The sequence below is a fragment of the Moorena sp. SIO4A5 genome, from assembly GCF_010672005.1.
Classification (GTDB): domain Bacteria; phylum Cyanobacteriota; class Cyanobacteriia; order Cyanobacteriales; family Coleofasciculaceae; genus Moorena.
This window is the reverse complement of the sequence record NZ_JAAHHZ010000056.1, coordinates 1-44,286: the sequence shown is the minus strand read 5'-3', so window position 1 is coordinate 44,286 and position 44,286 is coordinate 1. Positions and strand designations below refer to the sequence as shown.

39 protein-coding genes and 1 pseudogene are annotated in these 44,286 nt (G+C 43.0%); 22 read left to right on the top strand and 18 right to left on the bottom strand.

Features of this window, described 5'->3' with window-relative positions:
* Nucleotides 1-115: 115 nt before the first annotated feature.
* The 4 genes from F6K57_RS18405 to F6K57_RS42065 form a co-directional block, all read right to left on the bottom strand.
* Nucleotides 116-1,525: a zinc ribbon domain-containing protein gene (locus F6K57_RS18405; RefSeq protein WP_293069782.1), complete on the bottom strand. Its 1,410-nt coding sequence runs from the start codon at nt 1,523-1,525 to the stop codon at nt 116-118.
* Between the two features lie 196 nt (nt 1,526-1,721).
* Entirely contained in the window at nt 1,722-2,693 is a 972-nt protein-coding gene (chlG, locus tag F6K57_RS18400) for a chlorophyll synthase ChlG (protein ID WP_293069780.1), read from the bottom strand.
* A gap of 9 nt (nt 2,694-2,702) precedes the next feature.
* Nucleotides 2,703-3,803 (bottom strand): ArsA family ATPase, encoded by a 1,101-nt coding sequence (locus tag F6K57_RS18395; RefSeq protein WP_293069778.1) that lies wholly within the window; start codon nt 3,801-3,803, stop codon nt 2,703-2,705.
* A gap of 42 nt (nt 3,804-3,845) precedes the next feature.
* The gene (locus F6K57_RS42065) at nt 3,846-4,166 is read right to left on the bottom strand and encodes a DUF2862 domain-containing protein (RefSeq protein ID WP_364303448.1); all 321 of its coding nucleotides are present in this window, start codon (nt 4,164-4,166) and stop codon (nt 3,846-3,848) included.
* A gap of 20 nt (nt 4,167-4,186) precedes the next feature.
* Between F6K57_RS42065 and F6K57_RS18385 the strand changes: the two genes are divergently transcribed.
* From F6K57_RS18385 to F6K57_RS18355, 7 genes are all read left to right on the top strand, one after another.
* Entirely contained in the window at nt 4,187-4,321 is a 135-nt protein-coding gene (locus F6K57_RS18385) for a hypothetical protein (protein ID WP_293069776.1), read from the top strand.
* Nucleotides 4,322-4,340: 19 nt separating this feature from the next.
* The gene (locus F6K57_RS18380; protein WP_293069774.1) at nt 4,341-5,036 is read left to right on the top strand and encodes a class I SAM-dependent methyltransferase; all 696 of its coding nucleotides are present in this window, start codon (nt 4,341-4,343) and stop codon (nt 5,034-5,036) included.
* 20 nt (nt 5,037-5,056) lie between these two features.
* The gene (locus F6K57_RS18375; RefSeq protein ID WP_293069772.1) at nt 5,057-6,124 is read left to right on the top strand and encodes an FkbM family methyltransferase; all 1,068 of its coding nucleotides are present in this window, start codon (nt 5,057-5,059) and stop codon (nt 6,122-6,124) included.
* A 3-nt stretch (nt 6,125-6,127) separates the two neighbouring features.
* Nucleotides 6,128-7,249, top strand: a complete 1,122-nt coding sequence (locus F6K57_RS18370) for a glycosyltransferase family 1 protein (protein WP_293069770.1) — start codon at nt 6,128-6,130, stop codon at nt 7,247-7,249.
* Nucleotides 7,250-7,341: 92 nt separating this feature from the next.
* Complete coding sequence (locus tag F6K57_RS18365; RefSeq protein WP_293069768.1) at nt 7,342-8,241, top strand: hypothetical protein; 900 nt, start codon at nt 7,342-7,344, stop codon at nt 8,239-8,241.
* A 49-nt stretch (nt 8,242-8,290) separates the two neighbouring features.
* Nucleotides 8,291-8,545 (top strand): glycosyltransferase, encoded by a 255-nt coding sequence (locus tag F6K57_RS18360; RefSeq protein WP_364303451.1) that lies wholly within the window; start codon nt 8,291-8,293, stop codon nt 8,543-8,545.
* A gap of 241 nt (nt 8,546-8,786) precedes the next feature.
* Nucleotides 8,787-9,554, top strand: coding sequence for a hypothetical protein (locus F6K57_RS18355; protein WP_293069766.1), 768 nt, complete (start codon nt 8,787-8,789; stop codon nt 9,552-9,554).
* Between the two features lie 278 nt (nt 9,555-9,832).
* Here the strand turns inward: F6K57_RS18355 and F6K57_RS18350 are convergent, their stop codons facing one another.
* The 6 genes from F6K57_RS18350 to F6K57_RS18325 all read right to left on the bottom strand — a co-directional run bounded on the left by F6K57_RS18350 (nt 9,833) and on the right by F6K57_RS18325 (nt 18,641).
* On the bottom strand, nt 9,833-10,894 hold the full coding sequence (locus F6K57_RS18350; protein WP_293069764.1) for a class I SAM-dependent methyltransferase: 1,062 nt from the start codon (nt 10,892-10,894) through the stop codon (nt 9,833-9,835).
* Nucleotides 10,895-10,935: 41 nt separating this feature from the next.
* Nucleotides 10,936-12,348, bottom strand: a complete 1,413-nt coding sequence (locus F6K57_RS18345) for a methyltransferase domain-containing protein (RefSeq protein WP_293069762.1) — start codon at nt 12,346-12,348, stop codon at nt 10,936-10,938.
* 150 nt (nt 12,349-12,498) lie between these two features.
* The gene (locus F6K57_RS18340; protein WP_293069760.1) at nt 12,499-15,837 is read right to left on the bottom strand and encodes a glycosyltransferase; all 3,339 of its coding nucleotides are present in this window, start codon (nt 15,835-15,837) and stop codon (nt 12,499-12,501) included.
* A 123-nt stretch (nt 15,838-15,960) separates the two neighbouring features.
* A complete protein-coding gene (locus F6K57_RS18335) occupies nt 15,961-16,932 on the bottom strand; it encodes a glycosyltransferase (RefSeq protein WP_293020440.1) in 972 nt (323 codons plus the stop codon).
* 152 nt (nt 16,933-17,084) lie between these two features.
* On the bottom strand, nt 17,085-17,834 hold the full coding sequence (locus tag F6K57_RS18330; RefSeq protein WP_293069758.1) for an ABC transporter ATP-binding protein: 750 nt from the start codon (nt 17,832-17,834) through the stop codon (nt 17,085-17,087).
* Nucleotides 17,835-18,641 (bottom strand): ABC transporter permease, encoded by an 807-nt coding sequence (locus F6K57_RS18325; RefSeq protein WP_293020438.1) that lies wholly within the window; start codon nt 18,639-18,641, stop codon nt 17,835-17,837. It lies immediately after the preceding gene.
* A gap of 288 nt (nt 18,642-18,929) precedes the next feature.
* On the opposite strand from F6K57_RS18325, the gene F6K57_RS18320 reads away from it, so the two are divergent.
* The 7 genes from F6K57_RS18320 to F6K57_RS18290 all read left to right on the top strand — a co-directional run bounded on the left by F6K57_RS18320 (nt 18,930) and on the right by F6K57_RS18290 (nt 27,645).
* Nucleotides 18,930-20,618 carry a capsule biosynthesis protein gene (locus tag F6K57_RS18320; protein WP_293069756.1) on the top strand — a complete coding sequence of 563 codons (1,689 nt, stop codon included), beginning with the start codon at nt 18,930-18,932 and terminating at the stop codon, nt 20,616-20,618.
* Nucleotides 20,619-21,031: 413 nt separating this feature from the next.
* Nucleotides 21,032-22,003, top strand: a complete 972-nt coding sequence (locus tag F6K57_RS18315; protein WP_293069754.1) for a glycosyltransferase — start codon at nt 21,032-21,034, stop codon at nt 22,001-22,003.
* A gap of 27 nt (nt 22,004-22,030) precedes the next feature.
* Nucleotides 22,031-22,795: an FkbM family methyltransferase gene (locus F6K57_RS18310; RefSeq protein ID WP_293069752.1), complete on the top strand. Its 765-nt coding sequence runs from the start codon at nt 22,031-22,033 to the stop codon at nt 22,793-22,795.
* Nucleotides 22,796-23,020: 225 nt separating this feature from the next.
* Nucleotides 23,021-23,959 (top strand): glycosyltransferase, encoded by a 939-nt coding sequence (locus F6K57_RS18305; RefSeq protein WP_293043955.1) that lies wholly within the window; start codon nt 23,021-23,023, stop codon nt 23,957-23,959.
* Nucleotides 23,960-24,230: 271 nt separating this feature from the next.
* Nucleotides 24,231-25,304 carry an N-acetylneuraminate synthase family protein gene (locus F6K57_RS18300; RefSeq protein ID WP_293043957.1) on the top strand — a complete coding sequence of 358 codons (1,074 nt, stop codon included), beginning with the start codon at nt 24,231-24,233 and terminating at the stop codon, nt 25,302-25,304.
* A gap of 15 nt (nt 25,305-25,319) precedes the next feature.
* Nucleotides 25,320-26,126, top strand: a complete 807-nt coding sequence (locus tag F6K57_RS18295; RefSeq protein ID WP_293028617.1) for an SDR family oxidoreductase — start codon at nt 25,320-25,322, stop codon at nt 26,124-26,126.
* Between the two features lie 46 nt (nt 26,127-26,172).
* Nucleotides 26,173-27,645, top strand: coding sequence for an aldehyde dehydrogenase family protein (locus tag F6K57_RS18290; protein ID WP_293069750.1), 1,473 nt, complete (start codon nt 26,173-26,175; stop codon nt 27,643-27,645).
* On the opposite strand, the gene F6K57_RS18285 is transcribed toward F6K57_RS18290, so the two are convergent.
* The 4 genes from F6K57_RS18285 to F6K57_RS18270 form a co-directional block, all read right to left on the bottom strand.
* On the bottom strand, nt 27,620-27,742 hold the full coding sequence (locus tag F6K57_RS18285) for a hypothetical protein (protein WP_293043963.1): 123 nt from the start codon (nt 27,740-27,742) through the stop codon (nt 27,620-27,622). The genes F6K57_RS18290 and F6K57_RS18285 overlap by 26 nt on opposite strands.
* Before the next feature lie 113 nt (nt 27,743-27,855).
* On the bottom strand, nt 27,856-28,479 hold the full coding sequence (locus F6K57_RS18280) for a DUF938 domain-containing protein (RefSeq protein WP_293069748.1): 624 nt from the start codon (nt 28,477-28,479) through the stop codon (nt 27,856-27,858).
* Between the two features lie 212 nt (nt 28,480-28,691).
* The gene (locus F6K57_RS18275) at nt 28,692-28,961 is read right to left on the bottom strand and encodes a type II toxin-antitoxin system RelE/ParE family toxin (protein ID WP_293069746.1); all 270 of its coding nucleotides are present in this window, start codon (nt 28,959-28,961) and stop codon (nt 28,692-28,694) included.
* The gene (locus tag F6K57_RS18270; RefSeq protein WP_293069744.1) at nt 28,958-29,530 is read right to left on the bottom strand and encodes a hypothetical protein; all 573 of its coding nucleotides are present in this window, start codon (nt 29,528-29,530) and stop codon (nt 28,958-28,960) included. The genes F6K57_RS18275 and F6K57_RS18270 overlap by 4 nt, the downstream gene beginning before the upstream one ends.
* A gap of 321 nt (nt 29,531-29,851) precedes the next feature.
* On the opposite strand from F6K57_RS18270, the gene F6K57_RS18265 reads away from it, so the two are divergent.
* From F6K57_RS18265 to F6K57_RS18250, 4 genes are all read left to right on the top strand, one after another.
* Nucleotides 29,852-30,085, top strand: a complete 234-nt coding sequence (locus F6K57_RS18265) for a hypothetical protein (RefSeq protein WP_293028600.1) — start codon at nt 29,852-29,854, stop codon at nt 30,083-30,085.
* 549 nt (nt 30,086-30,634) lie between these two features.
* Complete coding sequence (locus F6K57_RS18260; RefSeq protein WP_293069742.1) at nt 30,635-31,819, top strand: hypothetical protein; 1,185 nt, start codon at nt 30,635-30,637, stop codon at nt 31,817-31,819.
* The gene (locus F6K57_RS18255) at nt 31,816-33,246 is read left to right on the top strand and encodes a caspase family protein (RefSeq protein ID WP_293069740.1); all 1,431 of its coding nucleotides are present in this window, start codon (nt 31,816-31,818) and stop codon (nt 33,244-33,246) included. Before F6K57_RS18260 ends, F6K57_RS18255 begins: the two co-directional genes overlap by 4 nt.
* Nucleotides 33,243-35,459: a tetratricopeptide repeat protein gene (locus F6K57_RS18250; RefSeq protein ID WP_293069738.1), complete on the top strand. Its 2,217-nt coding sequence runs from the start codon at nt 33,243-33,245 to the stop codon at nt 35,457-35,459. Before F6K57_RS18255 ends, F6K57_RS18250 begins: the two co-directional genes overlap by 4 nt.
* A 38-nt stretch (nt 35,460-35,497) precedes the next feature.
* On the opposite strand, the gene F6K57_RS18245 is transcribed toward F6K57_RS18250, so the two are convergent.
* Nucleotides 35,498-36,043 carry an N-acetyltransferase gene (locus F6K57_RS18245; protein WP_293069736.1) on the bottom strand — a complete coding sequence of 182 codons (546 nt, stop codon included), beginning with the start codon at nt 36,041-36,043 and terminating at the stop codon, nt 35,498-35,500.
* Between the two features lie 462 nt (nt 36,044-36,505).
* Here F6K57_RS18245 and F6K57_RS18240 point away from each other — a divergent pair, with 462 nt between their 5' ends.
* Both F6K57_RS18240 and F6K57_RS18235 read left to right on the top strand, forming a co-directional pair.
* The gene (locus F6K57_RS18240) at nt 36,506-37,099 is read left to right on the top strand and encodes a PEP-CTERM sorting domain-containing protein (RefSeq protein ID WP_293069734.1); all 594 of its coding nucleotides are present in this window, start codon (nt 36,506-36,508) and stop codon (nt 37,097-37,099) included.
* Nucleotides 37,100-37,608: 509 nt separating this feature from the next.
* Nucleotides 37,609-37,854 carry a hypothetical protein gene (locus F6K57_RS18235; RefSeq protein ID WP_293069732.1) on the top strand — a complete coding sequence of 82 codons (246 nt, stop codon included), beginning with the start codon at nt 37,609-37,611 and terminating at the stop codon, nt 37,852-37,854.
* 385 nt (nt 37,855-38,239) lie between these two features.
* On the opposite strand, the gene F6K57_RS18230 is transcribed toward F6K57_RS18235, so the two are convergent.
* Nucleotides 38,240-38,638 (bottom strand): hypothetical protein, encoded by a 399-nt coding sequence (locus F6K57_RS18230; RefSeq protein ID WP_293069730.1) that lies wholly within the window; start codon nt 38,636-38,638, stop codon nt 38,240-38,242.
* 420 nt (nt 38,639-39,058) lie between these two features.
* Here F6K57_RS18230 and msrA point away from each other — a divergent pair, with 420 nt between their 5' ends.
* Nucleotides 39,059-39,523, top strand: a complete 465-nt coding sequence (msrA, locus tag F6K57_RS18225) for a peptide-methionine (S)-S-oxide reductase MsrA (protein ID WP_287267638.1) — start codon at nt 39,059-39,061, stop codon at nt 39,521-39,523.
* 183 nt (nt 39,524-39,706) lie between these two features.
* Here the strand turns inward: msrA and F6K57_RS18220 are convergent, their stop codons facing one another.
* Nucleotides 39,707-40,918, bottom strand: a complete 1,212-nt coding sequence (locus tag F6K57_RS18220) for a transposase (RefSeq protein WP_293069784.1) — start codon at nt 40,916-40,918, stop codon at nt 39,707-39,709.
* Between the two features lie 115 nt (nt 40,919-41,033).
* Nucleotides 41,034-41,489 (bottom strand): annotated as a pseudogene (locus tag F6K57_RS18215) (VOC family protein).
* 252 nt (nt 41,490-41,741) lie between these two features.
* On the opposite strand from F6K57_RS18215, the gene F6K57_RS18210 reads away from it, so the two are divergent.
* Nucleotides 41,742-43,904, top strand: a complete 2,163-nt coding sequence (locus F6K57_RS18210) for a Tex family protein (RefSeq protein WP_293069726.1) — start codon at nt 41,742-41,744, stop codon at nt 43,902-43,904.
* Nucleotides 43,905-44,286 lie beyond the last annotated feature (382 nt).

The window sequence follows — 44,286 nt, the reverse complement described above, 5'->3', positions numbered from 1 at the left end:
ATCGAAGAAAAGCAAGTCGCAAAAATAACGTGTTCAAAAGGAATTAGGTGCGCCGTGTACTTGGAGACTTGTTCGCACGGTGCTTAGGGGGCGAAGCGGGGGCAACCCCGCCGACCTACCCAATCCAGCCAAGCTCAACTGCATCAAGCAAACTAAGTCCCATCCCTTTCAAGTAACGCGCGGTACGACGCAACAATACTGCCTGAACCTCGGTCTTGTTCATATACCGAGTAATTTCGAAGTCCGTACCCCGAGCAAGGATGTTCAATGCAGCATTGTGGTCAGCCTGCAACACGACCCCATTGAATCTGGTAAAACTGTCTCCGCTCCGCACCCCCAACAGGGTTCCGGTCACGGAGTCAATTTGCGACGTGTAACTAGGCTGGACTTCTGTGACAACTGACCCAGTCCAATTAGCCCACTTCTGTAAGGAGTCCCGCATTTCCCCCTTCATCCAACTATTCAGTTTGCGGGACATGGTTTTGGACTGGCGTTTATTTTTTATTGGTTGTGTTAAATCTTCCGCAAAAACTTTCAACGATTCACCATTGAAAAGAGACTTAGAAGCGGCTCCTATAATGGCTTTAAGTTCCGATTGGTCTTGCCTATATCGCTTATTTTCCGCCTTTCTACCAAGATTATTCTTCAGTATTCGAGCAGATCTAGATGGATTGAGTTCCTCTAGCTTTCTATGAAGTGCCCATAGTTTCCCTCTCTTGCGATTCTTGGCACATATTCGTTTCTGTTTCTTGGTAGTTTCTTTCCCCAGTCCCTTCCCATGTGCGTGACCATCCGAATCATAGAAAGCTTCGGTGTATCCCTTGTCTACTCCTACACTCTTGAGTTCCGATGGTATTTCTACGGTTCCATGGTCTACTAGAAAATGAATCTCAAATCTTTGCAAAACGTGATTATGTATCAACCGAATCTGTCCTTTCAGTTTTCGGTTAGATCTAACGATTACCTTGTTCCTTTTTCCTCTTCTCAACCCAGCTAACTCTAACTGATAAGTGTTGCGAGAAAGTTGCTTACAGGTATAACCTCCCTGTTGATAGACTATTTGGTTCTTAACCCAAGAATGCCCACGTTGGTATTCCTTCCTGACGAACCTGTGTAGTAGAGGATTTTCTAGGAAAGCTAAAGTTTTGAGCTGTCTACAAAGCTCTTTTCTTCTCTTTTGGTTGTATGTACCAGAGAACCTTTTGTAAATCCTTTTGACAACTGCCTCAGTGCAAGCTGCTTGTTGGGCTGTGATTGCTTTCGCTACATCACTGACCGTCCATTCCATTAGTTTTGAAGGTAGTCCCAGGGATTCGGGAGTCCTAAAACTCCTTACTTCTGGGTACGCCTTTTTCCAATCTAGTCCCCAATGGTTAATACTTCCCAGCTTGTTGTAGGACTCAGCCCTGACGATACCCAGCTTTTTCATTACCTGCAGCAATTCAAGTTCAACCGACTTTGTCATCCCTGCCACAGGGACGACTTGAGTCGATATCCTTTTTGTTACTCCTTCTTTTCTTGGCATCGTTAGAGCTGGGTTCTACACTTCTATTATACTCTAGCGCTAAGGAAATGTCAATATCCATTTTGTGGTATTAAATACCGATTTATCCCTATTTTTAAGGGTTTAATTGCGAGGCGAATTAAATTCGCCACGGGTCGCACCTGAGGTACACAGGATTTTTTCCCTATTCCCTATTCTCTATTCCCTGTTCCCTATTTTAAATGGCTCCATGACCCAAAGCCAAACCAGCAACCAGCATCCCTAGTACCAAAAACGGTTGCGCACTAGCCTGGTATTTGACATCATTTTTCAGGGGGTCACGAAGAAAGTACATATCTTGGAAGGTGATTTGGGGGATGATTAATAGGATGAGAATAGCAGCGTAGAGCTTCTGATCAATGCTGATTAAATAACCAGCAATCCCTGCTTGAAATACATCAATCATCACCACACAAATCCAAGCTGCTGTGGTAACACCAAACATGACCGGTAGGGATTTTAAGCCCAATTCGCGATCGCCTTCCACACTCTTGAAATCATTAACTACTGCAATACCTAACCCTGCCAGGGAGTAGAACAGGGTCAGAATCATAATAGTCAGGTTAAGATGACCAAATAAGCCATGACCTGCCCACCAAGGAAGGGCGATATAGCTGGCACCGAGAGCATAGTTTCCCAGCCAACCATTTTTTTTCAGTTTCAGGGGTGGGGCAGAATAGATATAGGCTAGAAAGGCACCGCCTAGGGTAAGACAGGTGAGTGTGGGAAATTCATGACCAGCCCAAACATCGAGTCCGTAGCTAAGAGCGATACCTGCTAGGAGTAGCACCACAATCTGGGTGATCACCTGGGGGATAGAGATGGCTCCTGATGGGATAGGACGGTAAGGTTCATTAATGGCGTCGATTTCGCGGTCATAGAAATCATTCAGGGTTTGGGTATACCCTGCCATCAACGGACCAGAAAGCAACATACAGGCGGCGGCCATCAGAAGGTCTTCGAGTGTCCAAGTGTAGCCACCGGAGGAAGCAGCACCACACACTACCCCCCAGATCAGGGGTATCCAGGTAATTGGCTTCATCAACTGCAGGCGAATCTTCCATAGGTTGCTTTCACCAGGAGCTGCGCCTTTCATACCCAGTAGCTGACGGGTTTTGGCACTTTGTTCAGTTAGATTTTCTTCAGCCATAGCAACTACCTAGAATGAAATTATCAAATAGCCATCTTGAAACTTAGCCCCTTTCACGGATTGACCACTAAGTTGTGGAGGCAGCAGGATATTATGCCGTTGATCCCCCGCTTCAACGGTGACTTCTGGACCGTATTGGGTGAGTTTCACCTGCTTTTTGTTAAAACCTGGTAAGAATAAACGAACGTTGCGACCAGGAATGTCGATAGTCATAGGTCTGGGTGCCTGGGATGCCTGTTTAAAATCTGGCAGGGCATCGATCAGGGATTGCCAATCTTCCCCTGGTGGGGAAGTGGGAAGAGTATTAACGACTAGAGGGGCAAATTCCGATTCTATTGCTGGGGTTACCGGGGTTTGGTTTACCAGCACACCACCGACAGTAACACCCACTTGTTGGGCACTACCCCACAGATACTTGGCTGTGGCAATGGCTAGGGGGTTATCGGTAGTGACCAGATAGGATGCGACCCGATTGGGATCTGCGATCGCATTTTTTCCCTCCTCCAACATATTGTTGGCCTGATTCGTTGATTCACCAGCAAAGTCCTCACTCGTCCATGACACATTTAGAATGGCGCTAGTGACTGGTTGGATAAAGGGGGAAATGGCTTTGCCCAGGTCAGAATCTGCCATGACTTGGCGAAATCTACGACTATACCAACTGATAATTTCTGGCATTCCCAACATTCTCAGGGTAGCTTGAGAGCCGGTGCCATCGTAGATGATCGCGTCATACTGACCGCTTTGGTAGTACTCCCGAAGGGCGTTGAGGGCTAAAGCATGATCCATCCCCGGTAAAATGCCCAGTTCTTGACCATAGACATTTTTTAGGGTAGGCGATCGCAAATATTGCTCCTCTAGCTTTTTGACATCTTCCCAGCTGCGTTCCAGTAGTACTGTAGTCATTAGCTGTACTACCCGGAGGTTAGGACTTATTTCCACCGGGTCAGACGTTGGGGATAGCCCCAGCAGCAGTCCAAAGCTAGGACTTGGGTCTTGTCCTACCAGTAGCACTCGTTGACCGAGGCTCGACAGCTGCTTAGCGGCAGCAATTGCCACAGTAGTGCGACCTGTGCCGCCTTTACCCAGAAATGTTAGAATCCGTGCCATAGTGCAAGTCTCGTGCCTCGGTGCGATCGCGTTTATTAAAATCTAGTCTACGATTTTCAATTCATCCTCAAAGAACCAGGTAGAGCTGTTGTCCTCAAATTTCACCGTTACGCCCACTCCACTGCCATCGGTCATTTTATAATCTGTGATCGTGCCTATTTGTCCCAGTTTATTTGCGATGTTGTTGCCTACCCGGTCTCTTAGACGAAACACTTTTACTTTTTGCCCAATTTTCATTGCTACTAGATCATACGATAAACCACCCCTCAGTTTACCGGAATCTGTCGCGATCGCATCAGGGAAAACTGTCATAAGTTCCACTGTTGCCCCTGGGACTGATATCAAGTCCGGTTGAATACCCATAATCTAAGGAAGTGTCGGAAGTGTCGGAAGTGTCGGAAGTCTGCGCGGGTAGTCTGAGGGGGGTAGAGGTAGCTGCCTCTTGCCTCTGTTCACTACTCCCTACTCCCTACTCCCTACTCCCTACTCCCTTTGCTATACAAGTTTGTTATCAATAATTTTATCGAAATTATAACCATGTTATTTGATGAACCTTACTATATTGCGATTAATCAAGCCCGCTGGGCTGTAGCGGAAAACATTCTCAATCAGCTTAGACTCAATCAGGGATTAAGTTTCACCACTTGCATTGACGTCGGATGTGGTCCTGGTTGGTTTTCTAAAAAGCTAGTGAATTGGGGAGTAAATGTAATTGGTTTAGAGGGGAGACAAGAACTTGTTGAAGAAGCGAGTAAACGGGTAACTGAAGCTAATTTTTATCAGGTTGATGTTGAATCTACCCCACAGATGTCTCAATTTGCTGGAGCAGACTTAGTGTTTTGCTTCGGCTTGCTCTATCATACAGAAAATCCATTCAAAGTCATTCGTAATTTGCAGTTATTAACCAAAAAAGTGTTATTTATTGAAAGTATGAATGTCCCCTTAAATGAACCAGTTACCTATCTAGTTGAAGAAGGCAAAAATGAAACCCAGGGGTTAACCTACCATGCCATGATTCCTAGCCGAAGCTGCTTGCTGAAAATGCTCCAAGTTTCAGGATTTCCTTATCTATACGACTATCAGGGTTATGTAGACCATGAAGATTTCTGGGAAACGGAGACCAAGCACCAAAGACGCCGAATATTTTTAGCATCTACAGTAGACTTACAAGTCAGTGATTTAGTTCCCTCACCCGAGATTGTCACACCAAAGTATAATTTTGCTAAACAATAACTAGACGAGTTTACGAATTAATGGATAGTCAGGAAGAGCATTTACCTAGCCATGAGTCCATAAATGAGTTGGATAAGATGGAGATTTATCTTCAGGTATTCCACCATTTTCTGCCTCAGGCGATGGATTTTCCCAACTTGGCGGTACCCTACACCTTGTTTTTGCGATCGCTTCGAGAAAAACTCCATCCAGCAGGGGTCCGGGATATCCAAGCAGTGAATTTGCCATCAGGCTTGACATTCCACGTTGATGTCGGGGATCGACTGGGGTGTGACTTTTACTATGGCCATTACCAAGAATACTTTGATGCCCAACTCTTTTTAGGTCTGCTGGATGCCAATTCCATTGTGCTAGATGTAGGAGCAAACTTTGGTTACTACGCCGTATCATCAGCTACAAAATTAACTCCCAGCGGTTGTGTTCATGCCTTTGAACCTAACCCAGATGCCTACCAGCTTTTACAACAGAATGTAGAAGTTAACCACTTACAACAGTTAGTTTCTTGCCATGACCTATGCATCGGTGCTGAAGATGGAGAAACAGACTTTTATATTACCCAGGAATCCGCATTTAGTGGTATGGATGATACTAAGCGGTCTGTCTTGCGTGAAAAGCTCAGAATTCCAGTGCGTAGTCTAGACTCCATACTTCCAGAGTTGGGATTATCCCAAATAGATGCTATCAAGATTGATGTAGAAGGATACGAATTTGCGGTATTAAATGGTGCTATGGAAACCATTCAGCGCTCACCAAATCTAGTGATCATGATGGAAGTGAGTGCCAAGAATCTAAATGAGCAGCGACGGGAAGCATTGATGTCCTCGCTGGTGAATCTTTACAATCAAAACCTCCGGGGCTGGATCGTGGATTCTAACCCAAGAGTACTAAAATCTATACCAACTCCAGAAGCAGCACTAACATTAGGGAGTGCAACAAGCGCTAATTTATTCCTAATGGTTTCTGGCTCAGAGCGTGAACATCAATTGAATAAAGTCTATCATAATTTACAGACACAGGAAGATAGTAATCAACTAAAAGAACCTGATATTTTTTCTATAAAAAGCCTGTCACATCGGGGGCTTGGGTAATCGGTGGATATTCTCTACGACCATCAAATGTTTGCCATCCAGAAATTTGGTGGTATATCCCGAATTTTTATTGAGTTAATGCGAGAGTTATCGCCCAACTCTGAGTGCTCAATTCATTGGCATCGTGGCATCAAGAGCGATGGGTATGATATTTCAGAGTATCGCGATCAACTCACCGGATATGGGGTGATACCAAAATTTACCTTTCCAACAGGTAAGGCTATTAATGAGACTATCAATAAACTCTCCTTTCAATGGTTTGTCCGTAGATTCGGTAGACAGTATGATATCTATCATCCTACCTACTATGATGCTGACTTAGTGGAGATTGTTAACCCTAAGAAACTTGTGATAACGATCCATGATATGATTCCCGAAAAATTTTTATCAGGACAAGCTAAGTTTCAGCCATTAATTAAAAATAAGCACCAGCTAGTTGAACAAGCCGATTTAATTTTTGTAGCTTCCGAAAATACCCGCAATGATCTAGTAGAATTATTGGGAGTTAATCCGGAAAAAACTAAAGTAACCTATTGGGCAAGTCGAATTCAAGACGCTAACGAATCTGAGTTACCAAAGAATTGCCTTAGTCAGCCTTACTTCCTTTATGTGGGAACTCGTTCAAAATATAAAAATTTTGAAATAGTCCTCAAAGCATTTGCTGCTAGTCCTAAATTACGGAATAATTTCAAATTAGTGTGTTTTGGGGGTTCCTGTGATTTTTTGGAATCCGAATTAAGGGTTATGGAAGACCATCATATCAGGCAAAATTTCATCTATCTTAGGGGTGATGATGCCCTACTAAAAACCCTATATTGTAATGCCCAAGCCCTAATTTATACCAGCCGCTATGAAGGATTTGGTTTACCGCCCCTAGAGGCAATGGAATGCCAATGTCCAGTTATCTGCTGCTTAACCTCTTCCTTGCCTGAGGTCGTAGGAGATGCAGCTAGTTTATTTGAGCCAGATTCTGTGGATGGACTAGTTAACGCTATGGAGATAGTTGTAGAAGACTCAGAACACCGAGCATCTATGATTGAAAAAGGGCGGCAACGTGCTAAGCTTTTTACGTGGCAAAAGACTGCTCAACGGACTTTGGATGGTTATCGTTCAATTAGCTCATGAATCCTGGACACCGCTATCAGTTTGTCAGCAATATTAGTTGCTAATCAAACCCCGAAGACGGTAATATTTGGATCGGTGTGAGGTAATCAGTCATGAATAAACAGGATTCAGTTATAGAACAAATTAAACAAGACCGAAAGATTCGAGCAGGAGATGATCCACGAAGGTTAGAGCATTTTGGGTTTAAGGTACACTCTCAATCGGATGAAGACGGCATTATAGAAGAAATCTTTAATAGAATTGGGATAAAATCAAAGGTTTTTGTGGAGTTTGGAGCAGAAACAGGACGAGAAAACAATAGTCATTATCTTTTAGAAAAGGGATGGACAGGATTGTGGATAGAATCCTTGCCAGACTATGCAAAAACTATTAGAGAAAATTATCAAGATGCCATCGGGGAAGGTCGCTTAAAATTTATCGAAGCGGTAGTTAACGCCGAAAATATTAATAATTTAATTGAAAGGGGTGGTATTACTGGAGAAATTGATTTTCTGTCAGTGGATATTGATAGTAATGACTATTACGTTTATGAGGCTATTTCGGTTATACAACCTAGAGTTGTTTGTTTAGAGCATAATCATTCCTATCCACCACCTCAAGAATGGATCATGCCCTATGACCCTAATTATCGCTGGGATTATAATTCTACGGCTTATGGAGCTTCTCTTGTATCTTTAGAGAAGCTAGCTCGCCGTAAGGGGATGGTGTTAGTAGGTTGTGGATTATATTCTGCCAATGGATTTTATGTGCGTGAAGATTTAGTCAATGATGCCTTTTCTCCTCCCTTTACTCCTGAGCGCTTTTTTAATCCTTTAGACTATCAAAAAATTGTTAGTTTTCCTCGTAGATATGCGGGGGCGATAAGTTTCCTAGAAAGTCTACTGGATAAGGGAAGCAACTCTCATCCCTTTAAGATAATCCGGAGACTCGGGGGGGGTGTAAGGATAAAAATAAAGCAATTCTTAAAGCAAATACTGGAAAAAGATAATTGAATCCAAGCACTTTTGAGCATGTAATTCCATAGAAAAACTAAAACTCTGACTGCTCAATTCATTACTCAAAACCCTATATCGTAACGCCCAAGCCCTAATTTATACCAGCCGCTATGAGGGATTTGGTTTGCCCACCCTAGAGCCAATGGAATGCCAATGTCCAGTTATCTTCCGCTTAACCTCTTCCTTGTCTGAATTGGTAGGAGATGCAGCTAGTTTATTTGAGCCAGATTCTGTGGATGGACTAGTTAACACTATGGAAATAGTTGTAGAAGACTCAGAACACCGGGCATCTATAGATTGAGAAAGGACGGCAACGTGCTAAGCTTTTAACATGGCAAAAGACTGCTCAACTGACTTTGGATGGTTATCGCTCAATTAGGTCATGAATCCTGGACACCGCTATAAGTTTCTCAGCAGTATCAGTTGCTAATCAAACCCCGAACACGGTAGTATTTAGATTGATGTGAGGTACATTTAATGTATAATACAACCAATGATAACTAGTGACCAAAAATTTGGTTGGGTTTTAAGGTAATACAGTCATGAATAAACAGGATTCAGTTATAGAACAAATTCAACAAGACCGCAAGATTCAAGCAGGGGATGATCCACGAAGGTTAGAGCATTTTGGATTTAAGATATATTCTCAATCGGATGAAGACGGCATTATAGAGGAAATTTTTAATAGAATTGGTGTAAAATCCCAGGTTTTTGTGGAGTTTGGAGCAGAAACAGGAGAAGAAAACAATAGTCGTTATCTTTTAGAAAAGGGATGGACAGGATTGTGGCTAGAATCCTATCCAGACTATGCACAAGCTATTCCAGCCAATCAGAAAGATGCCATCGGGGAAGGTCGCTTAAAATTTATCGAAGCGGTAGTTAACGCCGAAAATATTAATGATTTAATTGAAAGGGGTGGTATTACTGGAGAAATTGATTTTCTGTCAGTGGATATTGATAGTAATGACTATTACGTTTATGAGGCTATTTCGGTTATACAACCTAGAGTTGTTTGTTTAGAGCATAATCCTGCCTATCCACCACCTCAAGAATGGATCATGCCCTATGACCCTAATTATCGCTGGGATGGTAATGCTACGGCTTATGGAGCTTCTCTTGTAGCTTTAGATAACCTAGCTCGCAGTAAGGGGATGGTGTTAGTAGGTTGCGGATTATATTCTGCCAATGGATTTTATGTGCGTGAAGATTTAGTCAATGATGCCTTTTCTCCTCCCTTTACTCCTGAGCGGTTTTTTAACCCTTTAGACTATCAAAAAATTGTTAGTTTTCCTCGTAAACAGATTCAGTAGAGCAAAAACTTGACCCTGGTCTGTTAGCAGGATTTTAGAAGCTTATTACTTTGGCAGTTTTGACAGTTCATTGGCTTATAACCTTTGCACTGTCAATAGTTTCACCAGGTTCCGTTTTTTCCTAAGGTTGATCCTTGAAAATTTGGCGTTGCTGAACTCAAGGATGAGTTATTGAAAGCATTAGTCTCTTGCTGCTTAAATCCCCCTGCTCCCGTGACCAACAAGATTGGGGGTCACAGAGATTAAAATTATACCATCATTAAGCAACGCCGAAAATTTTATTCGTTATCTGTAGGGATACCAACAAACCTTTTGAATTTGAACCACAGCGTTCGCAATTTCCAAAACTTACTTGTCTTCATGGCCGCAACTTCTAGTTTGGTGTGGTGTAATTCGTCTTGAATTTGTTGCAGTTCTATAATTTTACTCTCTTGAAGCTGTTGTGATTGAACTAGCTGTACTTTGGCATTTTGTAATTGCTCTTGAGTTTGTTGAAGTTTAGTTTGACCTAGCTTTACTTTGGCGTTGGCGTGTTGTAATTGCTCTTGAGTTTGTTGCAATTGCTTTTGAGTTTGTTGTAATTGCTCTTGAGTTTGTTGAAGTTTAGTTTGAGTTTCTTGCAATTCTAGGATTCCGCTATCTTGAAGCTGTTGTGATTGAACTAGCAATGTCCGCAACTCATGAAGTTCTTGTAACTCCTTGGAGAGTTCTTGAGTCGTTTTAACTCGACCACAGGCAAGGGTCGTTGAGTACTCGTGGTCTGTAAGACGAAATTTGACAATATCATGCCATAGATAGTTGGATCCAGGCCAAGTTTCAACAACATCATGAAAAGCCATCCATCCTCCAACTTTCATCAGGGGTAATAATAACCCAAAATCCGTCAGCACATCTAAGTATTCATGAGAACCATCAATAAAAACAAAGTCAATCGTCTTTTCTCCAGTTAATTCACCCCAACGCTTCAGAATTTCTAAAGAATATCCCTGAAAAGATTTGATATAAGGAGTCAGTTGGTATTTATCAAGGTTTTCTTTCCAGACCTCAAAGACACTCTTTTCTGGTATGTCGTGACATTGCCCTATCCATGGATCAATACAGTAGATCTTGCGATTAGTCCCTACACAGGCAAACGCCATAGCTGCCGTAGACCTTCCTTTATAAGAGCCAACTTCAACAATAAGAGCATCCTCAGGGAGGGACTTCACTTTATTGAATAAGAACTCTTCTTGGCCAGGAACTAGGAAACCATCAATGGTTTCAACAGCTTCTTTTACCGTCTCATAACTGTTGAATGATTCCTTAGCACTGACAACTTGCTCAAGCAGCTGATCAACCATGATTAAACTCCTATTTTAGCTGACGTTAATTATTGAAAATTTTATTCGTTATCTGTAGGTAAACCGACAAACCCTTTAAATTTGAACCAGAGCGATCGCAATTTCCAAAACTTACTGGTCTTCATGGCCGCAATTTCTACATTAATTACCTTCAACTTAGCCTTAGCTTCGTTCAGTTGGTTCTGAATCTGCTGTAATTGATTTTGCTGAAAATGCTGAATTTTTTCCTGTGACTGTGCCAATTGTGATTGAGTATGCTGAAGTTCTGAGTGTATTTGGGTTAATTGTGATTGAGTTTGTTCATTTTCTGAGTTTGATTGATTTAATTGTGACTGAGTATCTTGAAGGTCTAAGTTTGATTGATTTAATTGTGACTGAGTATGTTGAAGGTCTGAGTGGGCTTGGATTAATTGTGATTTAGTCTGCTGGAGGTCTGTGACAGTTGCACTGACCTGAGAGCGCAAGGAAGCTATCTCTTGACCCTGTTGCTCAATAATCTTCAGAAGTTCAGCACGCCTAGTCTCGATAGTTTGATACTGAACTTGGATGTTTTGATACTGAAATTTGAGTTTATTAAAGTCAGAGGATTTGTCCAGTAATGCCTGAACCATTCGCCCAGATTGACTCTTGAGCAGATAGTAACTAATTTGCTCATCAGTATAGGGAACAAAAGGCTGCCGACTAGCTACGAAAAACATATCATAGTCGAACAACTGTTGTTCAAATTGCAGAAACTCAAAACCGAGGTTCTTAAAGAATTGCGACACCCCTCGCCGACTCAAAAGATGGATATGCTCAATAGGTTGCATTAGCTTTAAAAAATGATCCTTTTGAGCAACCATCTCTGAATAGGTTTTACCCTCTTCATAATTTGGCATCTGGACAATGAAAATACCATCTTCCTTGAGAAGAGATGCCCCATGGCTGATGGTAGCCACTGGATCAGGTAGATGCTCCATGACATCGTAGAGTACGATAGCATCAAAAGATTCTGGTTCTAGCTGCTGATCCTCGAGCGGTCCTGACAAAATGGGCATATTGAATGTCTGTTGGGCAAATTCCACAACCCAAGGGCTAAGCTCCAGACCCATAGCCTCAAAACCTGCCCAGCCCATCATTGCCACAAAGCCACCATGAGCACAACCTAACTCAAGCACTTTGGCTGGCGGTAGTTTATAAGCCATCAGAGTACGCAGCCAGTAGAGGCATCGCTCTGGTAAGTCTTGACGGGCTCGTTGACGAATATCAGGAAAACCATAATGCTCGGTCTGATAAGACAACCAGTACTCTTTACCGTAGAAGTCATGGTTATCATCCTTTATACGGAGCTGCTCAGCCCTCAAACCAGTTTTTGACACTAGAGTGCCACATTGAGAGCACGCCAAGTAGTCGGGGGAAAATTCAGTTAGCTCAGTATTTCCACACCAACAGATATGTCTTAACGTTTGTGTCATCTTGTTGTTGTAGGGAGGTGTTGATAAATTAGCTCGAACTTACGTCTGATCACAAGTCCGGATTGAAAAGCCTTTTTTTAATTAAGTCCCCAGAGAGGGAATAAAAATAAAGGGTCTTAAGAATTAAGACTTGGAAAACTAGGCAGTTATCTACAACAGGTTAATATTCTGTAGTACCGTCAAACCTATCAACGCTAATCCCCCACTACCCATGACAATTCTGACCCTGCGGAGAACCTGAGGCTTCATATAGCCAAGATAGCCCACCATACCTAACATTAGTGCAATGGACAACAAACTACCGCCAAGAGAAAAGAATAGATTTCCTTGGACAGGAGAAACGAATGAGGTTAGTTTTACTAGAGTCCTATCAGCATACATAGCGGTAGATAGCAGTAGTAAGTTGATCCCTAAAATTAGACTAACTACTGGAACTAACAGAGGTTTTAGTCGAAACCAGCCTACCCGCAGTTTCCAGAATTTACTGGACTCCATTGCCGCTAGAGTTGACCCCGCTTCTTGAAGTGCCCGCTGTTTTTGTTGAAGTTGAGCCTCTGCGTACATCAATTGCTGTTCGAGATCTCCTGACGGAAGCTGAGTTGGCTGAACTTGAATTGGGGACGGACTTGGGGGTAGCTGTTCTTGGATTTGAGCCTGTAACTTCCTGAATTCTCCCCAAAGGGGGGAACCTAGACCAGTACCATCATTTTTGATGGTCTTGGCAGTTTCGACCAGAACCTCTACCACGGTATCGGCCATCTTTGACCAGGAAAATTTCTTCGCGTGTTCAAACCCATCAGCAATCAACGGGTTACGAACCTCTGGGTTTTGAACTTTGTAGAGCGCATCAATCAGCTCGTAAACATTAGATTGATCCACATACAATGCTGCTTCCCCAGCTGCTTCAGGAAGAGAGGAGTGACGACAGGTAATTACAGGGCAACCACAAACCATTGCTTCGGTAACTGGTAATCCGAACCCTTCGTACAGAGAGGGGACAACCAGAGCGATCGCACCAGAATACGCTACTTTTAATTCTTCATCACTCAGGGGCAGAACCATCGTTGTTATCCCTTCTGCCAGGGCAGCTAGCTCAGGTTCTAACTCAGGTCTACCACCGACACAAATTACCCCAAACTCTTCCTTATCCACCAGCTTAGATAATGCTCTGAACAGAAAGATAGCGTTTTTATAGCCATTAACACCAGTTCTTTCTCCTACTAAGAGTAAGTAAGGTTTGGTCACCTTGAATTTAGTCTTAAACTCATTGATATCATCATCGCTTGCCGGGGAAAAAACCTTTTTGACCCCACAGTGAGCTACCGTTACCTTGGACGGGGAAATATGGGGGAAAAACTTAATCAGATCTCGAGCCGTATTTTCAGAGATCGTAATATAACGTGAAGCGTGTAAGATACCGTAATGCTTTTCTTTCCAACCTGCTTCGTTAAGATTGGCACCAATCACCTCTGGAATCATGTCATAAGCCATAAATACAGAAGGAGTAGATAGGGGTGCGGTATAGTAGCTGGAAATGAATAGATCAGCCCCCTTTTCATCACAGATTTCCTGCAACAAGTCAGCATCTGCTCCCGTTTTGTTGTAATCGTAAGCTCGAATAGGGCGATAGCGAATTCCAGGAATCCTCGGAGCCGTTCCAGCCCGGTCTAAAACAATCACATGGTCAGCAAAGCCATTAGTTGCCCATTCCTCTAGCAAAGACTTCCAGACTTGGGAAATCCCAGAGTTAGGAAAAAATTGGAAAAATACCCCATCAACCACAATTTGGGGGAATGGTATTTCAATCTTCATAGTTTGTTGCTGAAATTCTTCCAGTTGCAAAAACTGCCATTTTTCGCCGTCAGGCTCCTTCTGAGCAATCGGCACTATACCACAGATATCCGCCGGTTCAACCAGGGTTTCATCCTTAACCCAAGATAAATGTTGACGCAGAAAAACCGGAAATTCAGACTGCTGCTGTAGTCCCTGCCACTCGGCCAGAGCATTCTGGTAGCCGTAGTAGCTCTCCTTAAACTGCAATTGTTCCGGTGTTACATAAGCAAAATGTTGAAAGACCAGTCCCTGTGCTTCGGTTTCTCGATGTAGGAATGGATTGATGCTTGCTACATCTTGCCCATGATTAGCTGACTGATTTGACTGATTAGTTGACGACGGTTGGACTAGCCTTGGGGGTTCGTGGGTTGCCCAGACAGCTCCCGGTTGAAACCTCCACACACGCAACCATTCCTGTTTGGGGTTTTGTGTATAGCAATTGCGACTGCTAACAATTAAATTTTTTCCAACGAAATACCAACACCAGAAGAAAGCAGCCGTCTTGTCAGGTTGGTCGATGAACATCTGTCGGGCTTTACAGATTTGCTCAGTTGTCCACAACTCATCCACATCTACCTGCCACAACAGACACTCTTGTTGGATATTCTCAAGGGGAGCATTCACCATTTCTCGCTTGCCCTCCCAGAAAACCCCATCAGGTTTGCGATAGACGGTGATCTGGTCAGGGTAGCGTTCCATCAGTTGGTCGAGATACTCTGTGGTGCCATCAATACTACGACCATTATGGTGAATTTCATCACTGACATACCCACCCGTAGCTAAACTCCAGGCAGTATCATGCTTCAATTTCGCTACACCTTCAATAATGTGCCAATGCCATCGGAATGGCAGTTTACTAAAGACGTCAATATGATAGCGAATGAAGGGTTCACCATTGATAACAATCGTAAAAAAATTGATTGGAAGAGGGGTTGAGGCTTCACCTGACTTTTCAGCTGAATGAGGGCTATCCGCTTTAGCAAAAATGGAGTAACCATTGCGCACAGAAGCATTTTGCTCAATCAGTTTATAGTTTTTATCTCTTAATAACCGATGGTGATTACTATAATTTTTGTAGGTACAAATATTATCAAGTAGGATAAATTTTGATCCGTAAACCTGATCCAATTCAACCTGAGCCGTGAACTTGGAGCCGTCGATTAAGACTAGATCAAAATCCTCGATCTGGTTTTCTTGCTTAATCGTTTCAATCCCATCTCCAGAGGTTCCCATTTCCCTAACATAATCGATATCTTGACGAAGCAAACCTAAGACTTGTTCAAGAGGGTAATTATTTAGAGGGCTACGATGGGAATGATAAAATTTCCTAACCTCATATTCCCTAGGAAACTGCTCTAGGGAAATTGATGAAATATTGTAGCACTTGACAAAAGAGTCCTGCCGATAGCGTTCCTTTAACTCAGCAAAACGAGGTTGTGAAACCTCCATACAGAATAACACTGGATTAGACGGGTTTTCCCGGAGTCCCTTCACAAACGCTTCGGTGCTTCCCGCACCGGATGAAGACCTGATTTCTAGAACCGTCTTGATATCTTCTTCCCGAGCTATCCTCTGAATCGCTTTATAAAAATCATCGTCTTTAATCTCAGGAGCAATCACATAATCTAGTTCTGATTTTGACCTATTACTTGGCATATGACACAGCTCCTCACACAAACCTGAAAAAAACTTGGCAATAACTTTGGCAAGAGATAACCTCTAACCTGTTAGTCTTTCTAACCTGTTAGTCTAATCTGTTAGTCTAAGGTACTATCCTAATCAGACTTGTTCCAAATTTTTCAAGTTGAGTTTGATATTACCACTTTTTCCATTCTGATTTATTCCGCTTTCCATCTCAGCAATTTTGGCAATCTGAGCAATTTTCGCCCGGGCTTGCTCTAATTCAAGCTTCAGGGCATGGTATTCCGTTTCAATGGCTTGATATTTGTTTTCAAGGGCTTTATAGTTGAAATTTAGTGTATTTCTACCGTTTTCGGCGTTTTGAAGCCATTCTCTGAGGTTAATGATGAATTCCTGATATTTTAGGATTCTTCTGTTCAACCAGTAGGAATCTTTATACATTGGGCATTGGTTCTGAATACTATGGGCTTCAGGTAGAGATTTTCTTAACTGACTAGAAAGTCCCCCTGCATAATAGGATGCGATTGTCCGAGGATAGTAACACAATTTCACAGTCTCATTCTGGATTAGCCTCAGAAACCATTCATAATCCGATGATATTTTGTAGCGTTCATTGAAAAGCCCTATTTTAGAGAAAAACAAGTTAGCTCTGGAGAAGCTGGCTTGGTGAGGCAAACATCCACAGATCAGTTCATCAGCTACGTCTTCAGGCAAGGGAGGTTTCACTAAAATGGTAGACCCAGATTGCTCTCTAACCTCTAGGTCTCCATACAAAAAATCACAGGAGGGATTTGCCAACAGGAAGTTAACGGTATCTTGGATGACCTTTTTATCAAGATAATAGTCATCTGAATTAATAAAAGCAATAAACTCACCAGACGAGTACCTAACTCCCTTATTCATTGCTTCATAGATACCGCCATCAGGTTCGCTAATAAATCGGCTAATCTGATCACTATATTTATGAGCAATCTCCTTAGTTTTGTCTTGGGAGTTGCCATCAATAATAATGTACTCTATATCCTCATAGGTCTGAGAGACGACACTCTTGATCGCTCGCTCTATAAATCGCTCAGCATTTTTACATACAGTTATAATTGAAATCCTCACACGTCCTCCTCGGAATTATCACTATCAGGGTGATAATACTGGTTTTACAGGTTTAACTATAGGGTTTAACTATATTCCAACTGCTCAGATTACCATCTTTCATTTACCTTAAGCTTTTAACGTTTGTTTAAAACTTTTAACTTTTTTTAAGGTTAAACCACTTCGGTAACACTATTCAAGTAACAATCGACTACCTCATTGCTCTCTCCCGCTAACTTTATCCTGCCTTTGTCTAACCAAATCACCCGCTTGCAGTAATGGCGCACAAAGGATAAATCATGGGAGACCACTAAAACAGTGGCATGAGCCTCCCAAAATCTTTCCATGCGTCGCTGGCACTTAATTCTAAAACTTTGATCCCCTACGGATAACACTTCATCTAAAATTAAAATATCTGGCTGTACATCAGTGGCAATGGCAAAGCCTAGCCGCGCTGACATCCCTGAGGATAATCCCTTCACTGGCATTAACTTGTAGTCTTGTAGCTCAGCAAACTCCAAAATCGATGGGGTTCTCTGTTTCATCTCTTGTTTAGAGAAACCTAGCATCACGCCATAGAGTTTGATGTTATCCACTACGGAAAGTTCGGGATCGAATCCAGCTCCTAGTTCAATCATCGGAGCGATTTCACCTCTTATCCATACCTGACCCCCTGTCGGCTGTAAGATTCCACAGATAACTTTAAGTAGGGTTGATTTCCCTGAACCATTCGGTCCAATGATGCCGATTTTTTCCCCAGGTTTTACTGCTAGATCAATATCATCAAGGACTAAATTCCTGGAAGGTTTGCGGTATTTTCCCTCCAAAAATGATATTATAGTTTTTTTGAGGTCATAGGAAAACTCTTCTTGGGTTCTTCGCCACAATGAAACCCGATCGAGTCTAATAACTTCTTCTGTCATCTATAACAAATCCATGAAGTGAGGCTGCCAAACTCGAAAGCAAGTCCAGCCTAAGGATACAATTACTATGGCACTTAGGCATGAGTGTCCAATTAACCCTACATTTGGCAAACCTCCTGACAAAGAAATCTGTCGAATGCTTTCAATAATCGGCAATAAAGGATTTAAAAACAAAAAGGGTCTAACCGCCTCTGGGACAATTGCTGCTGGATAAAAGACTGGAGAGCTAATCCAGATCACAAAGCATACTAATTCATAGAAATAAGGTAAATCCCTAAAGAAAACATAGAGAACACTGACGAGAAACCCGATGCCGATACTAACCAAAATTAAGGCGATTAACGGAAGACTCAACGCTAGCAAATTGACTACACTTTTTGAAGTAAGCAACGTGACAATAGCTAGGAGAGGAAAGCTGCCAACAGCTAACTGAAACACATTAGCAGCAATGGTTGAAACCGGAAAGACACTTATTGGTAAACGAACTTTATTCAACAGGGCACCATTGCCAACTACACTGACTAATGCTTGGTTGGTTGAAGCGGAGAAAAAGTTAGTCACAAGCAACCCAGTAAAAGCAGCCAGAATATAGTTAATGGTTGAGTTGTCATAATAGGAGGCAAAGGTAGCACCGAAAATTGCTGTATATAGTCCTGTCATAATCAAAGGATTTAACAAAGACCAATATACTCCCAGAAGCGATCCTCGATAACGTCCCTTCAGATTTCGCTCTGTTAATATATACAGCAACTCCCAATAGCGCTGGAATTGCCACCGTGCGGTGTTAGCCTTGAGGGATAAGGTCATAATTTATACACCGAAGATATAGAACCGAAGATATAGAACCGAATATATATATAGGGATTCAAGTTAGCCTCCCCACTGGTTCTTAGATGCGCATTTTTAGAACCATAACATATACTGCGAAGAAATTCGCCCTGTCGTGTTCCCACCCCGCACTTTTGGTTACGGCGCGTTCGCTTCCGGAGCGCACCCGTTCTGTTTCGGTGTGTATATTCTTATCATAGTTTAGGGAAATTTGTCGAGTAGGAACTTGGTATAATCCCTTGAGAAGTAAGTATCTGACTTGATTATATGTCTCTGACTAGTGCTGACGAACTAGAGCCAAGTCCCTTACTTTCTTGGCAACTAGGGCAAAGTAACTTGTTAGATTGGCGACCTGTTATCGAAACTAACCCCTCCCTCTGGAGAGAAGCCAAGCAACGGTCTCACCAGGGACCTCAGGTGCTAATGGCAACTACCGTAGGGGGATTAGCGCCACTGTCACTACCAGAAAGTCTACTAGCAGTAGCCCTTACCCTCAGAGGAGCAGAGGTTCATACTCTCCTGTGTGACCATTCTCTGCCTGCCTGCCTCAATCTTCAAAAACTGGATACACCTCAAGAAAGGATTGAAAACTATGATTTAGAAACGATCAAGTGCCAAAACTGTTTCGCAACCGGTCGTTATCTGTATCAACCGTTGCAGTTGACGAACCATGTCTTTAGTGAACTGCTCACTGGGCTTGATAGGCAAGAAGCCAAACAAATTGCAGCACACGTAAGGCTATCAGAGATTGAAAACTATTGCCTGGGCAACTGGAATATAGGTGAACATGCCTATGCTGGGGCGTTGCGCTATTTTACCAGTGGGAATCTAGATAACGAACCCAAGAGTGAAATCGTGGTGCGTCGATATTTTGAAGGGGCTTTGCTGACTGCGTATGCTATCAGTAAGCTACTGTCTAAGTATAATTTTAAGGCTGCTTGCTTCAATCATGGCATCTACTTACCTCATGGCATCATTGGTGAGGTGTGTCGCTCACGCCAAGTGCGGGTGGTTAACTGGACTATTGCCTACCGCAAGCGTTGCTTTATTTTTAGCCACGGAGACACTTATCATCACACTATGCTCAGTGAGCCTCTCCATGCCTGGGAAACCATGCCTTGGACTGAGGCAATGACAGATGACATCCTACAGTATTTGAAAAGTCGATGGCAGGGCACTCGGGATTGGATTTGGTTTCATGAAAAACCTGATGAAGAATTTAGCCGAAATGCTGAGGAGATGGGGCTTGACCTGAACCAGCCAGTGATTGGAATGCTCACTAATGTAATGTGGGATGCCCAGTTGCACTATCGGGCTAATGCTTTTCCCAATATGCTGACGTGGGTACTCCAAACGATTGAGTATTTTGCTAAACGTCCTGAGTTACAACTGCTGATTCGGATTCATCCGGCAGAGATTCGGGGAACGTTGCCTTCTCGCCAACCCTTGTTGCCAGAAATCAAGAAGGTCTGGTCTCAATTGCCTAAAAATATTTTCATCATTCCTCCAGAAAGTCCTGTGAGTACCTACGCAGCGATGGAGCAGTGCGATTCGGTGATTATTTATGGGACAAAAACTGGAGTAGAGTTGACCAGTGTAGGCATTCCGGTGATCGTTGGTGGTGAAGCTTGGATCCGAGATAAGGGAATTACTATGGATCCCTCTACCGCAGAGGAGTATTTCCAGTGCTTGGATCAGCTACCCCTTGGTGAACGGTTGGATGCCAATGCCCTTAAACGAGCCAGGATGTACGCCTACCATTTCTTTTTCAGACGGATGATTCCCCTACAATTTACCGAACCCATATCTGAAAATCCTTACGTGAAGCTGAATATTACTAGCCTAGAGCAATTACTTCCTGGTGCAGATCCAGGTTTGGATATTATCTGTGATGGAATCTTGTCTGGTTCTCCTTTTATCTATCCAGCGGAACGGTTGGGAATTGATCGCGTCTAGATTGGTGGAACGGGCATCAGGGGTGGAACGGGCATCTTGCCCGTGATCAATTTCCGGCATCAGGGGTGGAACGGGCATCTTGCCCGTGATCAATTTCCGGACGGACTATCCCAACCAGGCGCGAAGAGGCGGAAAATCAGGGCGAGCCTTTTGGTGGTGCGTTACGGGGCTACTGGCTACGACGTTGAATATGATGGCAAGGCGCGCCCCTAACGCACCCTACGCACTGCTTCCTGCTCCCTTTGATAATCTAAAAATTTTTAGATTTATATATCCATAACGAGCTGGTATTATAACATAAATAATGGGATAGTTTGATATCATTATCCCCGAGGGTGACACTATAACGGCCAAATCAGGTTAAGCTCAATAGCTTGGTGATGGCTCCATACAGGTGTGTTCAGGAGTGCCTTATGAACTATATCAAAATTCTGGCTAAGCCTTTTCGTCAAGTCAAAAAGTTTTATCACGGCTCATTGACTCAGTCTCCTATTCAACTAGCTAATCCAGGACTAGCTAATCCAGGACAATTGAGTCGTTTGAAGATATTAAAGTCTTTAGCTAAACCAGTAGTTACCTCTGATAAAACGTGCATGGTCTCGGTGGTGATAGGGAGTTATAACCGTAGACCTTTACTGGAAAAAGCGATTCAAAGTGTTCGAGATAATCAGATTCGCGTTCCCTATGAAATCATTGTGATTGACGGGGGGTCAACGGATGGTTCTTTAGAATGGCTAATTCAGCAGAAAGATATTATTACTATCATCCAACATAACCGAGGGGAATTCCAAGGAAAGCCACTCAAGCGCCGCAGTTGGGGGTATTTTATGAATCTTGGCTTTAAATCAGCTAAAGGGAAATATATTTTGATGATCAGTGATGATTGTCTGCTATTACCAAATGCGGTTAATTTAGGGCTGGATAAGTTTGAAGAGGTGGAAAAAGCTGGCATCAAAATAGGGGGAGTAGCTTTCTATTTTCGGAATTGGCCAGAGGATCAAGAATACTATGTACAACATACCCTTGGTGGCAAGCTGTTTGTTAATCATGGTATGTACTTAAAAGAAGCGCTAGCAGCAGTTGACTGGGCGGATGAAGAGCGATATATCTTTTATAAAGCTGATGGGGATCTCTGTTTAAAGATGTGGGAGCTTAATTATGAGATTGTAGATTGTCCAGGGGCTTATGTTGAACATTATTATGATAGCAATGAAGCGGTTCGCCAGACTAACAATGCTGTTTTAGACCATGACCGAGAGGCTTACTTGCAGCGATGGGAAGGAATTTATTATCATCGATATAAGCGGGATCTCCGGAGACGAGTAACTAGGTTCTATGAGGACAAAACTAGAACAGCAGACCAGTTTATGAACTTAGTTTATTAAGTTGTCGAGGAGTAAATAAATAAATAAATGGCTTCGGTGAAACAGGAAATTAGTCGGTTGGTAAATCGTCTGTTAGCGTCCATGAATTTAAAGTTGCTAAGGCTTTCAGACTACAAACAAATTGTGGAAGCGAGTCCGGACCCAGGACGGGATATATGGCGATGGGTTCGTGAAACCTATTCGATTAAGACGGTGATTGATATTGGAGCAAATAATGGGGATTTTGCAGAATTTTTAGCCTGTTACTTCAATGCTAAACAGACCTATGTATTTGAACCATTGCCATCTTATCTATCAGACTTAGAAGGAAAAGCGGCTAAGATTCCTAATCTAAAAATTTTTAATGTGGCTTTGTCGGATTATGAAGGAGAAGAGTTCTTTTATGAGAATTCATACGGGCCAGCTTCTTCGATGTTACGCATAAGCGAACTATGTAAGAAGGAATTTCCACAGACATCAGGAGAAAGTGAAATTAAAGTAAAGGTTTGCCCCCTGGATGACCTATTACAGTCAGAATTAGAGTCTGATCAATTGGAGAGAGATGTTTTTATAAAAATTGATGTCCAAGGGGTTGAAGATAAAGTGATTAAGGGAGGAAAAAAGCTATTTTCCCTAGGGCGATGTGTTCTGGTAGAAATGTCATTTGTTCCTCTGTATAAGGAACAACCATTATTTGAAGAGGTACATGACTGTTTGGTAGAGTTAGGTTACCGATTTGCGGGAATTAAAAATCAAATTAATTCTATCAAGTCTGGACAGCCATTATTCTGCCATTGTTTGTATGTCCGTTAGGGTTGTGCAAGCTATCAGCTATCAGCTATCAGCTATCAGCTTATGCGCTACAGATGGTGCTACTTGAGATGCTTTTTAATAAAACAGGTAAGCATTGGTTTAATCTGAGTTAAGTCACAGGCTGGAAGCCTGTGCCACAACTGACCACTGACCACTGACCGCTGAATGCTGATAGCTGAATGCTTACGTTAATTTTTAAGAGTGAAGGTGAGGAGTGAAGGAACCATGAAACTTTCTGTTGTTGTTGGTACCTATAATCGATTGAGTCTTCTGAAGCAATGTATTACTAGTATTCTTGAACAAACATCAACCCCTACAAAAATTTATGTAACTGATGCGGGGTCTGATGATGGCACTATTGAGTACTTAAATGCGATCGCATCGGAAAATCCACAGGTGATTCCGGTTTTGGTGGGCGAAAAGCTTGGTCAAGCTAAAGCCTATAATGATGTGTTCAGACTGGTAGATACTCCCTATGTGTGTTGGGTCAGTGATGATAATGTAATCGTTAACCAGGGTCTAGATACGGCGGTAAAAATACTTGAGGAAAAGCCGAAGATCGGGATGGTAGCTCTGAAAGTCAGGGATAAACAAGGCCCCTTCGTGAGTGCCCCTTACATCGGTGGTGTTTCAGTAGTTGGTGTATTAAATGTTAACCAAGGTGTGCTGAGAACTTCAGTATTAAAACAGGTGGGTGGATTCTGTGAAGTATTTCGAGATTATGGGATTGATCCGGATTTGACCACGAAAGTTTTATTTTCAGGGCATGATATTGTTTATACTAAAAAAATTGCTATTCATCATTACCGGAATTGGAGTTCGGATCCTAATTCTCCAGAATATGCCCAAATGATGGAGAGGCAAAAGCAGTATAAAGCCCTTTATGCGGAACGGTACTCAAAGTATGCTAAAGCAGGTTGGTTATGGCAACTGAAAAAGTATCTTTGGGCATTGTTTCGTAAAGGGATCGGGTTTGATCAACACTACAATTCAGACCAACCGATCTTCTGGAATCTCATCCCTCGGGATTGGCACAATATCATGACCAGTCGGTATATTAGTATCACTGATCCGATGACTACTCAAGGTAAAAGTTATCACTTAATTCAACATTGTCCAGGATATCTACGACCGAGATCATTTCAAGTCGAGCCGTTATCCTGATAGCTATCAGCGGTCAGCTATCAGCGGTAAGCTTAAGCGCTACGCGCACGCTACGCGAACAGTTATCAGCTAATGCACTAAATCACAGGCTAGAAGCCTGTGCCACGCTACTTGAGGTGCTATCAGTTATCAGCTAAAGGCTGACGGCTGACGGCTGACGGCTAAATGCTGAGAAAAAGATAAATACGTATTGAAATCCTAGCTAATTAATGGTAAACCATTGGACAGTGGTGAAAAACCGATAGGAATTTATTGGTTGTAGGAGTGTAAAATGTCCCGAAGACTGACTATTAATGGCTTTGAAATTAATGATGATAGCGATTGCTTTGTAATTGCTGAAATTGGGAATAACCATCAAGGTAGCTTGGAAAAGTGTAAAGAAATGTTCCGGATTGCTAAGGAATGCGGAGCAAATGCGGTAAAGTTACAAAAACGAGACAATCGTACGCTTTACACTAAAGCTGCTTTTGACAGACCTTATGACCATGAAAATAGTTTTGGTTTGACCTACGGTGAGCATCGGGAGTTTCTAGAATTTGGTGCTTACGAATATCAGGAACTGAAAAAGTATGCTGAAGAAGTAGGGATTACGTTTTTCTCTACTGCTTTTGATATTCCGAGTGCGGACTTTTTGGGTGAGTTGGATATGCCAGCCTATAAGATCGCTTCTGGAGACCTTAAGAGCTTGTCCCTAATTAAACATGTTGCCCAATTCCAGAAGCCGATGATCGTTAGCACCGGTGCAGCTACTTTAGAAGATGTGCAACGGGTTTACGATGCGATTATGCCGATTAATCCCCAGTTGTGTATCCTCCAATGTACGGCAAGCTATCCAGCGGACTTTGAAGAACTTGACCTGAAGGTGATCGAAACTTATCGGGAACTGTTCGGTGATATTGTGATTGGTCTATCTAGCCATGACAACGGTATCGCTATGGCAGTGGCGGCTTATGTTCTCGGGGCTCGTGTGATTGAGAAACACTTTACCCTGAACCGGGCGATGAAAGGAACAGACCATGCTTTCTCGTTAGAACCGACAGGGTTGCGCAAGATGGTAAGAGACCTCAGACGCACTCGCCAAGCCTTTGGGGATGGGGTGAAGAAAGTACACCTGAATGAACGTCCTGCTTACTTCAAGATGGGGAAAAAACTGGTGGCTGCGGATAATTTACCTGCAGGACATGTTTTAAGGCCAGAGGATATCGCGATGAAATCCCCAGGGGATGGTTTACCCCCCTATGAATTGGACAATGTGATTGGTAAAGTCTTAACCAAACCCCTAAGGGTGGATGAGTCGATTACGTTGGCTGGGTTGGTGGAAAATGTTGAACAGGTTGCTGTGTAGGGTGTTGTTGGCTTTGTGAACTATTTTGACCTCTCTGGCAAAATCGCTATTGTGACTGGAGTCTTAGGTAAACTTGGACCGGTGTGGAGTCGGGCATTACTGGATGCTGGCGCAACGGTTGTGGGGATAGACCTACCATTGGCTCAGGTGCCAAGCTCCTTTGAGACACTTCAAGGGCATTATCCCAAGACTCGTTTGTGTTTGGAGCGGGGTGATATATGCGATCGCACTTCCATGACTACAATCCGCGATCGCATCCTGACTGACATGGGCATTCCTGCCGTGATTGTCAACAATGCTGGGATTGACCAACCTCCTGGTCCAGTGACAACCTATAGCTTGGACGAGATCCCCCTAGAGATTTGCCGCAAGGTGTTTGAGGTGAATGTCTTGGGAGCATTCCAGGTGACCCAAGTCTTCGGTAGCCCGATGGTGGAAGCTAGACGAGGTTCAATCATTAATATCGGTTCGTTGTATGGGAGCGTATCTCCCGATGCCCGGTTTTATGAGCATCTGGAGTGCGACCCTCCTTTTTTGAAACCCCCTGCCTATGGGGCATCGAAGGCAGCACTGGTGAATTTAACCCGGTACTTTGCTACCCACTGGGGACCCTTTGGTGTCCGGGTTAATGCCCTTTCTCCGGGAGGAGTATTGGGTGGACAGGATGAGGAATTCAAAGGTCAATTTTGCGATCGCGTTCCTCTAGGACGGATGGCCGAGTTTGAGGATTTACTTGGCCCATTAGTGTTTCTGGCATCCGATGCCTCTGCCTATGTCACAGGTATCGAACTCCGAGTCGATGGCGGTTTTACCGTGTGGTAGATTAGACTGGTTCCCTACTCCCTGTTCCCTCAAGGGGTAAAAAATAATGGCACAAGACTATTTACCGAGCCAAGTCTTGAACTGGATTGATGGTCAACAAATAGCAGCAGTCACAGGAGAATGGTTTGATAAGCTAGACCCCACTAATGGTCAAGTGCTATGTCAGGTGGCTCGCTCAAGAGCAGCAGATATTGAGCAAGCGGTAAGGTCAGCTAAACAGGCTCAACCGGCTTGGGCTGATACTCCCCCGGTACAACGGGGTGCTATCTTACACGAGATTGTCCTAGGGATGAAAGCCCGTCAGGAGGAGATTGCCAAGATAGTAGCAGCAGAAACCGGTAAGTCCTATGGTTCAGCTTATGGAGAAACTGGCGGTGCGATCGCATTAGGATTATTCTACGCGAGTGAAGGACAACGGTTGTATGGTCGCACCACTACCAGCGGTGTGGTTAATAAATATGCCATGACTGTGCGTCAACCTCTGGGAGTCGCTGGATTAATTATTGCGGCCAATACTCCCATTGCTAATGTAGCCTGGAAAATCTTTCCAGCACTGGTTTGTGGCAATAGCGCGGTATTAAAAGTAGCAGAAGACACTCCCGCCACTGCTTGGATAGTTGGACAAATTGCTCAAGAGGCTGGGTTACCCCCTGGTGTCCTCAATATTATTCAGGGATATGGTGAAGAAGCGGGCGCTCCCTTGGTTGCTCATAATGATGTGGCTGTGGTTAGCTTTACGGGGTCTACAGAAGTAGGACGAATTGTGCAACGGGTAGCTGGGGAGCGCTTTGGCAGGGTATCCCTGGAGTTGGGGGGTAAGAATCCCTTGGTCGTGTGTGATGATGCGGATTTGAACAATGCCATCAAGTGGACCTTACTCTCAGTGTTCAGTAATGCTGGTCAACGTTGTGCTTCTGCTAGTCGAATCATTGTCTTTGACAGCATCTATGATCAATTCCGTGACCAATTAGTGGAGAAAACTAAGGAATTAAAATTAGGTCCGACTGATCAGGATGACCTTGGTCCAGTGATTAATGAGCAACAGTTGACTAACATGATTGCAGCGGTGAAACAGGCACAGCAAGCAGGAGCAACGGTGTTGGTGGGAGGCGATCGCTTAAAGGACCCTGACCATGCTACTGGTTTCTATATGGCACCGACCCTGCTAGAGAATGTAGACCCCCACGCAGAAATTTCTCAATGTGAATTATTTGGTCCGATTGCTAGTCTCTACCGGGTCAAAGACTTTAAGGAAGCTCTTGCTCTTGCTAACGATTCTCCCTATGGCTTAACTGCTTCGATTCACACTCGCAACATCCACCGTGCAGTACGGTTTTGTGAGAAAGTCCAAACTGGGGTAGCTGTAGTGAATGCCGGTACTTATGGCAGTGAACCCCATATGCCCTTTGGTGGACTCAAGCAATCCGGTAATGGTACCCGTGAACCAGGCACAGAAGCCTTGGATGTCTATTCTGAGTTGAAGGATATCTATATTAATATTGATCCTGAGCAATTTTGATCGTAAGGGAGTAGGGAGTAGGGAGTAGGGAGTAGTTGATGTAGGGTGGGCAGTGCTTATCAAAGCTACTACAGGCTTGGAAATTTATATTACGCACTGCCCACCCTACGATTATTTTTATTTACTGTTGGTGGGCAGTGCTTATCAAAGCTACTACAGGCTTGGAAATTTATATTACGCACTGCCCACCCTACGATTATTTTTATTTACTTAGGTATGTTTAAATACTAACGAAAGATTATTAGCTGGCATTTGATAAGTTTTTTCAAGGATGAGATTATGATTACTGGCAACCTCTACAACATCTTCTAAATTACGTACTCCCCATTCTGGGTTTTGTTGTCGTAAATAGGAGTCAAAATCAGCATTGGAAAGTGCAGTGTGTTTATTACCTTGTTTGTAGGGACCGTATAAATATAGAATATCTCCTGATGAAAGGATACGACCAGCACCTGCGATTAATCCTAGACAAGTAGACCAAGGCGAAATGTGAATCATATTAATATTCACCATCGCTACAATATCTGGTATTTCTGATAGTATTTCCGTTTCTACTTTCCAAACCGGCTGACTGACATCAATATCAAGGGGTTGATAAAGGTTGTCGCTAGGGGAATGGTTAGCCCAGGCGATGATACTTTCACGAAGGGAAGCATCAATATCGGAAGGAATCCATTTTCGAGGGTTTAACTGTTGTGCAAAATAGATAGCATGTTCTCCGGTACCGCTAGCAATTTCTAAAATTGTGCCAGTGGCTGGTAATATCTCTAAAAGTACTTGTAAAATTGCTTCCCGGTTGCGCTGGGTTGCTGGGGCGTATTTTCGGCTGTCCACTAATTTTTCTCCCCGATAATGATAAGAGTGGGAACAGGCAAGATGCCCATTCCACCATCAGAGTGGGAACAGGCAAGATGCCCATTCCACCATCAGAGTAGGAACAGGCAAGATGCCCATTCCACAAAGCTATTAAAATCATCCCACATTTAGGCAACGCTATTAATTTTATGTCGGCGGCATTCCTGTTACCTTTGCTATTTTAGATTGCTTTAAGGAAAATAACGATAAAATTCTCGTCTATGGAGAACACGGGAGAATATGATAGTATCCCCTTTTAGGAAAAATCCAATTCTATAATCCCCTACACGAATTCGATAGGCATTATCTTCTCCTTTTAATTTTTTGATGTTTTTGATATCCCTAAGATTTTGACAGGAAATAATATCCTGAAAGGTAAACTTTTTAATCGTATTATAAAAAGGGGTGCTTTTCAGAGATTTAAGATCCTTAATAAAGGTTGGAAGATATTCAGTTTTCATTCTTTGTCGAGTTCTGCTAATGCTTCTTCCAAACTTAAAGGTGTTTCATCTTTAACTTCCATCATAGCACGATATAGTCCTTCATCTTCAAAGCTTTCAATTAAACGTTTATAGTCCTGAAAATCAATTAATACTTTCTGGATATTACCTTGATTATCGGCAATCAATTCTTGTGCTAATGGATAATATTTAGGGTTTATTATTTCCTCTTCATTGCAGAAACTTTTGACTCCAATCTTAACTATATAAATAGCTACTGGAGTCGCCAATGCCAGGGGCAAATTACCAGATGCAGCTAGAGATGCAACCAACGCAGTAGTTACTCCAGCGAGTCGATCGTCTCTAAATTCATCTTGACAAATTATATGGCGACACCGCCTGGCTAAATTTTGCAACCAACTCTCTTGTATATCTATTCTCTCTATTCCGGCTTCCGAAGCTATAATTTCAGTCGCATACTCCAAATCTCCTTCCTCTTCTTCTATCTCATTAAGGGCAGCCAAAGCCTCTGGATAATTTGCCAATTGATCCCGAAATTGCTCAATTTCTTCTCGTGTAACTGTAATCATAGAATTATTCGGTTTAAATGCTTAATTTTATTATAGCATTTTTCAGTAATTTGAGGGTAAAATTATTTCATTTTAGGTAAAAATAGTACCTAAAATACCGCGCTAATGCCCCACAAAGTTCAAACTATATACGATTGAGTTTATCAAAAATGTAAACAAATAAAAACTAGTTTATCTTCCCACAATTACCATACTTACTACCCTCCCCACCCTCTCCACAATCTCCATATTTCGTAATAAAAAAAATTTTCTAAACCCCTTGACATTTTATGTATTTATTAATAAATTATTATTATCAACCTTTTCAAACAATAACTAGTCATGAATCAAAACATTAACCCCAACTCCGATGACAATCAAAACCCTGACAATCAAGGTCGCAAACCTAAGAAAGTCAAGCACATCTTGATCGGTTCTCCTAAACAAGTTCGCCATACTATTTATGCCATTTATGCCCTTAAATACGCCTATCCCGATGAGTGGAGCACTCCGGAGCCTACGGAAAATCCTGGTGAGGTTATGACCACTTTGATTCGGTATTTGTACTTAGACTAGGATAGGGGTTTGCCAGGGTTTGCCGCCCTGGCGGCCAGGAATTGTGGAGGTTATTTTTTGCAAGTTATTTTGTGGAGGAGTATAATGTAAACAGAGTTAGGATGTACTTGCTGGAAAGCAGTTACTGAGTAACTTGACAAGAATGGATTACTTGATTCAGTTTTTGTTTGGATTTGATAACAGCTAAGCTGTACTCAATTAGGTTTACAAAATAGAATTCGGTCAAGCATTGGGGTTAACCAACACTTGACCGATTTTTTTTTTAAAGCTTAAGCGCTACGCGCACGCTACGCGAACAGCGGTCAGCTATCAGCTATCAGCTATCAGCTATCAGCTATCAGCTATCAGCTGACGGCACATCAAGTAGCACCTCAAGTAGCACCTCAAGTAGGTCATATGCTTACCTTTCAGCTTTTGAATAAAATAAGCTGACCACTGACCGCTGACCGCTGACCGCTGATAGCTGACCACTGACCGCTGACCGCTGACCGCTGACCGCTGACCGCTGAGGGTAAAATATATAGATATTGATCAACTATCTTCTAAACTATGACAACTCTCGTATTTGTCCATGGCACAGGGGTTAGGCAAGCTGCCTATGAGCAAACCTTTAGGATAGTTGAGGGGTTTGTCACGAAACAACGTCCGGATATTACCGTTGTTCCTTGCTGTTGGGGTGGGGAATTTGGGAGTAAGCTCAATGCTAAAGGGGTTTCGATACCCCCATATGATGCTACTTTAGCTCTGGATCAGGGAGAAGAAGAGGATCAAACTATTATTCTTTGGCAGCAGTTATATCGCAATCCCCTTTATGAGTTGGGATTGTTGTCTTTACAACCTAGGACTGGTGGTGATAGTAATCCCTTTGGAGAGCAACCTGGTGATCAATTAAATTACCGGTTGCTGGATTTAATTCCTAGTGGAGAATTGCAAGAAAAATTAGAATCAGCAGGTATAGCAGAGGGGTTTGATCAGGCACGACGCCATGTTACGAGTAGTGCTGTTTATCAAGACGTATTAAACCAAGTCTCTGATTCAGATAGTGACTGTTATGATACTCTCGCAAGAGCAATTATTGCTCAGGCAATGTTTGACTCTCAGCAGCACCATCAGAATTCCATCATACTTCCTAATCGGGAATTGCGTGATCAACTGGTGAGATCACTAAGTAATGCTTTGGGTAAGGAGGAAGACTTGGGATTGGGTGACTGGCTCCAAAAACCACTTTCCTTATTGGCGCGTCCAGCTACAGCTTGGGTTATGAGTAAGAGGGCTGCCATCACTGAGGCAAATTTCCCTATCCCTTGTGATATCATGCTCTATCAAGGTCGCGGCCAGAAAATACGTGATTTTATCCAGAAAACGATAGAAGACGCTGAACCACCAGTTGTTATATTAGCCCATAGTTTAGGAGGAATTGCTTGTGTTGATTTACTGGTGACTCAATCAATAAAACAAGTAAAATTATTAATTACAGTGGGTTCTCAAGCCCCGTTTTTATACGAAATTAATGCCTTATATAGCCTAGAATTTGGTCAGCCTCTGCCCGACTTTTTTCCGGAGTGGTTGAATATTTATGATTTACGCGATTTCCTTAGTTACATTGGTGCTACTCTATTCCCTAATAAAGTCCAGGATGTTTTGGTGGACAGTAAACAACCGTTTCCCCAAGCTCACAGCGCTTATTGGACAAACCCTGCTACCTGGAAGGCAATTATCCCGAGGTTACCATGACTATTAGTGCTAAGCCAGAAAAAACCTATGGGTTGATTGTCGGTATTGAAAACTATCAACCAACAAACTGGAATGTTAATGGTCCCGTTCATGATGCTATCAAGTTTGCTGATTGGTTGTTATCACAAGGAGTGCCAACAGATAATATCAGGCTCTGTTTATCTCCTTTATCTGAAAATAGTGAACTGGTTAATAACTTTGAAATAACGTCAAAGCCAGCAACCGAGCAGAATATAGTTGATATCATTACCAATGATCTGTCCCAAAAAAACGGAGATTTACTGTTTATATTTTGGGCAGGTCATGGTTTGATTACTTCGGAGCGAAATCGCAGGCTACTTTGTGCTGATGCTAGTAAAACGAATTGGCAGAATCTAGATTTTAATTCCCTGTTACTGCTTTTAGGGTCAGATGCTTTTAAAATTCCCCATCATATTTGTATAGTCGATGCTTGTGCTAATTATCTTTTAGAGTCAAAAGGGCGACCAACTAATTTGGGAGGGAAACAGTTTCCTAGTGGTCAACCCAAGAAAGACAGTAAACAGTTTGTTTTACTAGCTACGAGAGAAGGGGAGAAAGCCAGAGTTAACTCCTCCGCAAAAACGGGATACTTTTCCCAAACCGTAAGAAAAGCCTTGGAGCATCATGACTGGCTGCCAGATATGGCAGTAGTTGCTGAACAGGTTAAGCAACAATTTGCTAGTTTAAATAAACAACAACTACCAACCTATTTTTATCGTCGCAGTTGGAATGGTGATCAGGAGGATTATCATCCTAATCCCTTTGAGGTTGCCCACAATATACCCAGTACTCAAGCCTGTAAGTTTGTGGATAGACACCAGCCACTGGAAGAGTTACATCAGCTATTACAGCAAAATAATATTGTAGCAATTACTGATATTATAGGTAAGGGGGGAGTAGGAAAAACAGAACTAGCAATTCAATACTCTTGGTACAATTTAGAAAATTCTCCCGGTGGTTGTTGTTGGTTAAATCTCCAGGGAGTCGATATTGTCACCCAGCTCTCGGAATTTGCATTTGTGAATGATTTTCCTGGTTTTCCGATGCCTAAAAATCTCAGCATTGCTAGCCAACTTGCTTATTGCTGGAAAAAGTGGCAACCAGGTAAAGTTTTATTGGTGTTTGATAATGTCACTGATATCGATAAAATTAAAAACTACTTACCGCCCATGGGTTCTCGATTTAGGGTGTTAATTACTACTCGTAGCTCAGAGTTACCCTATCCATCACTTGCTTTGGGTAAATTACCAGAAACTGATGCTCTAGAATTATTAGTAAAATTAGTAGGAAAAGACTTTGTTGAAAAGGAGTTAGAAACTGCCAAAGCAATCTGTCAATTCGTTGGCTGTATACCTTTAAAGTTATACAATGTGGCAGCGCTATACTCAAAGCCAGGGAGTACATGATGCTAGAAGAAATTTTATTGCTCCTAGAGCAGAAGCAATCTCAAGAAGGTGACTCTGGTACAGATGTTGTGCTGGAACTCAATTGGGATTCTTTACAGTCTTCAGCTCAAACCATGGCTGCTCTGCTGAGTTTGTTTGCTTTAGCGCCTATGCCATGGTCATTAGTATCCGAGGCGGCTAGAGCTGCTAGCTTAGACTTTGATTTGGTCGTTAATCGGGATATCTTAGTTCAAAAGTATTTACTACAGAAGTTGGATGATAATACCTACCAAATTCAGGAAAGGATTAGAGAATTTTTGAGTATCAAGGGAGAACAGTTAGCTGATATTGAAAACCTAAAACAGGGCTTTTGTTCAGCTATCGTAGCAATAGCAAAGGAGATTCCTAAGACCCCAACTCAGTCAGACATTTTAGGAATTACCTCTGCTATCCCTCACCTGGTGGAAGTTGCCACTAACCAAAACAATTACTTAAATGACGAAGATTTAATCTGGCCTTTTGTGGGCTTAGGCCGGTTTTACGAGGGTCAAGGGGCTTACGAACAAGCTTTGCCTTGGTATGAGGAATGCTTATTAACGGTTAGAGAGCGCTTGGGTGAAGAACACCCAGCTGTGGCAAGCAGCTTCAACAACCTGGCAGTACTGTACGAAAGCCAGGGGCGCTACGAAAAAGCGGAACCCCTGTACCAGCAAGCCTTAGACCTGAGGAAACGCTTCCTGGGTCAAGACCACCCGGATGTAGCAAGCAGCCTCAACAACCTGGCAGGACTGTACGAAAGCCAGGGGCGCTACCAAAAAGCGGAACCCCTTTACCAGCAAGCCTTAGACCTGAGGAAACGTCTCCTGGGCCAAGAACACTTACATGTGGCAAGCAGCCTCAACAACCTGGCAGGACTGTACGAAAGCCAGGGGCGCTACGAAGAAGCGGAACCCCTGTACCAGCAAGCCTTAGACCTGAGGAAACGCCTCCTGGGTCAACAACACTTACATGTGGCAAACAGCTTCAACAACCTGGCTTATCTGTACAAAAACCAGGGGCGCTACGAAGAAGCGGAACCCCTGTACCAGCAAGCGTTAAAGCTGACCCAACGCCTGCTGGATCAAGAGCACCCATATGTAGCAATCATCCTCAACAACCTGGCAGCACTGTACGAAAGCCAGGGGCGCTACGAAGAAGCGGAACCCCTGTACCAGCAAGCCTTAGAGATGAGGAAACGCCTCCTGGGTATTGAACACCCAGATGTAGCCACCAGCCTCAACAACCTGGGAGCACTCTACGAGAACCAGGGGCGCTACGAAGAAGCGGAACACCTTTACCTGCAAGCCTTAGAGCTTACCCAACGCCTGCTGGGTATTGAACACTTAGATGTGGCCAACAGCCTCAACAACCTGGGAAAACTGTACCAAAAACAGGGGCGCTACGAAGAAGCGGAACCCCTGTCCCAGCAAGCCTTAGAGCTGAGGAAACGCCTCCTGGGTATTGAACACCCAGATGTGGCCACTAGTCTCAACAATCTGGCTTTACTATACTGGAGCCAGGGGCGCTACGAAAAAGCGGAACCCCTGTTGCAGCAAGCCTTAGAGCTGAGGAAACGCCTCCTGAGCCAAGAACATCCAGATGTGGCAGACAGCCTCAACAACCTGGCTTTACTGTATTCACGCCAGGGGCGGTATCAAGAAGCGAAACCCCTATACCAGCAAGCCTTAGAGATGAGGAAACGCCTGCTGGGTCAACAACACCCAGATGTGGCAGAAAGCCTCAACAATCTGGCTTATCTGTACTTTAGCCAGGGGGGATCCCAACAGGTCGAAACCCTGTACCAGCAAGCCTTAGACCTGATGAAACGCCTGCTGGGTGAAGAACACCCTGCTGTGGCCACCAGCCTCAACAACCTGGCAGGACTGTACTGGAGGCAGGGACGCTACGAAGAAGCAGAACCGATGTACCAGCAAACCTTAGAGCTGAGGAAACGCCTGCTGGGTCAACAACACCCAGATGTGGCACAAAGCCTCAACAACCTGGCTTTACTGTACTCAACTCAGGGGCGGTACTCGGAAGCCGAAACCTTCTTCCAACAGGCTCTACAGATTGCTGTCAAGCAGTTGGGAGAGGAACATCCCATGACCTGCATTATTTCCGGTAACTTGGAGGATCTATTGGAAATATCTAATTTGGCAAATCGGCTCAAACTAAAGAGAATACTAGGGTTTTAAAGCCTAATTGAAAGTATTATAGCAATCCTAGCAACCTATCACCATAGTTTAGGATTATTTAAAGACTTTACGCATTTGATATTAACAGCAGCATCTGGCTCCTCTATCTCCCCAAGTAGTAGCGCCTGCCAACCAAAAGGCCAACTCAATGGATATGGAGTAATGAAATGTGTTGCCAACTCTGCTTTAAAGCCAAATCGTTCATAATACCTAGGATCACCATACACGAAAACAATATCCACATTCATACTACGCAATCGCTTAATCCCAGCATCAATTAGTTTACTCCCCACACCATTACCTTGGCATTCTGGTTTAACAGCAAGTGGTGCCAGAATATACCCATGGAAATCTGGTTTTTCGGCAATAAATACAGGACTATATGCAACGTTTCCAATTATTTCATTGTCATCGACCGCTACCAATGATAGGGTACAAGGCTCGGTAATATTGGAGATGAGGTCATCAGCGAGACCTGCCACAATATCACCCTCCCCGATCGGAAAGGCCGATATATGTAAGGAGCGCACGCTCTCACGATCCCTTATTTCTGCATCTCGGATAATCATGTTGTGCGGCTTCATGTATTGAGTTATTATTTAATTCTATATCCCATAAGGTACAACTTGATCCCCCTAAATCCCCCTTAATAAGCAGGGCTGTTTCAAAGTCGGACTCAAATGCGATTGCTGGGGAGGTGGGGAGATAGGGAGATAGGGAGATAGGGGGAATTTTTATTCATAAAAAGGTATTTTTAACCTTAAAAAAACCTTCTCTCCAGCACCCCAGCTGCCTTTCAACCGATTGAATTTACAATTTATTCATGAGAATGAAACAGCCCTGCCCTTAATAAGGGGGACTTTGAGGTTGAAAAGCGTACCTCATAACTGATATACCAATCCTAAATGAATTGTGATAATTTTTGTTCCCTTTTCCCTACTCCCGTTCCCCTCCTGGGAGGGGTTAGGGGTGGGTTCCTGTTCCCTGTTCCCTGTTCCCTGTTCCCTGTTCCCTTTGGTATAGTTTTGTTCAACCCTAAATTTGCGATGAAAAATCTAACTCTGCTATCTACTACACTCCTGATTGCTACCTCTGGATTAGTTTTGGTGGCACCCCAGGCAGCTTCAGCTTTAAATTGGAACTGGAGTTATTCTGCTCCTGGTATCGAAGCCAGTGGTACTTTCACTACTAATGATACTCCTGATGATTTGGGTTTTTTCCTGATTTCTGAAATTACTGGCACGCGCAACAGCGAAACAATTACTGGTTTGCAACCTACTGGTACTTCTACACCGGGAAACGAACCTTTCGAAGTTGACAATTTAATTAGTCTTGATGCTAATCAGTTAACAACTGACGGCTTTGGGTTTTCCACCTCAGCTGGAAACTTTGTTAATGTCTTTTTCGCTAGTTTTTTGCAGCCCCCTAGTTTTTTTGAAGTTTTTTCGGCACCGCCATTTATCACTGGTTTTCAAAATTTGGGACCAGAAGATAGTGAGTTACCCATTAGTTTTTCTGCGAAACCGGTGATTGTCCCTGAACCCACTCATAGTATAAGTATCTTTACCATTGCCACTCTCGGCTTAGCTTCAACCATCAAACGTAAGCTGAAACCTTCCCCATCTAAACAAAAGGTTTAGCCTCAATTACTTATCAGTAGGAAAAAACTGATTTGTGAGTAAGGTATTAGGAAAGGGAGTAGGGAGTAGGGAGTAGGGAGTAGGGAACACAAAGATGTCTTAATCTTTACGTAAGCATTCAGCCGTGAGCTAAAAGCTCACGCTACGCGAACAGCCGTCAGCCGTCAGCCGTCAGCCGTTGGCCTATGGCTGATAGCTGATAGCTGATAGCTGATAGCTGATAGCTGATAGCTGATAGCTGATAGCTGATAGCTTACATCTTTACTTCGAGTGCTGTAGCATTTGTATTTAAGTTGTGAACAAAATCTCTTAGGTAAAGGCAACAAGCAACAGGTAACAGGCAAGACTTAATCAAGTATAAATGGATTTTGGTTAATGTAAAAAACGGGAATAATTTTTTATAATTCCTAAAATAAATGATATACTAAATTAGTATTGGTGTTCATGAGCTATTTAGAAATCCTATAGCAGTGAGTAACAATAACGATAGATTAGACCGGATTTAAGCAGTGGTGGAGTCATTAGCCCGTTCTGTAGAAGCTCTTACTAATGACCATCAACAGAGAATTCAGACCATGGAAGAGGTTGTCAATAGAGTTACCAGAGTTGAGGAAGGATTGACTCGGATGTTAATAGCTATCGATGCTCTTCCCCCCAGTATTGATACGGCTGGCGAAATTAATATTTGTTTACAAAAGGATGAGCAGATGTGGAAAATATCCTTTGTTCGTAGTTGGTATGGGACTATAAGTTGAAACAATTGTATTAGTTATCAAACTGAGGAGTCCCATTTGCCGCTACCCGATGTTCTCGTTTTGCTGCTCTTGCTCCGACCAGTTGACCTATGTGTAAACAAATATTAATTTGGCCAGGGGTATCAAAATTGGGGGGTAATAATGTCAAAGTCCCCCAGAATTGGGGGATTTAGGGGGCAAATGCGTAAGTCCTGTAGAATCCGCGAATCTAGAATTTAGAATGTAAAATTAAGAATTTAGAATCTATAGAAATCAAAATCTATCCCTTTTGCCTTTTGACTTTTGCCTTGTCAACACCCACGGTTTATGAGACTTATGCAAGAGGTCTAATTTGGAATTTACCATTCTAAATTCTAAATTATTAATTATAACAGACAACACCCCTTTACGGAGCAACCCTAGAGCAGAGTCGATTCAATAACTCCTTTGGAATTGCCTCGAAATTCTCTAAGACGAAATCCATTAAAGCCAGATGGTATAAAGAATCGGCACTAGGAGTTTTATAGCAAGCACCTTGAGCCAGCCAGGTATTTACAGCGTAAGTTGAGCGGCAGCAGATGTTACCGATATCTGCTTGATTGACTGGCCATTTGCGGTAAAACGCCTGGGGTGTCATGGACAGTCGGCAGTTGCTGTATAGGTTAATCAAGATTTCCTCTCGCTCAGTGATGGCAGAAAGATAGGAATCTTCCCGTCTAGATTGGCTCTCAGCAATTTGGGCAAGCCGGTCTAGAGCTCGCTGACAGTAAACCAGATGATCTACTGACCGTTTTTTTGGCATCATAGAATTACCTCACACATAGCTTGTGACTGGGGATAAAGCCGCGCTTTGTCTGTCAACTTGGAAGCGCGGCTTTTTGTCCAGAAATATTATCGAAATATCAGACATTTTTATTATTAATAATATCTCTAAAAAAGTCAAGGCTATTTTTAAACATAAAACATTTTGTTACAAATAAAAAAAATACGATAGGGTTTATAGTTTAGAGTTCAAAATGTCAGCTATCATCAGCTATCAGTTTATATCATAATAATATACACATTATTTTTTACCGATTCCCGATTCCCGATTCCCGATTCCCGATTCCCGATTCCCGATTCCCGATTCCCTACTCCCTACTCCCTACTCCCTACTCCCTACTCCCTCAAAAAATGATAACTACTATATAATGAATAAATCCTGAGCAATTTTTGAATAAAAACGATGGAAAAAGCGACATTTGGTGGTGGTTGTTTCTGGGGAGTAGAAGCAGCATTTCGGAAAGTGAAGGGAGTAGTATCAACCTCTGTTGGTTATATGGGCGGACATTTTCCTAACCCATGTTATCTAGATGTATTATCAAGAATAACGGGTCACGCGGAAGTGGCACAGGTGGAGTATGACCCGGAAAAAGTCAGCTATGAACAATTACTTGAAGTATTTTGGTCTATCCATGATCCTACTACATTGAACCGTCAAGGTCCTGATCGAGGAGAACAGTATCGATCGGTGATATTTTTCCACAATCAGGAACAAGAAGTGCTGGCAAGACTGTCAAAACAAAAGCTGCAAGTTTCTGGTAAGTTTGATAAGGATATTGTCACAGAAATTAAGCCAGCTTCGGACTATTATTTAGCTGATGACTATCATCAACAGTATTTTGAAAAAAAGCAGAAGTCTTTACGTTAGAAATTTTGAAGCTATCAGTTATCAGCTATCAGCGATTAGCGCTACGCGCACGCTACGCGAACAGCTATTAACGTTTTGCAAAGGCTGACAGCTGACGGCTGACGGCTGACTGCTTACGTCTCATTCAATCGCATCGCAGCGAATTTCAACTATAAATCCATCGGGGTCTTGACACTCCCCGGTCTAAAGACGCGGGGATTCTTGCTTCAACGAGCCAACTTGCTCAACCAGACCGGAATCAGGAAGAGTAGAGGTCAATTCTCCGCAAGGGTTCGGGTCGATGACCCAGGTTCCGGTGTGCCCCACCGTACCCAAAGCTCTGTTCAAAATGTTAATGGCAGCGTTATGGTCCCTACCTAACTGGCAACCACACTGACAGATATGGGTTCTAGTTGATAGTGACTTCTTCACGACTTCACCACAGTCAGAGCAATTTTGGCTAGTGTAAGCAGGATTAACTGCGACAGTAACTCTCCCAAACTTTTGACCAAAATGCTCTAGCCATTTCCTGAACTGATACCAACCTGCATCATTAATAGACTTCGCTAAACAGTGATTTTTTACTAGATTTTTGACCCTTAGATCTTCATAGGCCACCAGGTCGTTAGACCGGACTACGCAGCGTGCCAGTCTCTTGGCATGCTCTTCACGTCGCCTACTTATACTAAGGTGGTGTCTAGCTAATCTATTAATTGCTTTCTTACGATTGGTTGAGCCTTTCTTTTTTCGGGAAACTCGACGCTGATAAAACTTTAACCGCTTTTCCCCAGTCCTGTAAAAACGAGGATTAGGTTCAGTCTTGCCTCTGGAATCGGTGTAGAAATCTTTTAGACCTACATCTAAACCGACGGTCGCATCAGCAGGTTTTAATTGTTCCTTTACATCGACTGAGACGCAAAATTGAACATAGTACCCGTCGGCTCTTTTTACAATCCGAGCTCGTTTTATCTGTTTCTTATCAAATCTCCACAAGTCCCATGTACCCTTGAGCTTAAGTTTTCCAATTCCCTTTTTGTCGGTGAATGTGATCGATTTTTTGTCAGGGGACAACTTCCATCCTGATTGCTTATATTCGACCGAGCGACAATGCTTCTGGAATCGGGGAAACCCTTTCTTTCCGGAGACTTTTTTCTTGCAGTTGTCATAGAAGCGGGCGATCGATGACCATGCTCTTTCAGCGGCAGCCTGTCGAGCGGTTGAGTTCAATTCACTGGCAAAATCAAAATCTTTAGCCAAAACTCTACAATATTTGTTGAGGTCGTATTTTGATATGCCTCTATTATCAATCCACAACCTAAGGCAACTGTTGCGGACAAATTTTACTGTCCTGATCGCCTCCTCTATGGCTAAATATTGATGTTTTTTGCCGTAGGCCTTGAACTCAAGAATGATCATCATAAATCGACCTCTTGTGTTGTACTATTATGCTAACACAGCTAGCACAAATCGACAACTACTAGTGCGACTTTCCTCACGGTGGCTAAAGCCACTATGACCCTTCATCCCCGGTTTAAAAACACGGGGTTTTCGGCTTGTGGGGAATTTTATAAAAATAGATACCTCTGCCGGTAGGACGAGTTACTGGACCATGATCGATCGGAATTTGATTTTGTTTTAGCACCTCTACGGCTTGGTCAAATAACTGAGGATCGATATCAAAGGCGAGATGATTCACCCGATTAAAGCCACGATGGGGGTCTGGATCGGGTGGTGATAGGTCTGGCTCGGAAAACAAATCCACAACAATGCCATCTGGGGTAACGAAGTTAGTGACTTTTCCGGCTTCGACTAGCGATCGCAAGGTACTGGGCACTTATTCTCCAGTTAGTTCATGTAAACCTAATACTGTACCATAAAAGTGGCGCGATGCTTGGATATCCTTCACATTCAGAGCAATATGATGGACTCGACGGAGACTACCTGGGCTTAGAGCTGATTCGTAAACTCGCTGTAATCCTTGTAGGATAAGGCTTGCAATAAAATAGAACAAATGAACTATTTAATACCCAAAAGACAATCATAGCAAGGCTTTCAGACTTCTTAAGATTTACTTTAGGAATCAGCTCTTAGGGTAGGTTTGATCACTTCAGAGCTAGAAACCATAATTGTTAGTTGTGAATTGAACTGTTAATTGTTAATTATTAATGGTTATACCGTTCTCAATTTGCTAATTTAAATTTATTTAAAATCCCGTTTAATGTCCGCTTTTCCTGGTAACATGACCACTATTCCTCAAATATTAGCCCAAGAACTGTCGTTAAGCGCCACTCAGATCGAGAATGCCCTGTCTTTACTGGCTGAAGGGGCAACTATTCCGTTTATAGCTCGCTACCGTAAAGAGCTGACTGGTTCTCTCGATGAAGTTCAACTACGCACTATAGCTGAGCGCCATACTTATCTGACGGAACTTGAGCAACGGAAGTCAGTAATCCTGAATGCGATCGCATCTGCTGGTAAGCTCACCGATGAACTAAAGGCTAAGATCGAAGCTTGCCAGCAAAAGACTGAATTGGAAGACCTCTACCTGCCCTACAAACCGAAACGACGCACTAGGGCAACCATGGCGAGGGAGAAAGGACTTGAACCCTTAGCGGACTGGATTGAGTCGATGAACACTCCGGAAGTTAAATCAGTATCCTTATCTGAAGAAGCGGCTAAATACATTTCCCCAGACCATAAGCTCAATACGGTAGAGGACGTTCTTCAAGGTGCCTCAGATATTTTAGCGGAAGCTGTAGCTGAAAAAGCCCACTTACGAGCGTACTTGCGGGATTATTTCCTGAAATCGGGAGTATTCGTGTCTCGGATTAAAAAGGATTATCCCGAAGGTACCACTAAGTTTGAAATGTACCGGGAGTTCCAAATCCCAGTGAAATCTGTAGCGCCACACAATATGTTAGCCCTGCTCAGGGGTGAGGCTGAGGGAGTAATAAAGCTGGAACTCTCTTTTGATGAAGACTATGTTATGTCCTACCTAGATTCTGAGGAAATCCACACCAAAGCTACCCTACTGCGAGAGTTTTACCAGACCATGCTCAAAGATGGGTTTAATCGGCTCATGAAAACCTCCCTAACTACGGAAGTACGTACCGATCGCAAAACCTATGCTGATGCAGAGTCCATTAAAACCTTTGAAGCCAATCTCCGAGAACTGTTGTTATCTGCTCCAGCAGGAATGAAACCAACCTTAGCCATAGACCCAGGCTTCCGCACTGGTTGTAAAGTGGCTATCCTGGATGAGACAGCTAAATACATCACATACCAGCCAGTGTTTCCCCATCAAGGCAGCCAAAAGCGCGAACAAGCTGCCAAAACCATTAAGAATTTAATCGAAACCTACCAGATCGAGCTAATTGCCATTGGTAACGGTACAGCCTCTCGTGAGACAGACGAGTTTATCTCGGAAGTCCTCAAAACCATGGAGCGCAAACCAATTAAAGTAATGGTGAATGAATCTGGGGCATCGATTTATTCCGCCAGTGAGGTAGCACGAGAGGAGTTTCCAGATTTAGATGTCACAGTCAGAGGAGCGATTAGTATTGGCAGACGCTTACAAGACCCCTTAGCTGAGTTGGTCAAAATTGACCCTAAATCCATTGGTGTGGGACAGTACCAACACGATGTTGATCAGAAATTACTCAAGAAGAAACTTGATGAAACGGTGGAAAGTTGTGTAAACTATGTAGGAGTAGATTTAAATACTGCTTCCGCTCAACTGCTAACCTTTGTATCTGGGATTACCCCGACCATTGCTAATAATATTGTGACCTATCGCAATCAGCAAGGTGCATTCAAGAACCGTCGGGAAATCCTTAAGGTACCAAAGTTAGGGCCAAAAGCCTTCGAGCAGTCAGCAGGATTCCTAAGGATTCGCAACGGGGATAATCCCTTGGATAACACAGCTGTGCATCCAGAGAGTTATTCCGTAGTGAAAGCGATCGCATCGGATTTGCAGTTACCTCTAGCCAAGATTAAACAAGGATCAGAACGGTTCAAGTCAGTAGATTTGAACCGTTACGTCACAGATACCATAGGCTTACCAACCCTAGAGGATATTATCCAGGAATTGGAAAAGCCAGGACGAGACCCCAGGGCTGAGTTTAAGTACGCCACCTTCAAAGAAGGAGTAAATGAGCTAAAAGACCTAAGTCCTGGAATGGAATTAGAAGGAATTGTCACCAATGTGGTAAACTTTGGAGCATTCGTAGATATCGGCGTGCATCAAGATGGGTTAGTGCATATCTCCCAACTAGCTGACCGGTTTGTAGAGGATCCCAAACAGATAGTCAAAGTGGGACAGGTGGTGAAGGTGCGGGTAATGGAAGTAAATGAAAAACTGAAGCGCGTTAGTTTATCAATGCGATCGCACAGTAGTAATTAGGTAAGCATTCAGCTATCAGCTTAAGCGCTACGCGCACGCTACTTGAGGTGCTATCAGCTATCAGCTATCAGCTATTAGCTATCAGCTATCAGCTTATGGGCTACAGATGGTGCTTTTGAATCAAGCAAGTAAGCATTGGTTTAATCTCTGTTACATCAGCTGACGCTTCCATAGCGTCAGCTTTTAGCTGACGGCTGACGGCTGACCGCTGACCGCTAAATGCTTACGTAATTAGCAATCACGGTAGAAATATTGGGTATTTCTTGAACTTCACTGCCATAATACAGGCAAAACAAGATTTGGCCAGAAATTATGAAATTCAGAATCTTAGGAATTAGTGTACTGCTAGCCTCCTTAGGGTTAATCGCTCCTATCAATGCTG

What these genes read in the sequence shown, in the direction of transcription:
- F6K57_RS18405 (WP_293069782.1), bottom strand. Translation starts at nt 1,525, where the DNA reads ATGCCAAGAAAAGAAGGAGTAACAAAAAGGATATCGACTCAAGTCGTC.
- chlG (WP_293069780.1), bottom strand. Translation starts at nt 2,693, where the DNA reads ATGGCTGAAGAAAATCTAACTGAACAAAGTGCCAAAACCCGTCAGCTA.
- F6K57_RS18395 (WP_293069778.1), bottom strand. Translation starts at nt 3,803, where the DNA reads ATGGCACGGATTCTAACATTTCTGGGTAAAGGCGGCACAGGTCGCACT.
- F6K57_RS42065 (WP_364303448.1), bottom strand. Translation starts at nt 4,166, where the DNA reads ATGGGTATTCAACCGGACTTGATATCAGTCCCAGGGGCAACAGTGGAA.
- F6K57_RS18380 (WP_293069774.1), top strand. Translation starts at nt 4,341, where the DNA reads ATGTTATTTGATGAACCTTACTATATTGCGATTAATCAAGCCCGCTGG.
- F6K57_RS18375 (WP_293069772.1), top strand. Translation starts at nt 5,057, where the DNA reads ATGGATAGTCAGGAAGAGCATTTACCTAGCCATGAGTCCATAAATGAG.
- F6K57_RS18365 (WP_293069768.1), top strand. Translation starts at nt 7,342, where the DNA reads ATGAATAAACAGGATTCAGTTATAGAACAAATTAAACAAGACCGAAAG.
- F6K57_RS18355 (WP_293069766.1), top strand. Translation starts at nt 8,787, where the DNA reads ATGAATAAACAGGATTCAGTTATAGAACAAATTCAACAAGACCGCAAG.
- F6K57_RS18350 (WP_293069764.1), bottom strand. Translation starts at nt 10,894, where the DNA reads ATGGTTGATCAGCTGCTTGAGCAAGTTGTCAGTGCTAAGGAATCATTC.
- F6K57_RS18345 (WP_293069762.1), bottom strand. Translation starts at nt 12,348, where the DNA reads ATGACACAAACGTTAAGACATATCTGTTGGTGTGGAAATACTGAGCTA.
- F6K57_RS18340 (WP_293069760.1), bottom strand. Translation starts at nt 15,837, where the DNA reads ATGCCAAGTAATAGGTCAAAATCAGAACTAGATTATGTGATTGCTCCT.
- F6K57_RS18330 (WP_293069758.1), bottom strand. Translation starts at nt 17,834, where the DNA reads ATGACAGAAGAAGTTATTAGACTCGATCGGGTTTCATTGTGGCGAAGA.
- F6K57_RS18325 (WP_293020438.1), bottom strand. Translation starts at nt 18,641, where the DNA reads ATGACCTTATCCCTCAAGGCTAACACCGCACGGTGGCAATTCCAGCGC.
- F6K57_RS18320 (WP_293069756.1), top strand. Translation starts at nt 18,930, where the DNA reads ATGTCTCTGACTAGTGCTGACGAACTAGAGCCAAGTCCCTTACTTTCT.
- F6K57_RS18315 (WP_293069754.1), top strand. Translation starts at nt 21,032, where the DNA reads ATGAACTATATCAAAATTCTGGCTAAGCCTTTTCGTCAAGTCAAAAAG.
- F6K57_RS18310 (WP_293069752.1), top strand. Translation starts at nt 22,031, where the DNA reads ATGGCTTCGGTGAAACAGGAAATTAGTCGGTTGGTAAATCGTCTGTTA.
- F6K57_RS18305 (WP_293043955.1), top strand. Translation starts at nt 23,021, where the DNA reads ATGAAACTTTCTGTTGTTGTTGGTACCTATAATCGATTGAGTCTTCTG.
- F6K57_RS18300 (WP_293043957.1), top strand. Translation starts at nt 24,231, where the DNA reads ATGTCCCGAAGACTGACTATTAATGGCTTTGAAATTAATGATGATAGC.
- F6K57_RS18290 (WP_293069750.1), top strand. Translation starts at nt 26,173, where the DNA reads ATGGCACAAGACTATTTACCGAGCCAAGTCTTGAACTGGATTGATGGT.
- F6K57_RS18275 (WP_293069746.1), bottom strand. Translation starts at nt 28,961, where the DNA reads ATGAAAACTGAATATCTTCCAACCTTTATTAAGGATCTTAAATCTCTG.
- F6K57_RS18270 (WP_293069744.1), bottom strand. Translation starts at nt 29,530, where the DNA reads ATGATTACAGTTACACGAGAAGAAATTGAGCAATTTCGGGATCAATTG.
- F6K57_RS18265 (WP_293028600.1), top strand. Translation starts at nt 29,852, where the DNA reads ATGAATCAAAACATTAACCCCAACTCCGATGACAATCAAAACCCTGAC.
- F6K57_RS18260 (WP_293069742.1), top strand. Translation starts at nt 30,635, where the DNA reads ATGACAACTCTCGTATTTGTCCATGGCACAGGGGTTAGGCAAGCTGCC.
- F6K57_RS18255 (WP_293069740.1), top strand. Translation starts at nt 31,816, where the DNA reads ATGACTATTAGTGCTAAGCCAGAAAAAACCTATGGGTTGATTGTCGGT.
- F6K57_RS18250 (WP_293069738.1), top strand. Translation starts at nt 33,243, where the DNA reads ATGATGCTAGAAGAAATTTTATTGCTCCTAGAGCAGAAGCAATCTCAA.
- F6K57_RS18245 (WP_293069736.1), bottom strand. Translation starts at nt 36,043, where the DNA reads ATGAAGCCGCACAACATGATTATCCGAGATGCAGAAATAAGGGATCGT.
- F6K57_RS18240 (WP_293069734.1), top strand. Translation starts at nt 36,506, where the DNA reads ATGAAAAATCTAACTCTGCTATCTACTACACTCCTGATTGCTACCTCT.
- F6K57_RS18230 (WP_293069730.1), bottom strand. Translation starts at nt 38,638, where the DNA reads ATGATGCCAAAAAAACGGTCAGTAGATCATCTGGTTTACTGTCAGCGA.
- msrA (WP_287267638.1), top strand. Translation starts at nt 39,059, where the DNA reads ATGGAAAAAGCGACATTTGGTGGTGGTTGTTTCTGGGGAGTAGAAGCA.
- F6K57_RS18220 (WP_293069784.1), bottom strand. Translation starts at nt 40,918, where the DNA reads ATGATCATTCTTGAGTTCAAGGCCTACGGCAAAAAACATCAATATTTA.
- F6K57_RS18210 (WP_293069726.1), top strand. Translation starts at nt 41,742, where the DNA reads ATGACCACTATTCCTCAAATATTAGCCCAAGAACTGTCGTTAAGCGCC.